Annotated in this window: 49 protein-coding genes (2 of these 49 cut by a window edge); 17 read left to right on the forward strand and 32 right to left on the reverse strand. The window is 55.4% G+C overall.

Translation table 11 applies throughout. From position 1 onward, the window contains the following. Positions 1-517 carry the start of a hypothetical protein gene (locus C4S74_RS17430; protein WP_103996572.1) on the reverse strand. The gene continues 2573 nt to the left of window position 1, outside the view, so 517 of the gene's 3090 nt are visible here — the first part of the coding sequence; it begins with the start codon at positions 515-517; its stop codon lies beyond the left edge, outside the window. 476 nt (positions 518-993) lie between these two features. Further along, positions 994-1458 (reverse strand): ferritin family protein, encoded by a 465-nt coding sequence (locus C4S74_RS17435; RefSeq protein ID WP_103996573.1) that lies wholly within the window; start codon positions 1456-1458, stop codon positions 994-996. A 318-nt stretch (positions 1459-1776) separates the two neighbouring features. Here C4S74_RS17435 and C4S74_RS17445 point away from each other — a divergent pair, with 318 nt between their 5' ends. Beyond that, positions 1777-2109 (forward strand): hypothetical protein, encoded by a 333-nt coding sequence (locus tag C4S74_RS17445; RefSeq protein ID WP_258042518.1) that lies wholly within the window; start codon positions 1777-1779, stop codon positions 2107-2109. Positions 2110-2173: 64 nt separating this feature from the next. Here C4S74_RS17445 and C4S74_RS17450 read toward each other — a convergent pair whose 3' ends face one another. Together C4S74_RS17450 and C4S74_RS17455 are read right to left on the reverse strand one after the other, a co-directional pair. Further along, complete coding sequence (locus C4S74_RS17450) at positions 2174-2479, reverse strand: hypothetical protein (protein ID WP_103996575.1); 306 nt, start codon at positions 2477-2479, stop codon at positions 2174-2176. A 150-nt stretch (positions 2480-2629) separates the two neighbouring features. Next, positions 2630-3391 (reverse strand): MerR family transcriptional regulator, encoded by a 762-nt coding sequence (locus C4S74_RS17455; RefSeq protein WP_103996576.1) that lies wholly within the window; start codon positions 3389-3391, stop codon positions 2630-2632. 142 nt (positions 3392-3533) lie between these two features. Here C4S74_RS17455 and C4S74_RS17460 point away from each other — a divergent pair, with 142 nt between their 5' ends. Beyond that, on the forward strand, positions 3534-4763 hold the full coding sequence (locus C4S74_RS17460) for a sodium:proton antiporter (RefSeq protein ID WP_103996577.1): 1230 nt from the start codon (positions 3534-3536) through the stop codon (positions 4761-4763). An 87-nt stretch (positions 4764-4850) separates the two neighbouring features. On the opposite strand, the gene C4S74_RS17465 is transcribed toward C4S74_RS17460, so the two are convergent. From C4S74_RS17465 to C4S74_RS17505, 7 genes are all read right to left on the reverse strand, one after another. After that, on the reverse strand, positions 4851-5441 hold the full coding sequence (locus tag C4S74_RS17465; protein ID WP_103996578.1) for a DedA family protein: 591 nt from the start codon (positions 5439-5441) through the stop codon (positions 4851-4853). 338 nt (positions 5442-5779) lie between these two features. Further along, positions 5780-6778 carry a zinc-binding alcohol dehydrogenase gene (locus C4S74_RS17475; protein WP_103996693.1) on the reverse strand — a complete coding sequence of 333 codons (999 nt, stop codon included), beginning with the start codon at positions 6776-6778 and terminating at the stop codon, positions 5780-5782. 358 nt (positions 6779-7136) lie between these two features. Beyond that, positions 7137-9416 (reverse strand): helix-turn-helix transcriptional regulator, encoded by a 2280-nt coding sequence (locus C4S74_RS17480; protein WP_103996580.1) that lies wholly within the window; start codon positions 9414-9416, stop codon positions 7137-7139. A 77-nt stretch (positions 9417-9493) separates the two neighbouring features. Continuing rightward, positions 9494-10372, reverse strand: coding sequence for a carbohydrate ABC transporter permease (locus tag C4S74_RS17485; protein WP_103996581.1), 879 nt, complete (start codon positions 10370-10372; stop codon positions 9494-9496). Further along, positions 10366-11331, reverse strand: coding sequence for a sugar ABC transporter permease (locus tag C4S74_RS17490; RefSeq protein WP_103996582.1), 966 nt, complete (start codon positions 11329-11331; stop codon positions 10366-10368). The genes C4S74_RS17485 and C4S74_RS17490 overlap by 7 nt, the downstream gene beginning before the upstream one ends. Before the next feature lie 87 nt (positions 11332-11418). After that, the gene (locus C4S74_RS17495; RefSeq protein ID WP_103996583.1) at positions 11419-13011 is read right to left on the reverse strand and encodes an extracellular solute-binding protein; all 1593 of its coding nucleotides are present in this window, start codon (positions 13009-13011) and stop codon (positions 11419-11421) included. 483 nt (positions 13012-13494) lie between these two features. Continuing rightward, positions 13495-14511 (reverse strand): alkaline phosphatase family protein, encoded by a 1017-nt coding sequence (locus tag C4S74_RS17505; RefSeq protein ID WP_103996584.1) that lies wholly within the window; start codon positions 14509-14511, stop codon positions 13495-13497. A gap of 281 nt (positions 14512-14792) precedes the next feature. Here C4S74_RS17505 and C4S74_RS17510 point away from each other — a divergent pair, with 281 nt between their 5' ends. From C4S74_RS17510 to C4S74_RS17520, 3 genes are read left to right on the forward strand one after another with little or no spacing between them, the layout of a single operon-like run. Beyond that, complete coding sequence (locus tag C4S74_RS17510; protein WP_103996585.1) at positions 14793-16547, forward strand: ABC transporter ATP-binding protein; 1755 nt, start codon at positions 14793-14795, stop codon at positions 16545-16547. Positions 16548-16602: 55 nt separating this feature from the next. Next, complete coding sequence (locus C4S74_RS17515; protein ID WP_103996586.1) at positions 16603-17280, forward strand: response regulator transcription factor; 678 nt, start codon at positions 16603-16605, stop codon at positions 17278-17280. Then, complete coding sequence (locus tag C4S74_RS17520; protein ID WP_103996587.1) at positions 17277-18350, forward strand: cell wall metabolism sensor histidine kinase WalK; 1074 nt, start codon at positions 17277-17279, stop codon at positions 18348-18350. The genes C4S74_RS17515 and C4S74_RS17520 overlap by 4 nt, the downstream gene beginning before the upstream one ends. Positions 18351-18759: 409 nt before the next feature. Here C4S74_RS17520 and C4S74_RS17525 read toward each other — a convergent pair whose 3' ends face one another. The 8 genes from C4S74_RS17525 to C4S74_RS17560 all read right to left on the reverse strand — a co-directional run bounded on the left by C4S74_RS17525 (position 18760) and on the right by C4S74_RS17560 (position 27740). Continuing rightward, positions 18760-19671, reverse strand: coding sequence for a helix-turn-helix transcriptional regulator (locus C4S74_RS17525; protein WP_103996588.1), 912 nt, complete (start codon positions 19669-19671; stop codon positions 18760-18762). A 157-nt stretch (positions 19672-19828) separates the two neighbouring features. Next, positions 19829-20794 carry an ABC transporter ATP-binding protein gene (locus tag C4S74_RS17530; RefSeq protein ID WP_103996589.1) on the reverse strand — a complete coding sequence of 322 codons (966 nt, stop codon included), beginning with the start codon at positions 20792-20794 and terminating at the stop codon, positions 19829-19831. After that, a complete protein-coding gene (locus C4S74_RS17535; protein WP_103996590.1) occupies positions 20791-21771 on the reverse strand; it encodes an ABC transporter ATP-binding protein in 981 nt (326 codons plus the stop codon). The genes C4S74_RS17530 and C4S74_RS17535 overlap by 4 nt, the downstream gene beginning before the upstream one ends. Positions 21772-21776: 5 nt before the next feature. Then, positions 21777-22706, reverse strand: a complete 930-nt coding sequence (gene opp4C / locus C4S74_RS17540; protein WP_103996591.1) for an oligopeptide ABC transporter permease — start codon at positions 22704-22706, stop codon at positions 21777-21779. A gap of 12 nt (positions 22707-22718) precedes the next feature. After that, complete coding sequence (locus C4S74_RS17545) at positions 22719-23675, reverse strand: ABC transporter permease (RefSeq protein ID WP_103996592.1); 957 nt, start codon at positions 23673-23675, stop codon at positions 22719-22721. 75 nt (positions 23676-23750) lie between these two features. Next, complete coding sequence (locus tag C4S74_RS17550) at positions 23751-25475, reverse strand: ABC transporter substrate-binding protein (protein ID WP_103996593.1); 1725 nt, start codon at positions 25473-25475, stop codon at positions 23751-23753. Positions 25476-25865: 390 nt separating this feature from the next. Beyond that, positions 25866-26345: a hypothetical protein gene (locus tag C4S74_RS17555; RefSeq protein WP_103996594.1), complete on the reverse strand. Its 480-nt coding sequence runs from the start codon at positions 26343-26345 to the stop codon at positions 25866-25868. Between the two features lie 492 nt (positions 26346-26837). Then, on the reverse strand, positions 26838-27740 hold the full coding sequence (locus C4S74_RS17560) for a LysR family transcriptional regulator (RefSeq protein WP_103996595.1): 903 nt from the start codon (positions 27738-27740) through the stop codon (positions 26838-26840). Positions 27741-27921: 181 nt separating this feature from the next. Between C4S74_RS17560 and C4S74_RS17565 the strand changes: the two genes are divergently transcribed. Next, positions 27922-28665 carry an SDR family NAD(P)-dependent oxidoreductase gene (locus C4S74_RS17565; RefSeq protein ID WP_103996596.1) on the forward strand — a complete coding sequence of 248 codons (744 nt, stop codon included), beginning with the start codon at positions 27922-27924 and terminating at the stop codon, positions 28663-28665. Positions 28666-29070: 405 nt separating this feature from the next. Here the strand turns inward: C4S74_RS17565 and C4S74_RS17570 are convergent, their stop codons facing one another. Both C4S74_RS17570 and C4S74_RS17575 read right to left on the reverse strand, forming a co-directional pair. Continuing rightward, positions 29071-29862: a formate/nitrite transporter family protein gene (locus tag C4S74_RS17570; RefSeq protein WP_103996597.1), complete on the reverse strand. Its 792-nt coding sequence runs from the start codon at positions 29860-29862 to the stop codon at positions 29071-29073. Between the two features lie 117 nt (positions 29863-29979). Then, positions 29980-30531, reverse strand: a complete 552-nt coding sequence (locus C4S74_RS17575) for a helix-turn-helix domain-containing protein (RefSeq protein WP_103996598.1) — start codon at positions 30529-30531, stop codon at positions 29980-29982. Positions 30532-30610: 79 nt separating this feature from the next. Between C4S74_RS17575 and C4S74_RS17580 the strand changes: the two genes are divergently transcribed. Further along, positions 30611-31336 (forward strand): AzlC family ABC transporter permease, encoded by a 726-nt coding sequence (locus C4S74_RS17580; RefSeq protein ID WP_103996599.1) that lies wholly within the window; start codon positions 30611-30613, stop codon positions 31334-31336. Continuing rightward, entirely contained in the window at positions 31333-31659 is a 327-nt protein-coding gene (locus C4S74_RS17585) for an AzlD domain-containing protein (protein ID WP_103996600.1), read from the forward strand. Before C4S74_RS17580 ends, C4S74_RS17585 begins: the two co-directional genes overlap by 4 nt. A 149-nt stretch (positions 31660-31808) precedes the next feature. Here the strand turns inward: C4S74_RS17585 and C4S74_RS17590 are convergent, their stop codons facing one another. The 6 genes from C4S74_RS17590 to C4S74_RS17615 form a co-directional block, all read right to left on the reverse strand. After that, a complete protein-coding gene (locus C4S74_RS17590) occupies positions 31809-32840 on the reverse strand; it encodes a Gfo/Idh/MocA family protein (protein WP_103996601.1) in 1032 nt (343 codons plus the stop codon). Positions 32841-32869: 29 nt separating this feature from the next. Then, positions 32870-33913 (reverse strand): sugar phosphate isomerase/epimerase, encoded by a 1044-nt coding sequence (locus C4S74_RS17595; RefSeq protein WP_258042519.1) that lies wholly within the window; start codon positions 33911-33913, stop codon positions 32870-32872. A gap of 17 nt (positions 33914-33930) precedes the next feature. Then, entirely contained in the window at positions 33931-34755 is an 825-nt protein-coding gene (locus C4S74_RS17600) for a carbohydrate ABC transporter permease (protein ID WP_103996602.1), read from the reverse strand. A gap of 57 nt (positions 34756-34812) precedes the next feature. Then, complete coding sequence (locus tag C4S74_RS17605) at positions 34813-35766, reverse strand: carbohydrate ABC transporter permease (RefSeq protein ID WP_103996603.1); 954 nt, start codon at positions 35764-35766, stop codon at positions 34813-34815. Between the two features lie 33 nt (positions 35767-35799). Further along, entirely contained in the window at positions 35800-37155 is a 1356-nt protein-coding gene (locus C4S74_RS17610; RefSeq protein ID WP_103996604.1) for a sugar ABC transporter substrate-binding protein, read from the reverse strand. Between the two features lie 287 nt (positions 37156-37442). Next, positions 37443-39716 (reverse strand): Ig-like domain-containing protein, encoded by a 2274-nt coding sequence (locus C4S74_RS17615; RefSeq protein ID WP_103996605.1) that lies wholly within the window; start codon positions 39714-39716, stop codon positions 37443-37445. 236 nt (positions 39717-39952) lie between these two features. Here C4S74_RS17615 and C4S74_RS17620 point away from each other — a divergent pair, with 236 nt between their 5' ends. The 4 genes from C4S74_RS17620 (at position 39953) to C4S74_RS17635 (ending at position 45156) form a co-directional block, all read left to right on the forward strand. After that, on the forward strand, positions 39953-42049 hold the full coding sequence (locus C4S74_RS17620) for a sensor histidine kinase (RefSeq protein WP_103996606.1): 2097 nt from the start codon (positions 39953-39955) through the stop codon (positions 42047-42049). Positions 42050-42064: 15 nt separating this feature from the next. Beyond that, entirely contained in the window at positions 42065-43123 is a 1059-nt protein-coding gene (locus C4S74_RS17625) for a helix-turn-helix domain-containing protein (RefSeq protein ID WP_103996607.1), read from the forward strand. 236 nt (positions 43124-43359) lie between these two features. Continuing rightward, positions 43360-44391 carry a YrpD family protein gene (locus tag C4S74_RS17630; protein ID WP_258042525.1) on the forward strand — a complete coding sequence of 344 codons (1032 nt, stop codon included), beginning with the start codon at positions 43360-43362 and terminating at the stop codon, positions 44389-44391. A gap of 303 nt (positions 44392-44694) precedes the next feature. Next, on the forward strand, positions 44695-45156 hold the full coding sequence (locus C4S74_RS17635) for a hypothetical protein (RefSeq protein WP_103996609.1): 462 nt from the start codon (positions 44695-44697) through the stop codon (positions 45154-45156). A 292-nt stretch (positions 45157-45448) separates the two neighbouring features. Here the strand turns inward: C4S74_RS17635 and C4S74_RS17640 are convergent, their stop codons facing one another. From C4S74_RS17640 to C4S74_RS17660, 5 genes are all read right to left on the reverse strand, one after another. Then, positions 45449-46627 carry a response regulator gene (locus tag C4S74_RS17640; RefSeq protein WP_103996610.1) on the reverse strand — a complete coding sequence of 393 codons (1179 nt, stop codon included), beginning with the start codon at positions 46625-46627 and terminating at the stop codon, positions 45449-45451. Further along, positions 46624-48684: a sensor histidine kinase gene (locus C4S74_RS17645; RefSeq protein WP_103996611.1), complete on the reverse strand. Its 2061-nt coding sequence runs from the start codon at positions 48682-48684 to the stop codon at positions 46624-46626. Before C4S74_RS17645 ends, C4S74_RS17640 begins: the two co-directional genes overlap by 4 nt. A 54-nt stretch (positions 48685-48738) precedes the next feature. Further along, positions 48739-49563, reverse strand: a complete 825-nt coding sequence (locus C4S74_RS17650) for a carbohydrate ABC transporter permease (RefSeq protein WP_103996612.1) — start codon at positions 49561-49563, stop codon at positions 48739-48741. A gap of 13 nt (positions 49564-49576) precedes the next feature. After that, the gene (locus tag C4S74_RS17655) at positions 49577-50467 is read right to left on the reverse strand and encodes a carbohydrate ABC transporter permease (protein WP_103996613.1); all 891 of its coding nucleotides are present in this window, start codon (positions 50465-50467) and stop codon (positions 49577-49579) included. A gap of 126 nt (positions 50468-50593) precedes the next feature. Beyond that, positions 50594-51934, reverse strand: coding sequence for an extracellular solute-binding protein (locus C4S74_RS17660; protein ID WP_103996614.1), 1341 nt, complete (start codon positions 51932-51934; stop codon positions 50594-50596). A 239-nt stretch (positions 51935-52173) separates the two neighbouring features. On the opposite strand from C4S74_RS17660, the gene C4S74_RS17665 reads away from it, so the two are divergent. The 5 genes from C4S74_RS17665 to C4S74_RS17685 form a co-directional block, all read left to right on the forward strand. Further along, entirely contained in the window at positions 52174-53334 is a 1161-nt protein-coding gene (locus C4S74_RS17665) for a Gfo/Idh/MocA family protein (RefSeq protein WP_103996615.1), read from the forward strand. 280 nt (positions 53335-53614) lie between these two features. Next, entirely contained in the window at positions 53615-54472 is an 858-nt protein-coding gene (locus C4S74_RS17670; protein ID WP_103996616.1) for an AraC family transcriptional regulator, read from the forward strand. A gap of 199 nt (positions 54473-54671) precedes the next feature. Continuing rightward, positions 54672-55745: a Gfo/Idh/MocA family protein gene (locus tag C4S74_RS17675; protein WP_103996617.1), complete on the forward strand. Its 1074-nt coding sequence runs from the start codon at positions 54672-54674 to the stop codon at positions 55743-55745. 401 nt (positions 55746-56146) lie between these two features. Next, positions 56147-57010, forward strand: coding sequence for a sugar phosphate isomerase/epimerase (locus tag C4S74_RS17680; RefSeq protein WP_103996618.1), 864 nt, complete (start codon positions 56147-56149; stop codon positions 57008-57010). A gap of 286 nt (positions 57011-57296) precedes the next feature. Further along, positions 57297-57671 carry the 5' portion of a hypothetical protein gene (locus C4S74_RS17685; protein WP_258042520.1) on the forward strand. It continues 90 nt past the right edge of the window, so only the first 375 of its 465 coding nucleotides appear in the window; the start codon lies at positions 57297-57299; its stop codon lies beyond the right edge, outside the window.

A 57671-nucleotide genomic window follows, 5' to 3' on the forward strand; every position in this document is an offset into this window, starting at 1 on the left:
GAAATCCGGGTTTTCCGAATTCGCCATTCGCCAGAAAAGTTCCGGAGGCGACTAAATTGGCATAGGCCATGATTGCCACGGCCGCTTGAGCATGCAGCTCTCCCTGTATCGTAATTTCTTTGAGAAAAAGCTCGAACATCTCCATCGGAGCACCTTTCATATCCGGCATTCCCCCGACAGCGTCCGTAAGATCCTTGATGGACATTCTTGGCCGCAGGCCGATCCCGGCCGCAAGACTGGCAACCGCCTGAAGCCGTACCGCTAGGCCGGCCTCTTCGAACAAGTCCAGCGGCGCCTGTGCCTGTGCTTGGAAAACCGCTTTCCCGCCGGCCTGCGCAAATACAGGCACATTATTCATTTTGGCGACAAACGATTCCGCGGCGCCCGCTTTGAAATCAATTCCCCGTCGGCGCTCATTGGAATACTCGACCTTCCGGCCGCCTTTTACTTGGCTCCACGAAACGACGGAACCAGACTGATCGCTAAAAATTTGCCGATCTTGTTGAGTCTCTGGCAATGACGATCACTCCTTTCTGTTTTCGCGTTCCTACGTTCCATTATATGGCAGTTATTTTTGTTCATGTTTCCCGCTTCCGGTCTTCAGCCGTTCTCTAACCCCTGGCCATGCAGACCGTTTGTCCGGCAGGAATCTCTTTCTGACGTCAAAAAACCCCGCATCCGCGTGTCGGCGGACTGCAAGGGTTTATTAAGAGCAAGCGGAGAAAAGTAAACGCGTTAACTTTCCGGAAGCCGGAAGTGCGGAACCTCATGCCGCCAACTGCATCCCCCAATTGGTAGCACTTACTTTTATGGTCGGGCGTTCTGTGTCTCCACCCTGCTACTTTTACCATACTGAATATACCGGCGTCTGAACATGAACGGAAATGACCGATCCCTGCACTTTTATTACTTGTTTTCGAGGCAAAAAAAGAAGCTCTGCGGCAGAGCCTCTTTTTCCGGCTTATTGCTCAAACGGGACGAATGTCCGGCCGGCTATTTATTTTTCGCGTAAAGCCAGTTGTAGTAGCCCGCATGCTTGATCTCGTCCGTCATAATTTCGAATATCCAGTCGCGGTATTCCGGACGGATGTTCAAGTAGATCTTTCTGTATTTTTCGAATGCCTTAAGCTCTCCGAGTAAAGCTTTCTCGATCCCTTCCAGATAACCGGCCGGCAGGGCTTCCTTACTCTCCGAACCTGCGGGCGCATTCGCCCCCGTTAACGCCGTGTACAGCTTGCGGAACATCTGCCTGTGCTTCCGCTCGTCATCGCGGATTCCCGTAATGATCTCCTTCTCCTGCCGGGTGGGGGCTTTACCGATAAGGAAGTCGTAAAAAAGCTCGTCGTCCCTCTCCCCTTGGATAGATTCGAGAATAAGCGCGATCACCTCGGCTTCTTGCGGGTTGTACCGGTACGGATAAGGAGTTGAATATAATCGGGCGGCACCCGGAACGTACATGTCGATTCCTCCTTGCAGGCTTCTGCTTGGAATAAGGATATTCAACCCGGAGGAATAGGTGAAAGCCCGCTCCTCTAGGAAGCGGTGAGAAACCGGTCAACACGTCCGATTTTGGAACGCCTGCGCCGGAAAAACATATGCTGTACAATAATGGCTTTGAAGATAAGGGTGAAAATAATGGACAATGAAGACGGTAAGCGTATTGTCACGTTTATCATCGTGATTATTATAGCCTCTGCCTTTATAGCAGGGTTCGGAAAAGAAGAGGGTGGAGGTGTTACCGGCACGGTTATAGTATAAAACGGATGGTGACGATCCATGAAAAGAGGGAATGGAGCTGCGGGCGGGAACGGCGGCGTATTCGGCGGCAGAAACGGGAACGGCACTAAAAACGGCAGCCAAAACGGCAGCGGCAACGGCAACGGCAAGAAGAAAAAAGAAAGCAGGCTTACTCCGCAGCAGCTTGCGGTCGTGGTTGGACTGCTTACGAATTCCCTCGAAGTGTTATCCGTGCTGATAGACAAGGACCAGAGAATCGAAATCGTACTGGAGGGCTCGATCCGGAAAAAAACCGAAGCGGACCGGGTTGCGGAGGAGCTGGAGAACATCAGTGTGGCTGAGCTTATAGAAGCGCTCATACGGAGGGGTTAAGGAATTCGCGCGAAAAAAATCCGGCGCACGGTGTTTGCCTCCGCATGAAGGCGTCAGACGCGCTTCAATCAAGCAGCCGGAACCGCTCCAGCTGGTCGTGAATGCCTTCTTTCCATAAAATTTCTTTCTGCTTGGGGCCGATCAGATCAAAATGCGGAAACGGGGCCCGGTTATGAATGTACCCGGGATTCAGCCCGTGAGAAGCGCACCAGTCGGACAAGCGGCCGAGGTCGGAACAGCCGACTTTCGTAACCGTCGTAATGCCGGGAAAGCGCGGGTCCAGCCAGTAATGTGTCAAATACGCGATATCTCCTCTTGAAACCGCCTCTTTCCAGCGCTGCAGTTCCTCTCTTTTCACTCCGAAAGCCAACCGGTTCTCCCCCTTTCCGGGCATGATTATACGAGTCATACGGGCTGTAAAAGCCCGGCGGCTGCGTTCAACCGAGAAGCTAATTATACCGCAAAAAACCGCCGGGCAACATACGCCCGGCGGTTGTCCGCGACACGCTTCGCTTCGCCGTCAATCGGCGGCCGCCCAAGATTCCGCGGCGGCGTGCAAATAATAAGCCAGGCCGGTCTGCTGGCTCTCCAGCATATGCCGGTGAAAATCGTCCGTCATAAAAAACTTCGTCTGGTTAACGTAGTCTTGCGGCCCGAATGTGTGCCCGGCTTTGTTCAGGAAATCCAGATGCTCCCGCAGAAGCGTTCGCACGTCTTCGTGATCGAACTTTATGCCGTTTTTGAGTGCGGCGGCCATTCCGTCGGTAAACCGTTTTGCCTCCGCCGCCTGCCCGTTCAAAGCCTCCACGTCGATAGTTCCCTTCTCCAGAAGGTCGTACCCGTACGTTTCTTTCAAATATTCATTCTGCTCCGACAGCGCCTCTTTCCATTCCTCTTCCTTGCCGAATCCCTTGAACATGTCTGCCATCTCCATCCATTCTCCTTCCGAGGCATGCCGGATCGACTCCCGCAGCGTATGAAGAAGCTGCTCCAACCGCGCTTTCCGCGCCGTGAGCAGTTCTTCCTGCTCCGATAAAACAGCCATCCGCCGGGGCTTATCTTCCAGCACCCTCCTGATTTTTTCCAGCGGAAAATCCAGTTCCCTGTAAAACAAAATCTCCTGCAGGCGCTGAAGCTCCTCCATCCCGTACAGCCGGTAGCCCGCTTCGCTGATTTCCCGGGGCGGCAAAAGTCCGATTTTGTGGTAATGATGCAGAGCCTTTACCGTTACACCCGACACCCGTGCGATTTCCTTAACGGTCAAGAGTTTATCGCCGCGCATGGTATTCCTCCTTTCCTGTCAAAGTCTAAAGGCTCCTCCAAGAGGAGGGTCAAGAAGAATCCGCAAAATTTTATACATTTTACCGGTAACCGGGTATTAGTAGGGGATACTGATCAAAAAGGAAAAGGAGACAGCCTATCCCATGCACCATTTTAACGAAATCTTTATCCAAATTCTTGTTCTGCTCGCGGTTTCCATGGCCGTTATTGCAATCGCCAAAAAACTCAATCAGCCTTATTCCATCGCGTTGGTCCTGACGGGCCTCCTGCTCGGCCTTGCCCGGATTCCCTTCCTTGAAGCGGCGGAATCCTTCATTACACAGTCCCATGTGTTTCAGGCGATTATCATTTCCCTGTTTCTGCCGATTCTGCTCGGAGACGCTACGCTCAAACTGCCCTTTTCCCATCTAAAAGAACAAAGCAAGCCCGTTCTGGCACTGGCTTTCGGCGGTACTTTGCTGTCGTTCCTGCTGATCGCCTTCGCTTCTTATTACCTGCTCGGGCTGCCTCTCGTCGTGGCTTTTACCTTTGGTGCTTTAATGAGCGCGACGGACCCGATAAGCGTCATCTCCATTTTCAAGTCCCTGGGAGTTCCCAAACAGGTCGTCACGATTATCGAAGGAGAATCGCTGTTTAACGACGGAATCGCCGTTGTCTTGTTTCAGATTTCTTCGGTGTACTTGCTGACCTACCTCGAAATGGGCTGGGCCGGAGCGGGCAGCGGGCTGCTTCTGTTCCTTCAATTTGCACTCGGAGGCATGGCTGTAGGCGCGCTGCTCGGCTTCGCGTTCTCCCAGCTTATCCGGTTTTACGACGACTATCCCCTCGAAATCGCCTTCTCCATGCTGCTTTTCTTCGGAAGTTACTTCATCGCGGAGCATTTCCACGTGTCCGGAGTCATCGCGGTCGTTGTGGCCGGGCTCATTTTCGGGAGTTACGGAGCCAAAATCGGCATGTCGGACAAGACCTTCATGAACATTCATTCGTTCTGGGACGTCATCACGCTTATCGCGAACTCGCTCATCTTCCTTATGATCGGACTGGAAATCCGGAATATAAACTTTGCCGATAAATGGGGCATGATTGCCGCGGCTGTCATTCTCGTCCTTCTCGGCAGAACGATTGCCCTCTATGCGAGCGTCTTCTTCCTGAAAGATTTCCCGCGGGCGTGGAAAAACGTGCTGAACTGGGGCGGGTTAAAAGGAAGCTTGTCCATCGCGCTCGCTTTAAGTCTTCCGCAAGATTTCGCGGGGCGGGACGACGTGCTCGTCCTTACATTCAGTATCGTCCTCTTCTCCCTTCTCGTCCAGGGCCTGACGATCAAACCCCTTGTCCTCAAACTGGGGCTGAGCCGGCAAAAGAATTCGTCCTGAATACGGCGGCCGGCTGAAACGCTTGCGCCTTTTCTTATTAGAGATGCACTTCCATGCAAAAAAAACCGCCCTTGCACGGGCGGCTCTCTAAGTTTGTGACTTCTTCGCCCTGTTCCTCCAGAACAGGAATAAACCCCCCGCAGCACAGCCGATAACGAGGACGAGCTTCGTCTCCGGAACGATCAGAAGCCGGGAAAGATTGTCGCCCCACTGCCGCCCGATTGCGTAAAAAATCAGCGTCCATACCCAGGCTCCGCTGTAGGCATACAAAGCGAACTTGGCGTAGCGTTTGCCGTATGCGCCCATGAATACCGGAACGATGTACCGGACACACGGGATAAAACAGCTGATGCAGAGCGCAGCCGTGCCGTATTTATCGAGAAGCTGCTCGGAAGACGCGAAATACCGGGCGAATCTTTCCTTCTCCCGCAGCCGGTGAATGAGACGTTTGCCGAATACCCGGCCGATCAAGAATCCGATCGTGACTGCCGTGGCCAGCCCCAGAAAAATGCATAAATAAACGAGCCAGGGATTAAGCAGCCCCTCGGCTCCGATAACGCCGCCGGTCATCACGGTCACTTCATTGGGTACCGGAATGCCGAAAGGTCCCAGCGCCAGAGCCGCGTAAAAAAACGTATATCCGTACTGGTCCACCAGCTCCAGGATGAGATCCCCCATCACCCTCCGACCTCCTTTGTGTATATATAAGTACCTTTCCGACTCCAATCTTAATCTAAAATTGTTACGTTTTTTTGATAAGGGCCCTGAGAAATACCGGAAATACTCGTCCCTGCAAAAAAAACAGATAAAAATAAGCGAAACGTCACCTTCGGACAAGGATCGGTTTCGCTTTGTTCACGTTATCATTTACCCGAAAAGGGCGCTTTCAGGAGAGAGCCGTCCGGTCGGTTCCGCCCGGCTGTCTCATGCCGACGCGGGCCGGGCGCTCCGCGCGGAAAAGCCCCGGGCTGCCGGCCAAGAGAGCGGTCGAATGACAGAAAGCGTCTAAGCTGCCCTTAGTCCGCTCCGTACCGGAGCAGCACGCCGAGCGCCGGTTCGCTTCCGCGGAAGCTTTCGTACGCTTCCGCGGCCTGGGCGAACGGAAGCGCGGTCAGCAGCGGGGCCACCGAGATGCGGCCTTCCGCAAGCAGACGGATGTACTCGGCGGTATTGCGGCCTTCCGTCCAGCGGACGTAGCCAATAGGGTAATCCCGGTTATCGCGCTCGTACATCGGGTCGTAGCGCCCGGGGCCGCCCGCCCGGGAGATCAGCACGCGGGCCTCCTTGCCGAACATCCGGCCGCGCGAGAAATTCGCGCTCACGTCGCCGACAAGGACGACGGAGCCCCGGTCCCGCAGCCAGCCGAACGCGCGGTCGATCAGCGGCCCGCCGTCGCCGCCCACGCAGAGCAGGACGCTGTCGGCGCCGAGACCGCCGGTCACCCGCGCGAGCTGCGCTTCCAGATCCTCGGCGCCGGCGAACGCCTCGATGCCGCCCGCGCGCAGCCGCTCCGCGCGTCCCTCGTCGAGGTCGAGCCCCGCCGTCCGGAAGGCGGAGGCGGAGGCGATCTGCGCCGTCAGGTTGCCGAGGATGCCCAGCCCGACCACGACGACGGATTCGCCGAACCGCAGGTCGGCCGTACGCAGCGCGTGGATCGCGATGGCGCCCAGTCCGGCGAACGCCGCTTCCTCCGGCCGGACGTGATCCGGTACCGGGGCGGCCAGGTTCGCCGGAACGGCCAGCGTCTCGGCGTGCCGGACGTAGGGGGCGCCATAGCAGGCGACGCGCTGTCCCGGCTCCAGGCCGCGGACGTCCACGCCGGTCCGCGTCACGATGCCGACCGCGCTGTAGCCCAGCTCGACGGGCGTTTCACCGGAACGGCGCAGCATCGACAGCTCCGTTCCGGGGCTGATCGCGGAGTACTCCGTCCGGATCAGGATATGCCCCGGAAGAAGCTGCGGTTCCTCCAGTTCACGCAGAACAATGTTTCCGTGTTGTGCCGCAACGCATTTCATTGTTTTTTCCTCCGTAGCTTTTTCGTCAGCCTCCCGCATTCCCGGCCAGGCTGTCTTCTTTCGGTGGCAGCCCCGCCGGACCTAACGGTAAAGGTTGTGTTGTTCGGTCTTGGTTCGGTCTGCTCTTCGGTCTGTGGTTCGGTCTGCCCGCCGGTTCCTCTTAGAAACGGTTAATGCCATGCTTGATTCGCCGCCTCTATTTTTAATGCCGGTTATTCTCGGCCGCGTTTAATTTTTAGGTCCCTAATCTTCGGACCGGCACACGCCGCTGTCCCCTTGCTTGACGAGACGAATTTTCAATATCGTTAAGCGCTCGTCCCATTCATCCGGCAATCGTAACTCCGGCATCTTTACGTCGTCAGGAAATCGACTTCCTCCGGTATTCGCTGGGCGAAATGCCGTTGTATTTTTTAAATGTGCTCGTAAAGGTGGACGAATTGAGATACCCCGACTTTTCGCCGATTTCCGCAACCGACCAATCGGTTGTTTTCAGCCATTCCTTGGCGTGAGCCATCCGGACCTTGTTGAGATATTCCACGAAATTGATGCCGAACGCTTTCTTGAAGTAGTTCGAGAAATATTTCGGACTTGTGCCCAGCAGCTCGGCCATATGGTCCAGGTGCAGGTTTTCCTTGTAATGCGTGTTGATATACTGGGCGATAAATTCCGCTTCCAGCTTCGTGTCGCCGGCCGGTTTCCGCCATTCCGCAAATCGGCGCGCGGCATATTCCAGCGCGGCTTCGATTTCCCGGTAGTCCACCGCGTGATGAACCGAACGGATAAAGCCGTCCTGCATCCGGATCAGCTCCTGCCGGTCGACTTTGCCAGGCTCCACGTACTGCTGCATGTGATAGTACATGCACTCGGCGACGGGAACGAGCTGGTGATGGTGGACATGCCGCTCGGCGTTCTTCGCCAGGATGGCACGGATCATCGCAAGGCATGCCTCCACATTACCCCCCGCAAGGTGATTGGATAGCTTTTCGATTTCATGCAGCGGGAAATACACCTTCCACGTATACCGGATCGCCTGCGTATCCGTGACGGGGCTTGCCTCCGAAAGATCCCGGTACATCAGGCCCCGCTTGACCTCGCGGTAAGCGTCCTGGCAGTACTGGATCTTCGATGCGTAAAGCCTGCTGACGGACGCCATGACGGTGACGTCCTTCAGCGGTCCGCTTCCGGCCTGCTTCAGCATCTGCCCCATGCGCCGGATGACCGGCTCGCGGTCCGAAGGACGGTCGAGGCCGATCAGCGCAAGGAACTGCAGGCTTCCCGCATGGAAGACGGCGCAGTGGCCCCCGGCCTCGCCCGCCGCCTCCCGGAGCCCCGCCAGCAGCGTCTGCTCCAGAGAAGCGGCCCGCAGCGGAGCCGGCGGTTCGCTTCCGGCTTCCGGGCTTTCCTTCGGCCGCAGATGAATGGCGGCCATCATGAACTGGCCCGTCCGGAAGAAATCCGCGAAGATGTGCTGCATCCGGTTCTCGAATTCAAGCGAATGCGAGAATTCGTCGAGAGCGTGCAGGAACACACCCCGCCGGATTTCGGAGTGCACCGTCTCCATCTGGATTTTGACGGAGGCATTCTCCAGCTGCATCTGCTCGATGCCGCTGCGGATGCGGCTGTAATCCGCCTGCGGTTCCGCCGTTTTTCCGCCCAGCAGGCGGACCAGATCCCGGATCGGCCGGTACAGGTAGTGGCTGAGCAGGATGGAAAGACCCACCGCCGCGAGAATGCCGATGATCATGATCATCCGGTTCCAGGCGACAACCGGCGCTGTGCCCGCCAGCTCCACCGGCATTTTATCGATATAAATAAAATCGTTATAGTCGGATTTATAAAACAGATACTCGTAATCCCGGCTTTTGACCGTCGCTTCCTGCCCCGGGTTAAAGTACACCTCGTTCAGCATTTCCACGAGATCCCACTGGGGGTCCGTACTCAGAATGCGGTTGCGCTCGGCATCCATCACCATCAGGGAGGTGCCCTGCATCATCGCGGTCTGGTTCACATGCTTCAGCAGCTTATCCACGTCGATCAGCAGCATAATGTTGTACGTCGAAATCTGGTTGCTTCCCATCAGCACGATGAGATTGCGGCTTTGGACAAGCCGGTCCGCGACCCGCACTTTGAATACGCTTGCAGGAAACACTTTCTGCGTCCGGTTCGTCTCGGCAAACGACTTCCAGTATTCCGCGTTGTACGTATCGTGCCGGTACTGCTCGTTAAAAAGTGCCTCCAGGCTCGACGTTCCTTGCGAAGTAATCGCGAAGGCGGACCCTTTCTCGAACAGAACAACTTCTTCCAGATAATCCATGGATGACACCAGGGTCGTCATGTTTTTCTGCATCAGATACACGTCGTTCATGTTGATCCGGTCATCCTCCATCACCTCCCAGGACTTGTAGGGCAGGGCGTGGATCGAATAGATGAGGTCGTTCATCTCTTTGAAAGCCTGATCGAACGACCGGATGACGTGCTTCACAACCAGTTTGTTATTCTCGCTGACCTGACGATAAATACCCGAAATCGAATTCTCGAAGACCAAGTAATTGGATGCGAACATGACAACGGCCACGAGCAGAAGCGACAAAAAAATCTTCAGCAGCCCCATGTTCACTTTCCAGCGGATCCTCGGCATATTCCGTCCCCCTCGCTCTTTAACGGAAATGACGCTGTTAGTTCCCTTAATCTTCGACATTCGGCCGGGCATCCCTTCTAGCCTTTTTCGGAGCCGAGCATAATGCCCTTGGCGAAATATTTCTGGGCGAACGGATAAATCAGCAGCACCGGAATCATCGAAATGAAGATGGTGGCGTTTTTCATCGCCTCCGGCGTAAGCGCGGCCTGATCCACAAGCCCCGACTCTTTGGCCTGATCGAAGATAAGCATATCCCGGAGCACCACCTGCAGCGGATAAAGGTTGGCATCGTTAAGGTAAATCAGCGGCAGGAAAAAGCTGTTCCAGTGGCCCATAAAATAGAACAGGCCGATGGAAGCGAGCGCCGGCTTGGACAGCGGGATAATGATACTGAACAGAATCCGGTATTCCGAAGCGCCGTCGATAAGGGCGGATTCACGCAAGGACGAGGACATCGACTCGTAAAAGCTTTTGAGAATGAGCAGTTCGATCGTCCAGATCGCGTTAGGCAGCACGAGCGCCCAGATGGTATCCAGCAGGTGGAGCTTCTGCACGACAATGTAAGTCGGGATAATGCCGCCGTTCAGAAACATCGTGATCACAATCGCGATCATAAAATATTTCCGCCCGAAGAACGTTTTCCGGGAAAGCGGATAGGCGGCTACGGCCGTCATCAGCAGGTTGATGAAAGTGCCAACGCCCGTATACAGAATCGTATTGAGATAGGCGCGCGGAATACGCGGATTTTGCAGAATCTCCTTGTAAGCGTCCAGGTTGAAACCGCGGGGCCACAGAAACACTTTATTCTGCACGATATAAGCCGAATCGCTGAATGAAACTGCGATGATGTACAGCACCGGATAGACGGTTGCGGCGGCGACCAGACTGAGAATGATCACATTCATCAGATCGAACAGACCGAATTTGCGGAGTTTGCCTCCCTTTGCGGTTACCATAAGCTGCTTCCCCCCGCTCTCCGGCTGATCATATTGCTGACGAGCAGCATCACAAGCGCGACCAGCGCCTCGAACAATCCTACGGCAGCGGCATAGCTGTAGTTCGTTTCAAGCAGACCTTTGCGGTAGACATACGTTGAGAACACGTCCGCCACGTCGTAGGTCATCGGGTTGTAGAGCAGAAGCACCTTCTCGTAGCCGATCCGGAACATCGCGCCTGTTTTCAGGATGAACATAATCGTAATCGTCGGCAAAATACTCGGAATCGTGATGTAGCGCATCATCTGGAACCGCGTGCAGCCGTCCACGCGCGCCGCTTCGTATAAGGTCGGGCTGACGCCGGCTATCGCGGCCAAATAAATAATGGCGTCGTACCCGATCGTCGCCCAGATTTCCGAAGACACGTAGATGGTACGGAACCATTCGGGATCGATCAGGAAATATTTCCTGGTAAAGCCCAGCGCCTCGATAATCGTGTTGAGCAGCCCCCGGGTCGGCGACAGGAAATCGATAATCATGGACGAGATAATGACCACGGACAGGAACGCCGGCAGATAGCTTAGCGTCTGCACCGTCTTTTTGAAAAATTGCAGGCGCACTTCGTTGAGCAGCAGGGCGAACAGGATCGGAAACGGAAAGCCCCACAAAAGAGTAAACAAGCCGAGCAGGATCGTGTTGCGGAACAGCATCCAAAAATCTTGGCTGGAGAAAAACGCTTTGAAATGCTCCAGTCCCACCCATTCGCTGCCCAGGATGCCTTCATAGACGTTGTAATTTTTAAACGCGATAATCAGCCCGTACAGGGGGCCGTAGCGGAACAGGATAAAGAAAACGATACAGGGGATGAACAACAGCAGGAGCTGGCGGTCCCTCTTGATGTGCCGCAAAATTTCCGCTCCTTTGGAACGCTTCGGTTGGCTGACCGCCGTTTGGGCCAGTTCGGGTTGTGCCGGTTGCATGCAGGGTACCTCCTTCAAGGCGGAGGGGCACCCGCCGGAAACGCGGATGCCTTCCGTCTTTGCTCTGTTTCTTGCGGAAAAGCGTGCTTACTTGCTGTCGAACCGTTTCTGCGCGGTATTGTAGGCTTCAATGTAAGCGGAGGCGCCCATTTTCTCGGCGGTTTGCAGCCATTCGTTCCACTGCGCGTCTCCGTAGCTCTTATTCAGAATATATTTGGTGCTGAACTCGTTGGCGGACTTCTGCAGAGATGTCAGGACATCGGCGATTTTCTTCGTTTCGGGATCGGTAAATTTCAGAACGGGGTCCAGCATATCGATCTTGTTGTTTTTGACCATTTTGTCCTGGGCCTCTTGCTCCTTCTCCGTAAAGTTGTAGTACACGCTGCGGCTGTCCGCGCGGACGTACATCCCTTCCAGCCAAAGCCCGTAGCGGTCCTTAAGGACGCCGATGTCGACGTTCGGCACGTCTTTCAGCTCGGGATAGACGGCCTTCCCGCCTTCCATCTTGAAGGTCTCTCCTTCGACGCCCATCGTGACCAGTGCCGCCCCCGACGGGCTGGACAAGTAATCGAGCAGCTTGAGCGCCACTTCCTTGTTCTTGTTGTTGGAGACGACGATGCCGTAGTTGTCGATCTTGGAAAGCTGCTTGATTTTGCCCGTCGGTCCTACCGGATTTCCGTAGCGCAGGTTGTAGTCCGGATTCTGGGACTTGACCTGGTTATGGAACAAATCCAGACGGCCGATCCAGTCGAACGTGACGAAGGACTTGTTGTTCGTCGTCATTTTGGCGGTCCAGGACGCATCCGTATCCGTGACGAATTCGGGATCGAGCAGCCCCTCGTTGTACAGCTTCTTCATGAAATCGAGCATCTGCTTATATTCCGGCTGGATAAAAGCAAGCTTCCACGTCTTCGCGTTCTCGTCGTAGGCCGCCGGATAACTCGCTCCGCCGATCCCCCAGCCCGGCGCCCAGTCCCGGAAAATATAATCTTTCGTTTTGGACGCGTACGGATAAGAAGTCGGGTACGCTTCTTTCAGTTTTTTCAGCGCCTGATAAAATTCCTCGGTCGTATTCCATTCGGGAATGCCCAGCTTGTCGAAAATATCTTTGCGGTACAGGAAGCCGTGATTGACATCCCGGTTAATGTTGTAAATCGGCCACGTGTACAGGTTGTCTTTGTCGTCGGACCAGGACTTCATCACCCAGCTGCTGTCTTTGTTGTCCACATAAAGGCTTTTGAAGTTAGGCAGCTTGTCGAGGTAGGAATTGATCGGAGTCAGCGCCCCTTGGGAACCTAATTTGTTGGCTTCCGCCGGTGTAAGTCCGTGAAAAACGTCCGGAAGCTTGCCCGATGCCATCACCACTTTTAATTTATCTTTGTAGTTGGCGGTGGAATAGGCCTGGATGTTCAGCTTGATACCGGTTCTTTTCTCGATTTCCTTCACGATGAGCTTGTTGCTCAAATCCGGATTGTCGCTGACCAGCATCCAGTTCAACGTAACGGGTTCGTCGACCAGCGGGAGCTTGAGCCCGCCCGTGTCCCCGTAGTCGGCCGCTGCGGCGGTACTCGGTTTCGTATTCGCAGAAGCTGCCCCCTCCTGCTTGCCCCCGGCGCACGCCGATGCGATCGATGCAAACAGCGTAAGGGATAAAAACGTCGATAGAAGCTTACGGGTCATACTTGTGCCTCCTTGACCTCAATGATGGATTTGCGCTTGAGGCGTTCCGGTATCCGGCTTCTGGCGCCCTCCGCACATCCACAGTATAGAAAGCACGGAGAGATCTCGTAAATAAAGCGTTTTCACAAACCTGTGGATTTTTCTCTACTCCTCCTCGCAAAATGATCAAAGTCCTTGACAGGCAAGGGATAGAGACGATGTGGAAAATGGTAAAGCGGTAGAAAATAATAAAATTTCCGTTCTTTGCGCGGCTGCCGCGGGCGCACAAAAAAGCACCCTCACCGGGTGCTTTTGCGATGAGTGTTTTACCGGGCGTTTCTCCTCCGTCCGCATAAAAAAGACCGGGGATTTCTCCCCGGCCTCTGCTTCCGAACCGTACGGCCGGTCATTCACTGCCATGTGCGGACCGTACGCGAATTCCAGACGCGCAATTGCGGCGCTGCGCGGTAGTCTTCGGGCCCGCTTTACTGCATCGGTCCGCTCTTACTGGATCAAACCGACCGCGCGGCCGTCCAGGTTCCAGCTGCTGTTTACCGGCACGCCGAGATGTTTAAGAGCCGTCACCAGAACGTCGGCCTGATAGGTCGCTCCCGTCAGTTGTCCTTTAACGGTGCTTTCCCCGCTCGCGATCAGGAAAATGGTCGTTTCTTCACTGCTGCTGCCGCCGTGCGAAGTGCCCTTGCCTCCGTGATCGGTGCTGACGAGAATGAGCCAGTCTTCCTGGGCGTAAGTGCTGCGGGCTTTGACCGCGTCCAGGATTGTGCCGATCTGGGCGTCCACGCCTTCGATCGCTTTTGTGTACTGGGACACTTTCGGACTGAAGCCGTACGTATGACCGGCGTGATCGATATCGTCGAAATGAAGGAAAAGAAAGTCCGGATTACCGGTTTTCAGCAGGCTCACCGTATCCGACACCACTTCGGCATCGGTAGCGACGGTTTTCTCCAGATCGATTCCTTCTACCAGCTTGTCGTTGATCGGTCCCCAGTGCACGATGGAAGCCGTCGACAGAGCCGGGTTGTAAAGCTCCGCGCGCTTCATCAGGGAAGGGTACTGGCCGAATTTGCTGCCCGCCCACGTGTTGTCCTTAACGCCGTGCTTCTGGTACCAGACGCCGGTATGAAGCGTAGACCAGCCTGTCGCGCTCCACGTGTAATTGGAGTTGGCTTTCGTCGTCCAGCTGTAAGCGCCGTTCACGGCAAGCGCGTCCAGATTGACCGCGTTGGCGGCTTGCAGAGCGTCCGGACGCGTCCCGTCCAGCCCGATCACGAGGACCTTCTTCTTCTTGGCCGCAGTTGGAGCAGCCTGTCCGGCCTCCGGCTTCGCTGAGTCATTCAGAACGGCGGCGCTTTCGGGTCCTCCGGCAGTGTTCCCGGCGATAGAAGCCGCAGCCCCCGTCTCCGGTGAAGCGGCGGCTCCGGCAAGCGATGCCGGAAGAAGCAGGCCCGCGAGCAGGGCGGCGCTCACCGTCTTTTTCCAATCATTCCGTACGTGTAACATGAATTCCACTCCTTTGTTTTTAAAAGTTAAACAAGAAAAAACATATTATTTTCCGGTTTTTTGATGGAATTTCGTGTTTTTCCTTGCTTTTACCAGTATATGGGCCTATTGTTAGCCCCGTGTTAGACGGGTTTTAATCTTTCGTATAGAAGAGCGGCGCCGCCCGTTCCATTCCTAGTTAATATGGAGTTCATAAAAGCATGCTAAATTTACGGCATGGAATACAAACCACAGAAAAAGATTGTGTGGCCACACAGTTTTACGGGAGGAGAATATTGGAAATGAAAGAAACTATACAAGACAAGAAAACAATGGGGAATTGGCGGCTGTTTCTCCGCATGATTCAGGATACTCATCCTTCGAAGCTGCTGCTGATCGCCGCCCTAGTAATGAGCGTGGCAACGACCGGCGTCGGCTTTGTCGTCCCCCTCTTTACGAAAAAGCTCGTGGACGGCTTCTCGATTCAATCGATGGATCCGTGGCAGATCGGCCTGCTGGCGCTGGCGTTTATTCTGCAGGCGGTGGCCAGCGGTTTGTCCATTTACCTGCTCAACCGGGTCGGCCATCATGTGGTGGGGAGCCTGCGCGACCGCTTGTGGAAGAAGCTGCTTCACCTGCCGATTTCTTTCTACGATCAAAATGAATCCGGCGAGATGTTAAGCCGGGTAACAAACGACACCGCGCTCGTCAAAGAAGTGATCACCGAGCATTTGGCCAACTGCATCACCGGTGTGCTGTCCATTACCGGTTCGGTCATTATTCTGCTGTTCCTCGATTGGAAAATGACGCTGGTCATGCTGCTCGCGGTCCCGGTCGCCATGGTGGTGCTTATGCTGCTCGGCAAAAAAATGTTTGCCATTTCGCGGGGCATGCAGGAGGAAACCGCCAAGTTTACGGCGGTACTCAATCAGGTTCTGCCGGAGACACGTCTGGTCAAAGCGTCCAATGCCGAAGAAATCGAGTACGAACGGGGAAAAACCGGCATCACGAACCTGTTCCGGTTCGGCCTGCGCGAAGCCAAAATCCATGCGTTGATCAGCCCGCTCATCTCGTTTGTCCTGATGGCCGTGCTTGTCGCCATTATCGGTTACGGCGGCGTCCGCGTATCGTCCGGAGCGCTGACTGCGGGCGACATGGTTGCCTTCATTCTGTATCTGATCCAGATTATAATTCCGGTCACCCAGTTGACCATGTTCTTTACTCATCTCCAGAAAGCGATGGGCGCGACGGAAAGAATGATGACTGTCCTGGAAGAGGAGGAAGAACACCTGTACGAGGGAACGAAGCTGGACAACGTCTCCCGCCCGATTCATGTAAAGGACGTCGACTTCGCTTACGGGGACGAACGCATATTGTCGCACCTTAACTTTACGATCGAGCCGGGCAAAGTAACGGCCATCGTCGGCCCGAGCGGCGGCGGCAAAACCACGACGTTCTCGCTGCTGGAGCGCTACTATAAGCCGACGGGCGGCGCGATTACGCTGGGAGATACGCCGATCGAGCAGTTCTCGCTGCATTCCTGGAGAAGCCATATCGGCTACGTCGCCCAGGAAAGCGCCCTTATCTCGGGAACGATCCGGGATAATATCTGCTACGGGGTCGAACGGGAAGTGAGCGACGCCGAGCTGAATAAAGTCGTGGAAATGGCTTACGCGAACGAATTTATCGCCGAGCTGCCCCAGAAATTCGATACCGAAGTCGGCGAACGGGGAATCAAGCTTTCCGGCGGCCAGCGCCAGCGGATCGCCATCGCCAGAGCCCTGCTGCGTGATCCGCAGATCCTGATGCTGGACGAAGCGACATCGAGCCTCGACAGCCAGTCCGAGATTTACGTCCAGAAAGCGCTGGACAATCTGATGAAAGGCCGGACGACGCTGGTCATCGCCCACCGCCTCTCCACCGTCGTGGACGCCGACAATATCCTTTTTATCGAAAAAGGACATATTACGGGAAGCGGCACGCACGAAGAGCTGTTCCAGACTCACTCGATGTACAGGGAGTTCGCCTCGCAGCAGCTTCGGCTTCAGGAAGCGTAAATTTCCGCAAATCTAATACTGAGGATAAAAGTCTATTCAAAAGGAGGCACAGCCGATGGCGAACATTCTGGTTGTCGACGACGACGCGCATATCCGGGAGCTTGTGCTGATCTTTTTGCAGGCGGAGGGGCTGCAGGTGTTCGAGGCCGTCGACGGTCTCGACGCCCTCTCCAAGCTCGAAACTCACAAGATCGACATGGTCATTCTCGATATTATGATGCCGAAGATGGACGGATGGCAGCTGTGCCGCGAAATCCGTGCCCATTACGGCGACCTTCCCCTGCTTATGCTGACCGCCAAAGGCGAAACGAGCCAGAAGGTCAAAGGCTTCAACCTGGGGACAGACGATTATCTCGTCAAGCCGTTCGAGCCGGCCGAATTGGCGGTCCGGGTAAAATCGCTGCTGAAGCGGTACCGGATTTCGGTCTCGCAGGCGGTGGAAGTCGGCTCGGTAACCATGCGGCGCAGCACGTACGAGCTTATCTGGAACGGCGGGAACCTGACGCTGCCTCTGAAGGAGTATGAGCTGCTGTTCAAACTGGGAAGCTATCCGGGCAAAACGTTCTCGCGCGACCAGCTTATCGAGGAGATCTGGGGCTACGATTACACGGGCGACGAGCGGACCGTCGATGTGCATATCCGCCGGCTCCGGGAGCGGTTTCCCGAGGAAGACTGCGGCTTCAGAATCCGTACGATACGGGGGCTGGGCTACCGCCTGGAAACGGCGGAATGAGGAAGAGCTTCCTCGCCCGGGCCCGCACGGTCGCTCTCATTCTGCTTGCCGCCACAGCTATTATGCTGATCTGCACCTACGTGGCGTACACCGGCTTGCCTTTCCTGTATTCCCTGCTCGGCGCGGAGCCGGACCCGTACTGGAAGCAGGCGATTTTCGCCACCGTCTTCTTCATTCTCTTCATCGGCTGTGTCGGCGCGATTTCTTCCTTAATGAGCAAAAGGCACATGCTCGTCTGGGATATGATCCAGGACGCCATGCGGCGTATCGCCAAGGGTGACTTCTCCGTCAGCATCGACATTCCGCTGGATGAGAAGGACCGGCTCGGCACCATTGTTTCCAACGTGAACCAGATGGCCGTAGAGCTTGGAGCTCTGGAAAAAATGCGTCAGGAGTTTATCTCCAACGTGTCGCATGAAATCCAGTCTCCCCTGACCTCCATTCAGGGCTTTGCCAAAGCAATCAAGCAGGAAAATCTCTCACCGGAAGCCCGGCTGCGCTATATTACGATCATCGAGACGGAGAGCGAACGCTTGTCCAAAATCAGCGACAATCTGCTCAAGCTGACTTCGCTGGAATCGAAGCATCACCCGTTCGAACAGGTTACGTACAGGCTGGATAAGCAGCTTCGCAATGTCGTGCTGGCCAATGAACCGAAATGGCTGGAAAAGAAGCTCGACATGGAGGTCGAGCTGGAGCCGGTCACGTGCCGGGCCGACCGGGACTTGTTGAGCCAGGTGTGGATCAACCTCCTGTCCAACGCCATCAAATTCACGCCGGAAGGCGGTACGATCCGTATCGGGCTGTCCGCCCGGGAAGGCCGTGCCCGCGTGACCGTAGCCGACACCGGGATCGGGCTGACGGAAGAAGACCGGCAGCATGTGTTCGAGCGCTTTTACAAAGCGGACAAATCCAGAACGTCCTCCGGCGGAGGAAGCGGGCTGGGACTGTCGATCGTGCAGAAGATCATTGAGATGCACGGCGGCGATATATCGGTGGAGAGCAGACCGGGCGAAGGCACCGTCTTCTTGGTGGAGCTGCCCTTGGAGCTTCAGGAGTCAAGCGCGTGAAACTGGAAGCCTAACGCCCGACTTCCCCACAAAACAAGCGTAAAGCCTGGCCTCTTCTCACGGGTTTGAAGCCACCCATGCCCCGAAAAGCAAAAAAAGCCGAGTTTCCGTAAATGGGAACTTCGGCTTTTTTTGCTTTTCAATTTGGAACTTCCGTGCTTTTTGCGGCGCATTTTTATAGGCCGGGTTGCGGTTGGGCATCGGGGCGTTTGGGCATCGGGCAGCCGGCCTGCTCCAGACAAACGGGCTGCTCTATACACTCGAATTGTGCTCCATACATTCGATTCATGCTCAATGCCATTTACTTGCCCGATGCCATTCGCTTTGCTCTATGCCGCTCCCTTTACTCCAAGGGCAATCGGTTGTTCTGTACAACACCGCCTCCGCCCACGGCAATCGGCAGCTCCGGCTAGTCCTCAAGATACTCCAGCAGCAGCCCCTGCAGCTCGCCCACGGCCGATGTCCGCAGGCTGTACCCCGTGACGGTTTCCCCCGTCACATGGGCTTTGAGCAGACCCGCGCAGCGCAGACTGAACAGGTGCTCGTGGGTAATCCCCTTCGATATGCCCAGGTACCGCACCACCTCGATAAAGCTATGGGGTTCGCTGCGCAAAAAACGGAGAATCCGCAGGCGGCTTTTCTCGCTTAAACTGCGGAGCATCCGGTACAATTTCGGCGACGGCCCTTCCTCGTGGTCGTGACCCGGCATAACGGCCGGATATTGGCAAAGAGTAACGGGCCCATAGCTGTAAAACACATTCCCCGGCACAAAGTGGAACTGCGGCGTCAAAACGACTTTCTCCAAGCTTCCTCCCGGTTCGAAATACATCCCGCCCGTTGTCTGCTCCGCCAATTCGGCGGCAGCTATCCGCCCGATGAGCGCGCGGTTCTTATCCGCGTCCGCTTCAAGGGCGGTTACGAGGCCGGGTTCGACCTTCGCGAAGTACTGGCTGTTCCACTCCGACAGAAGATGGACAAACTTGTCCCGCACCGCCTGCATGTCGGCGGGAAAGTTCTGGATGTACGGCGACAGGAGGACGTATAGATCCCCCAGGGACAAGCTTTCAAGCCACCGTAGAAAACCCGGTATGCTTTGTTTTTCGGGAGACAAGTAGGCGAAAAGAAAAATCAGCCGCCATTCCGGCGACAAATCCGTCGAATCGAGCTCTTCCCGGAAATCGCCGGTCAGTTCCGCGCGGATTCCGGGAGCCCAGTCGGGGCCGAGATCGATTCTTTTATACCAAATCTTGCACAAATACGTATGCAGACTGACGATCAGTTCGTTCGCAGGCTGAAACGAAAATTCAACTTCATAAGCCAATGCCGTTCACGCTTCCCTTCGAACCCAGGCTATAGTTGTCTGGTTGCCTGTACTGTATGCGCCCGTTAAGAGGAGGGCGGTCAAACAGCTTGCACGAGATACTCAGGCGGGTCTTTTCACCTAAGTATACGGACTGCTAGAAGAAGTGTACATGGCGTCAAACCAAATGGCAAGCGACATAATGCTCGCCCCCGACGCTGCGGTATTCGGGAACGGCTTCCCTGCATACCGGCTTGGCGAACGGACACCGGGTATGAAATTTGCAGCCGGAAGGCGGGTCTACCGGGCTTGGAATGTCTCCGGTCAGCACGATTCTTTCCCGGCGGATTTCCGGATCGGGAATCGGGATGGCCGAAAGCAGCGCCCGCGTATACGGATGAAGCGGATTCGCGAACAGCTCGTCGCGCGGAGCCAGCTCCATCAGGGAGCCGAGGTACATGACGCCGATCCGGTTGCACAAATGCTCGACGACACTGAGATCGTGGGAAATAAACAGATAGGTCAGATCTTTCCGGTCCCGCAGATCGCTGAACAGATTAATAATCTGAGCCTGAATGGACACGTCCAGCGCGGATACCGGCTCATCGGCGACGATGAAGTCCGGATTCAGAATAAGCGCCCGCGCAATGCCGATCCGCTGCCTCTGTCCGCCAGAGAACTCATGCGGAAACCGGTCGATATGATGCGGAGCCAGTCCGCATACCGACATGATCTCCAGCACCCGTTCGCGGATCTCCGCCTTGGAGGCGAGTCCGTGGTCCAGCACGGCCTCCCCGATGGCGTCCCCTATCCGGATACGGGGGTTCAGGGAGCTGTACGGGTCCTGGAAAATGATCTGCATATCGGTGCGGAGCGTGCGCATCTCCCCCTTGGGCAGCGAAAAGATATCGCGGTCCTTGTAGATCACTTCACCGGCCGTTTTGTCCGTCAGACGGAGGATGGCTCTGCCGGTGGTGCTTTTGCCGCTTCCGGATTCCCCGACGAGACCGAAGGCGTCGCCCTTGTTGATCGTGAAGCTGATATCGTCAACCGCCTTGACGTGATTCACCGTCCGGTTCAGAAAACCGCCGGAAACCGGGAAATATTTTTTCAAGCCTTTGACTTCAAGCAGTTTCGTACTCACCGCACTCCCTCCTCGTATAACCAGCAGGCCGTTCTGTGGCCCGCGCCCGTCTCCAGCATCGGAGGCTGTTTCGTACGGCAGATCTCCATGCAGTGCTCGCACCGGTCGCTGAAATAGCAGGATTCCTGCAGATCCACCAGCTTCGGCACCTGCCCCGGAATCGTGTACAGCCGTTCCTTGCGCTGGTTCACGACAGGCTTGGCCCGCAGAAGCCCCTGCGTGTACGGGTGCCTCGGATTGCGGAACAGATCCAGCACCGGCGATTCCTCGATAACCTGTCCGGCGTACATAACGACGACATGGTCGGCCATCTCCGCCACGACTCCCAGATCGTGCGTGATCAGCAGGATCGAGGTGCGGCGCTCTTCCTTGATCTTGCGCAGCAGATCGAGAATCTGCGCCTGGATCGTCACATCGAGCGCCGTAGTCGGCTCGTCGGCGACGAGCAGCCGCGGATTGCAGGAGAGCGCGATGGCGATCATGATGCGCTGCAGCATCCCCCCGCTAAGCTCATGCGGATAGCTGTCGTAGATGGATTCGGCGCGTGCGATGCCGACCATCGTGATCAGCTCCAGCGCCTGCTTCTTCGCCTGCTTCCGGGAGACGAGCTGGTGCTCGATAATGGGCTCGATCATCTGCTCGCCCACGGTGAGCACGGGGTTGAGCGATGTCATCGGCTCCTGGAAGATCATCGCGATCTCGTTGCCGCGCAGATGACGGATGTCTTTCGGCCCCGCCTTCAGCAGATCCTTGTCGTCGAACCAGACTTCCCCCGCGACCGTCTTCCCGCCCGGTTCCTGGACGAGTCTCATCAGCGACATCGCGGTTACGCTTTTGCCGCAGCCCGATTCGCCCACGATGCACAGCGTCTCTCCTTCTTTCAGGCTCAGACTGACGTTGTCTACGGCTTTCACCGTTCCTTCGTCGGTATAGAAATGCGTACTCATCTGTTTAATTTCAAGCAATGGTTTGTTCATTACGCTCACCTGCTTTTCATTTTCGGATCCATGGCATCTCTCAGACCGTCACCAAGCAAATTCACGGCAATGACCGTGATAAAGATGGCGAAGCCCGGAGGCGCCCACAGCCACGGCCGCTTCTGGAAATCGATCAGCGAATTGGCCGCGTCGATCATGTTCCCCCAAGAGGCCGTCGGAGGTACGACGCCGAGCCCGAAGTAGCTCAGCGTCGACTCACCGATGATGGCCCCGCCTACCCGCAGCGTCGCGACGACGATCAGCAGCGGAACCGTATTCGGCAGCAAATGATGGAACAGTTTGCGCCGGTCCCTCAGGCCGAGGGCATCGGCGGCCTGGATGAATTCGCGTTCGCGCAGGCCCAGAATCTGGCTGCGCACCATTCGGGCGAGTCCCGGCCAGCCCACCAGGCTGAGCATGATCATGACGATATACAGCCGGTAATCGGAGGGCACTTTCCATTCGGACAGGACGGCGCCCATAATGAACAGCATCGGCAGTTCGGGAATCGTCATCAGCACGTCGGCGACGCGCATAATGACTTGATCGACGATTCCACGATAAAAACCCGCGAGAATGCCGAGCACCGATCCGATCAGGACGGACAGCACCATGGAGGCGAGGCCCACCGTAAGCGAGATCCGGCCCGCCTGCATAAGCCGGGTCAGAATGTCGCGGCCCAGCTGGTCCGTACCGAGCCAGTGCTTCAGACTCGGCGGCGCCTTAATCAGACCGGCGTCCACTTTGCCGGAGCTGTACGGAGAGAAAAACGGGCCGATGAAGCACAGCAGAAATATAAAAATCAGAACGCCCAGACCGAGCATGGCCATCTTGTTCTTCCTCAGTCTCAGAAACGACTGTTTCCACAAAGAAGACTTCGGAGCCGACGGCTGGACCGCGGCCGGATTTAACGGATGTTGAGCGGTAACTGACATGCAAGAGCCCTCCTATTTCAATCTTACGCGCGGGTCCGCCACGCGGTAGAGAAGATCGGCGATCAGATTGCTGATCACGGTCAAGGTCGCGATAAAGATCGTGAACCCCATCAGAACCGGATAATCCCGTACGGAAAATGCCTGCATATACACCTGTCCGATCCCCGGCCAGTTAAAAATTTTCTCCGTGATGATCGCTCCTCCGAACAAGGAAGGAATCTCGAAGCCGAGCAGGGTGATGGCGGGCAGCAGCGCATTGCGCAGCGCGTGCTTGTAAACGACCGTCTTCTCCTTGAGCCCTTTGGCTCTGGCGGTCCGGATAAAATCCTGCTTGATGACCTCAAGCAGATTCGTCCGGAAATACCGGGTCAGCGAACCGACGCTGAGCATCGTCAGAACAGCCACCGGCAGAGCCATGTGGCGGATAACTTCCCATATGTAGGCAAGGCCGGTCGACGTGCTGCCGGTCGTGATTTTGCCTCCCGGCGGAAACCAGCCGAGGTCGACCGCAAGCAGCTTAATAATGAGCAGCCCCACGAAAAAAGCCGGAAGCGACATGGCGGCGAAGACCAGAAACGTAATGAGGGCGTCAAACCAGGAATACTGCTTCGTAGCCGAGAAAACCCCGATCGCTATTGCGATCAGCCACGTGAAAATCATCGAGGTAAACGCGATCAGAAAAGAATTTCCGATAAAACTGACGACCAACGAGGTTACCGACTGCTGATACTGCAGCGAGAATCCCAAATCGCCCTTCACCAGATTGCCCAGCCAGATAAAATATCGCTCGACGACCGGTTTATCCAGCCCATACAGCTCTTTCAGCTCGATCTTGCGCTCCATCGACAGCTTCGGATTGGAATCGACGAAGTCGCCGGGCGTCAGCGCATACAGCATAAAAATAAGCATAGAGGCCCCGATCAGGGTGATCAGCATATAAATCAATCGTTTGATTACGTAAGACTTCATTGTTTACCTCCCAAGAAAGATGCCCAGCCTGTCAGCTGGGCATGACTCTTTCCGCTATTGATAGGATGGAAAAGACTACTCGATCTTCAGCTTAGACAGGTTGGAGGAAATCCCCGTGTAGCCGTTCGGTTTGAAGCCCTGGATTCTCGCGTTATGCGCGGAAATGATTTTCCGGTACGTCAGGAAAATAAACGGCGGATCGTCGGACAGTTCCTTGTATAGCTCTTTATAAGTCGCTTTTCTCTGCTCGATGTCAAAGGAAGAAATTCCTTTCTCGATCAGCTCATCCACTTTCGGATTCGCATAGCCGTTCGTATCGGTGAAGCTGCTTTTGTTCTTGGAGTAGAAGCTGATGACCCCGTCGGACGGATCGGGCAGCAGCGTGGTCGAGAAGGAAGCCAGATCGTGATCGCCTTTGCTTGTTCTCGCCAGCAGAGCGTTGTAGTCCATTAGTTCGGTTTCAAGCTGGATGCCGATATCCTTGTAATTCTCTTTGGCAATCGGAACGAGCACGTCGCTGAGGGCGCCTTTTGTCGTGAAGTAGTGAGCCACCAGCTTCACACCGTCTTTCTCCCGGATGCCGTCGGCTCCCGGTTTCCAGCCCGCATCGTCGAGCAGCTTCTTCGCTTTTTCCGGATCGAACTTGAACGTATTGACCCCGTCCTCGGTATAAGCCCAGGAGGCGGGTGAAATCGGCACGTTCGCAACTTGGCCGTAGCCCTGGAAGGCGGCTGCGACGATTTTCTCGCGGTCTAGGCCGTAAATGAACGCCTGACGGACGTTTTTATCTTTAAAAATCGGCTTGCTGTGGTTGAACTTGATAAAGCTGTAAGCCGTCGACGTATAAATGTTTACGTTCGCGTAGCCGAGGCCTTTGAGAAGCTCCAGGCTGTCGTCGTTGGCCGGATAAGAGCTGTAATCCACTTCCCCGGTTTGGAAAAACTGGGTTGCGTCGCCGGAGGTCGTTTTATAAATAAAATGTTCCACGGCCGGCTTGCCGCCGAAGTAGTTTTCGTTCGCGATGAAGCGGACTTCCTGTCCCGGAATGAACTTCTCCAGGTTGTACGGGCCCGTTCCTAACGGTTTGGAATGAAGTGTTTTTATGTATTCGAGGTTGCCCGGCGTGTAGTTTTTGCCGTAGTAAGCTTTGGACAGAACCTGACCGCCCAGCAGCAGAAGCGCTCTTGCGTTAGCCTTCTCCGTCGTGATTTCGATCGTTTGCGGATCGACTACCTTGATGCCTTCGATTGTGGAGGCTTTGCCCTCTTTGTAGGCCTGACCGCCTTTAACGGCCGTTTCCGTAATATCGGTTTCGCCGTCGTACGCTTTGTCGTAGAGAACGCTAAGGGTGAACGCCACGTCATCCGCAGTCAACGGGGAACCGTCGCTGAACTTCAAGTCTTTCTTCAGATGAAACGTATACTTCAGTCCGTCCTGGGAGATGTCCCATTTCTCGGCCAGCGCCGGGATCGGTTTGCCGGTTTCGTCGATGTCGACCAGCGGCGAGAACATGACGGAGGTTACGTTGCCGTCGTAGCCGTTGTGATAGAAGTATGGATTGAACACGCCGCCAGGTTCCGTAAGTGTAACTACGACCGTATCTTTCCTGGCCGTTGCGGCTGCCGGTGATTTGGATTTGTCGGAAGCGGCAATGAACTGATCCGCGCCCGTCTGCTGTTTGGCCTGATCGTCTGTTTTCGGCGCTTCCGATGCGCCCGGTGTCCCGGAGCTGCTGCAAGCCGACAAGGCCAGTGAAGCGGCCAAAATCAGACTGACAGCGTATGAAGCTCTTTTTTTCATGATATAGTTCCTCCCCGTTTTTCGGCTGTATCCCATCCGAATGCTAATTTCTTAATATCCCATTGGTTAAGTAGGGATTAATCTTATCGCCATTATAGGAGGATTTTTCAGTTCTGTAAATAGGGAACTTTAAATTTTTTCTCCGAAAACAGTACCAATAAACCGTTTTCACATTTTATGTCCGCTTACGGCGGATGATGCCCCTGTAAAAGCGCACAGAAAAGACGCCCGGCAGGTAGGCCGTGCGTCTTTCTATTGCCTGCAGGCGGCCCAAGAAGAGAACGCCTGCTTATTCGATTTGCGGGTCGGGGCTCGTCCGGAGCTCGTTCGTGGCACGTGTCCGAAACCGGCGTTTTTCCACCAATTTCCCCGCTTGTTCCCGGCACAATGTTACCCGGCGGCTTCTTCGGAACCGGGCGCGAGCTTGCTTCCGCCCCGGAAGGTCACCATCAGCAGCTTATGTACAAAATCGGCAGCCAGCAGCGTCACCGTCAGCCCTGCCAGAGACAAGGCGACGGCGAGCGGTACGTCCCAGATGCGGGGAGTCACCGTAAAAAAGGGGATCAGGGAGACGGCGAGAATCGGAGGCGCGTTCCATTTAACCTTGTTTAGCCAGATGATGACCAGCGTGTTGACGAAAAGCGCGAAGATGCCGGGAATGAGGTGGTAAATCAGGGTGCCGATAACCGAGGCCAGCACCGCTCCCGCCGAAATGGAACTCATTGCTTTCACATTGAAGGGCCGGGAAATAAACAGGAAGCTGAAAGCTCCCAGCGCCGGAAAAAACAGTCCGTGCATAGCCGGGTAGTGCTTCGAAATTCCGTAAACGAGCATGATGTAGAGCGCTACACCGATTATTTTCATATTCATGACGGACGATTTCCTCTCTCAAGCGAAAGACACCAAGTCCCGGAAGCGGGCTTGGTGTCTTCCTCTCCTTTATTGGCCATTTGCAAGGATTTGTGGAAGGTTCACGAGTTTCTTTGAAGTTCATATTCATTTTGATGCAGCTCTTTGATCATGGTTCTCAGAAAGCTGCTTTCCTGCATACCGAGACCTTTCGTATTGTCTTTTGCAATCATGTCTCCGATGGTACGCTTTAAAATCTCACTGCGTCTTCCCAACATTTTCGCATACGTCAATCCAAGTCAACTCCCGGTTCGTTTATTTCGTGTGTAAAACACCCTTCTAAGTATATAGAACGAAGCCGGTTTTGGAAAACGGACTCAGCTCCCCTGACGAAGGCTCACCCGCACTCACCCCCGAAGAGCCGTACTGAGCGGGGAAGTTCGGAAACATCCTCCCGTATCCTCCCCTATCCTGCCGTGAGTCCTCAGGGACGGGACACAAGACGAGCCGGTTTTACTCAAGACCGCTTCTCAGCCGCTCCACAAACGTCTTGGAAACCCGTGAGAAATGGCGCCCTTCCGAACGCACCCAGCCCAGATAAACCGGCTGGCCTGCCTTGAATTCCAGCTCCGCCGTCATCATGTCGACTTCCGTGAACAAAGGAGCCCATTCCCGCCGGAAGGAGTAATCCATCCCCACGGTGACCGCGTTCTGTTCTTCCACCGCCTTGCGGATGGCGTCCGTGTTGTTCGTCGTGAATAAAATGTCCACCTCGCCGTGCTCCGCGGCGAACCGGTTCATAAACCATTTTACATACTCATCGTTATACAGCACGACGGGCTGGGTGCGGAGCATCTCGGGCGTAACGGCTCCCCTGTATGCCAAGGGAGATTTAACGCTCATGCCGACGACCATCTTTCCTTCCAGCAGCCGCTCGAAGGCCAGACCCTCGCTCTTTTTGAGCAGACTTTCGAACAAAATGATAAAGCCGATGTCCAGCCGGTTGTGGCGGATATCATCGAGAATTTCCTGCGAGCCTTTCTCCGCGATCTCCATCCGCACCAGCGGATAGTCTTTCTTGAACCCCGCGACGGCATCGACCAGAAGAGACATCGGCCCCGGAATGGTTCCCATCCGAAGCTCACCGCTCAGCGTTTCGCCCCAGCCCCGCGCGGCTTCTTTAAGCTCGTCGAGCTTGCTCAGCACTTCGAACGCTTTGCGGACGATGACCCGGCCTTCGGCCGTCGGAACCGCGCCCATCCGCGAGCGCGCGAACAGAACGACTCCGAGCTCGCCTTCCAGGTGAGTAATGGACTGGCTGACCGCGGACAAGGAGACGTGCAGATTGCGCGCGGCGCTTGTGATCGAACCCGTTTTCGCCACTTCGACGATATATTCCAGCTGCTCCAGATGCAAAATTCCGCCTCCTTCCTTAAGCACGGCTTAAGTATAGCTTACTAAGTTTAAATAGTTCTATAGGAATAAAAGAGATACAATAAAAGCAAGATGATGAGGACTTGCCCGCGTGGCAGGACCTCTTGGATTTTCACGGCCCTTAACGACCGTTCACCCTACTTGAGAAACGGAGAGATACCTCATGAGATTTACCGATAAAGTAGCTATCGTAACCGGCGGCGCCAGCGGAATCGGGGAAGCGACGGTTCGCTTGTTTGCGCAGGAAGGCGCAAAAGTCGTTATCGCGGACTTTTCCGACCGCGGTCAGACCGTAGCCGACGAGCTGAAAGCGGAGGGCCGCGACGCCCTGTTCATCAAAACCGACGTCACCAAAGAAGACGACGTTAAACATATGGTTGCCGAAACGGTCAAGCAATACGGCAAGCTGGATATTTTATTTGCCAATGCGGGCATTGCCAAGGACGGCCCCGCCGACAAGCTGAGCTGGGAAGCTTGGCAGAAGACCATCGACATCAACCTGTCGGGCGTCTTCCTCAGCGACAAATACGCGCTGGAGCAGATGCTCGCCCAAGGCACCGGAGGCGCGATCGTCAACTGCGGCTCCATTCACAGCCACGTCGGCAAAGCCGGCGTTACCGCGTACGCTTCCGCGAAAGGCGGCGTGAAGCTCCTCACGCAGACGCTGGGCATCGACTATGCGCAGCACGGCATTCGCGTGAACGCCGTATGCCCCGGCTATATCGATACGCCGCTGATCGCCGGACGCACCCAGGCCATCACGGATCACCTGACGGCTCTGCATCCGATGGGACGCCTCGGCAAGCCGGAAGAGGTCGCGAAAGCGGTGCTGTTCCTCGCCAGCGACGACGCTTCCTTCGTGACCGGCACGACGCTGCTCGTGGACGGCGGATACACCGCGCAGTAACGCGCCCGCACGGCTCTTCGGGCTGATATTTCCCGGCGGGGAGTATCGGCCCAGTTCATAAACCTCCTTAACCGTTTACGCGGTTAAGGAGGTTTTTTTGTGCCCGCGGGCACGCTGTCCCGGCGCTGCCGGGACGGGGCTGCCGGGACGGGGCTGCCGGGACGGGGCTGCCGGGACGGGGCTGCCGGGCCGGGGCTGCCGGGCCGGGGCTGCCGCACAAAAAGGCTCACGCCCGCCAATCGGGGTGAGCCTTTTTGAGAGAGCGGCTGCGCAGAACCCCGGACATTCGCGTTCCGGGCTTGCAATGCGGCGTCCGCCCGAGCGCCCCTGAAGAAGCGCAAGCGACGGCGCGCTGCTCCCAGCTCCACTGCGCTTCCGTAAAGCTTCATGCTCTGCTGTTCGCGGTTAAGCTTCTTCGTGCTCGTCCATGAACGGTTTGTTCACGTAGTGATACATAACCGCCATCAGAATACCGCCTCCGATAAGGTTGCCGAACGTCACCGGAATCAGATTATGGAGAACCCCGCTCCAGGAAATCGTATCCGGATGCTCGACCACCAGCGCAATCGCGAATGTACACATATTGGCAATGCTGTGCTCGTAACCGGAAATGAAAAAGCAGAAGACAAAAAGCATCATCGCGAACAGCTTCGCCCCGTCTCCTTTAAGCGACATCGGAATAAAAAAAGCCAGACACACAAGCCAGTTACAAAGAATCGCCCTGAAAAAAAGCTCAAGCGTAGGCGCGTTCATCTTTTTTTCCGCTACGCTGAGCAGAAATCCGTTCACGTCGTGCTCCCTGAAAAGCCCCGTCGCCAGAATGAGCAGCGCGAACGCCACGGCTCCGAGAATATTGCCCCCGTAGCTTGTCAGCCATAACCGGATCACCTCAGGCCAGCGGAGCTTCCGCCTCAATGCGGCAAACGTATAATAAAACGTATTTCCCGTAAAAAGATCCCCGCCGCCGTACGAGATCAGAATGATCGCGGCTCCGAAAGTGATCGCGGCCATCGGATACGTGAACGGGGAATGCTCCAAATAGAAGAAGCTTCCCGTCTTGAACGCGACGATCACCCCGAATCCGATAAACATGCTCGCCAGCGCGGAGCGGGATAAATAGCGGAGCTTGCTCTGCTTATAAATTTTCATTTTTTTCATAGCCAGTTTCTCGACTTGCAGCAGCGGCTGTACTTCCATAACCCGGTCTCTCCCTTCCCGGTGTCTTCACCCGTTGTTGATATTTTCCATTCCTATGTAGCTTATTATGAATTGGCTTTTTAATAAAGGGCTATATGAAGAACTCGTGCCAGGCTATTAATCGGGATAAGAGATAATGATATAAAATCTAACCAGTTCATCCGTAGAATTAATATAAATATGTTCGGTATTCGCGTTAAATTTAATCGTTTCGTCGGGGGTTAATTCAAATTTCTCACCCTGAATATCGAGTGTAAGTACGCCTCGTTGTATAAGTACATATTCCTCGCCTAGATGCTTTTCGGACACATGACTAAAACCGGGTTTCAGGTCTACAGTGAAAACTTCAAACTTCTTTTCCGGATTAAAGGGGAACAGAGAATACACGAGATAGTTTCCGTCATCATCGATCAACGGGTTCAGCTGGTTGATGTTTATTTTTTCGATTTGCGGCTTATCCGTTTCCTTTAAAAAAACGGAAAAAGATACGTGCAGCCCATTGGCGATTTTCCAGAGAGTGGTGACAGTCGGATTCGATTTTCCGTTTTCAATTTGAGCCAGCATCGCTTTACTGACTCCCGTTAATTCCGCCACGCTGTCTAAGCTCAATCCTCTTTTTTTTCTCAACTGGGCAAGATTATCGGCGATAACCTTTTGAATAAACTCCATAAAACATCTCCTTGACTCTCTTTTTTGTTTAATATAGCATACAAATATACAATATAACATACAAAAAGGTGGGGAAACGATGTCTGAATTATCTCATGAAATGACTAACGAAGAAAATCTCACTACCTTCTCCCAAGGCGTAAAAGATTGCATTCCGACTTTATTCGGCTATATCAGCATCGGAATTGCCATGGGCATTGTCGGGGTATCATCCAATCTAAGTATAGTAGAAGTTACCCTTTTATCGGCATTGGTTTACGCCGGAGCGTCTCAATTTATTATTTGTGCCTTACTCGTTTCGGGAAGTCCTTTCTCAGTCATTATATTTACAACTTTCGTTGTGAATCTACGGAATTTTTTATTGAGTATGGCATTGGCTCCCCGCTTTGCGAAATATTCTTTATTAAAAAATATCGGGGTTGGAGCGTTCGTAACGGATGAATCGTTCGGTGTAGCCATGAACAAGATTGCCAAAAGAGAACCGATAAATGTCCAATGGATGAATGGACTGAATGTAACCGCGTATATCTTCTGGGTTTTATCTTGTATGTCGGGGGCTTTCTTCGGCAAATGGATTTCAAATCCCGAAGTATTCGGTTTGGATTTTTCTTTGACCGCTATGTTTTTGGCGCTGCTTGTGCTGCAATTACAAACCGTTAACAATGGAAAGTTGAAGTTTTATTTAACCTTAATTATTTATGTCGTTATATTGATGCTGGTGCTGTGTATGTTTGTTCCTTCATATGTAGCCATCATTTTATCAACGATTATTGCTGCAACTATCGGGGTGGTAAAAGACAAATGAGTATTCAGATCTCCTTTTTATGGATCATTTTAGGGTGTACCGCCGTAACCTTCCTTCCAAGAATTATCCCGTTTATCGTGATAAGAAATATTAAACTTCCGAAGGTTGCAGTCAAATGGCTTTCGTATGTTCCCGTTTGTATTTTTACCGCACTTATCGTCGAGAGTTTCATTAAGGAAGATGAATCCTTACTGGCCATTGACTGGAGCGTTCTCACGGCCATCGTACCGACTCTTGCTGCGGCCGTATGGACGAAGAGTTTATCCGTTACGGTTATAGTTGGAATAGTGTGTATGGCTGCTGTCAGGCTTTTGATTGCATAAAATCCGATTCTTCTATTTTTATATAACCTTCTTGTCATTTCCGCACAAAAAAAAGATAGGACAAACAAAATTTCTGTTTGTTCCTATCCTCTTCTATAAGTCTTTTCCCGCCGTTAACGGCAGAAACGACTGTCACTTCAAGTAAAAGCTTAACCGGCCGGAGTGCCCTGGCACGCGATTTCCCTGCCGGCCCGGGCGGATTCGTAGGTTCCCAGTATGAGCTCCAGCGAATGCCTTCCCTCCGTTCCCGGCACAAGGGGCTCTCTGCCCTCCCGGACTGCGAGAGCCATATCCCGGATCTGAATCCGGTGTCCGTCGGGAATGACCTTGAACGGTTCGAATTCCGGGTGCTCCACAGGTTCACCGTCGATTTTAAGCGCCACAATATCGTCGTCTTCAATCACCAGGGAGCCCCTCTCCCCGTGAATTTCGACGCGGTGCACAGGCCCAAGGTGCGCGGTGGTCGTAATTTCAAGCAGGCCCAGAGCGCCGCTATCGAACTGCAGCACCGATACCGCGGTATCCTCCACTTCGATATCCCTCAGGACGGCCTTAGCTTTGCCGTACAGGGAAGCGACGGGGCCCGCCAGCCACTGGAGCAGGTCTACGGTATGAATCCCCTGATTCATCATGGCCCCGCCCCCGTCCATCGCCCAGGTGCCGCGCCAGCCCGCGCTGTCGTAATAGTCCTGGCTGCGGTAAATGTTCACGTAGCCCGAGCAGAGGCTGAGCTTGCCCAGCCGTCCCTCCCGGATCAGCTCCCGGGCATACCGGGCCGCCGGGGACATCCGACGGGGGAATACCGTCGAGAGGAGAACGCCGTTCTCGCGGCTGACCCGGACCATTTCGTCGAAGTCGGCCATGGTAATGGCCATCGGCTTTTCGACGAAAACATGCTTGCCCGCTTTGGCGGCCTGCACGGCCTGCCCGGCATGAAGCCCGCTCGGCGTGCAGATGCAGACCACGTCCAGATCGTCGAGGGCGAGCATCTCTTCGAGGCTCCCGTAGACCGCCGCCGAGTAGGTCTGCCCGAAGCGGACCGCGTTCTCCGGCACGAAGTCGTACACCGCGGTCAATTCTGCTTCCGGCGTCTCCCGGATTCCCTTGGCATGGATGTCGGCGATGATGCCGCAGCCGATAAGGCCGAACCGGACTGGCTGCGCCGTAACCGGTGTTGTCATAAGAAAGTCACTTCCCTTTCGATGATAAGCTAATTGCCGCCGGGAGCGGACACGGATGAAGAGGCTGGAGATGCCGATGCATCCGGGGAGGCCTGTGCCTCCGATGCCGGCACTGCGGCCGATGCAGGCGCTGCTGTCGACGCCGGTGCTGTCGCTGCCGACGCTGCGACCGGTTTCCGCGGTACAGATGTCGTTGTCCGTACCGCAGCCGATGCCGCCGCCTCCCGGAGCAGCTGCCGAACCGCGTCGCGGTCATGGGCAAGCTGCTCGATAGGTGGGTACGGGGCGAAGCATTCGAGCGTCACCCAGCCCCCGTAACCCGTCTCCGCAAGCGCCTCGAAAAGCTCGCGGTGATCCACTTCCCCCTCGCCTAGTCGGCACTGGAGGAAATGCTCCTCCCCATGGCGGGTGACGTTGCGGAACGTTCCCGTTCCCGGCCCGCCCGCTGCGGGGATTCTTTTCTCGTCCTTCACATGGACATGCTGCAGGCGGCTGCCCAGCCCCGTCACGGAAGCGCGGCCGAAATCGGTGTCGCTGATGTACATGTTTCCCGCGTCGTGAATCAGCCCGACATTGTCTTCGCCGATCATCTCCAGCAGACGGAGGGAGCTTTCCACGGTTTCGATCAGGCTCACATTGTGAATCTCCAGCAGGATCGTCTTCTCGTATCTGCGGGCCTCCTCCGCGCATTTTCTGAGCCAGTGGGCCGCCTTCTCGTAATGATAATCGGCAGCCAGGAAAGCGTTGGGCCCTCCCGGAAAAACCCGGATCATGTCCGTTTCCAGATAATCCGCCCGCTCCAGCAGGGCGAGAAACTCGTCGTAAGCGGCTGCGCATTCGGAATCGCCCGATTCGGAGAACCGCCCCATGTAACCGCCCAGCACCGGGATGTCCAGTACATGCTCATCGGCGAGCCTGCGGATCTCCTTCACCCTCGGAATTGACGTCTGGGGCGATAAATGGGGCTCCCGGCACGCGATTTCAATCCCGTCGAAACCGAGATCCGCCGTGATTTTCATCGCTTCCTGAATGCTGTACTCCATGAGAGCGCCGCTGAATGCCGCGATTTTCATAAGAGAGCCGTCTCCTTTCATTTAATGCCCGAGGCACTGTGGTTCTGCACGAAATATTTTTCCGCGAACAGGAATACGATCAGAATCGGCACCAGACTCAGCAGAGCGGCCGCAACCATGAGCTGTTCGTTCCCGAACCACTGGCCGCCCAGCGAAAGAATTCCGATCGGAAGCGTAAACTTATCGTTCGAGGTCAAATAAATGACCGGCGTCAAAATTTCGTTCCATTTGCCCATAAACGTAAAGATCGCCAGCGTAGCCAAGGTCGGTCGCGCCATCGGCATGAAGATCCGCCAATACACCTGGATCGGGTTGCAGCCCTCCAGCTTCGCGGATTCCTCGTACTCCTTCGGAATGTTCATGAACGCCTGCCTCATCAGGAAAATACCGAACGGCTGCGCGAGCCACTCGATTACCCAGAGCGGCGTAAGCGTATCGAGCATCTGCAGCTTATTGAAAATAATAAAATGAGGGATGATGATGACGACCGGCGGGATCATCATCGTTCCGAGCACCATGACGAACAGGGCGTTCTTCATCGGAAACCGGAGTCTGGCGAACGCGTAGCCGACCATGGAGCACGAAAGCAGCGCCCCTACTACGGAAAGCAGGGCAACGGTAAAGCTGTTCAGCGTGTACCCGCCTATATTGCCGAGCTTCAGCACCTCCGCGTAATTCGACCACTGGAAAATTTCCGGTATCCATTTCGGAGGTACGGACGTGTACTCCTTATACGTCTTGAGCGAATTCATCAGGGCCGTCGCAAACGGGACGAGCATCACCAGCGACGACAAGATAATGACCGTATAGCGGAGAATCGTCGGCAGTCTTTTATGTTTCATACTAGGGTCTCCTTTCCGGCGGCGGAACCGCACTAAAGTCCATTCCGCAAGACAGGGTCAATCGTAGTGGACCCATTTCTTCTGCACCTTCATCTGAATCAGGGTTAGCGTGAACAGGATCATGAACAGTACCCAGGCAATAGCCGAAGCATAGCCCATCCGCATGAAGGTGAAGCCCTCGCGGTACAGGTACAGCATCAGAACCAGGCTGGAGTTGTTCGGACCGCCCGCGGAGCTCATTTCCCCGCCCCCTGTCAGAACATACACCTGCTCGAAAGCCTGGAACGTGCTGATCGTGCTCAGAATGATGACTAGGAACGTGGTCGGGGATATGAGCGGAAACGTAATCGACAGAAATTTGCGCAGTGTGCCCGCCCCGTCTATTTCGGCGGCCTCGTACAAATCCTGGGGCACGCTTTGAAGACCCGCCAGATAAATCACCATGATATAGCCGATCCCCTTCCAGACGGCGATCAGAACCAGCAGCGGGATCACGAGTTTCCCGTCCTGCAGCCAGCGCTGCGGGTCCAGCCCCAGCGACGCCAGAATCGAGTTGGCGAAGCCGAAACGGGGATTAAAGATCGCGTCCGACACGTACAAAATGACCGTCCACGATGATATTACCGGGATGAAATGGGCCATGCGGAACAGCTTCAGCCCTTTCAGCTTCTGGTTCAGCACAACGGCCAGAATCAGCGCCAGAATCGTCTGGGCCGGAACGAACAGAACCGCAAAATACAGCGTGTTCCACAGCGATTTCCAGAAAAGCTCGTCCCCGAGCAGACGTCCGTAATTGTCCAGCCCCGTCCATTTCGGCGGGTTCATCATGTCGTACTGCGAGAAGCTGAAATAGAGCGAAGCGACAAGAGGCCCGGCCACGAATATGATAAAGTGAATCAGGTAAGGGGAGACGAGAAGCAGTCCCCATTTCCCCTCCTGATCAAGCGGTCTGAGCTTTTTTGCCGGGGTTTGAGCTTTCGCATAGGCTTTGCCGCTTACGGTGTCGTTCATAGAAAGCCCATCCTCCCTTCCGTAAATTGCGGTTTACTTCTTATAAAAATCATCCAGCACCTTCTGCACCGCCTTATCGGCATCCGCCAGTGCGGCGTCTATCGGAGCGTCTCCAAGGAATGCCCTTTGGGCGTTCTCGTTAAACTTGCCGACCCACTCTTCCCATACGGCGTTGTTGTCGAGCGTTTTGGCAAATTCCAGGCTGTCGAGGAAAGCCTTCCGGTTAGCCGGCTTCTCGCCCGCTTTCAGGAACACGTCGGAATTCGCGACCGATTTCTTCACCGGAATCGCTTCGCCGAGCGCCGCCCATTCCTTCTGGACGTCGTCCTCCGTCGCCCAGTATTTGATCCATTCCCATGCCGCCTGCGCCTTGGCGTCCGACGACTTCTGGTTCACGACCCAGGAATTCGCGATAACCGGCGATACCCGCTTGCCGTCGGGTCCTTTGGGCAGCAGCGTGACATCGTAGTTCAGCTTCGCTTCGTTGGCGGCCAGCACGCGGGCGTAGATGCCGATGCGCATCGCGGCGGAACCGCTCGGGAATACCGCCATAGAGCTCTGGAAGCTTTTCAGATCGACGGGATCGGTGATAATGCCCCTCTTCATGCCGTCCACCATCCACTCGAACGCCTGCTTATTCTGCGGAGTGTTAATGACCGACTTCTGGACCGTATCGTCCAGGACGCCGCCCCCGTATGATTTCATCACGGAGAACCAGCCTTCCGTAATGCTGAAGAAGGTCAGTCCGAACTGGTTGACGTTCTTCGGATCGAAGCCAGATTCGTCCGCCTTCTTGCCCTTGGCGTCAAGCGTGAGCAGCGCCGCATTTTTCTTCAGGTCTTCCCACGTCCAGTCCTCATTGGGATAAGCGACCCCAGCTTTGTCGAACAAATCCTTGTTATAGAAGAGCGCCCCCACCTGAATGCCCTGGGGTACGGCCCAGTACTTTCCTTTGGCGTCTTTGTTGAAATCCAGCCCGTAATAGTCGTCCTTCTTCAAATCCTTGCCGATCCATTCGGTGAGGTCCTTAACCGCGCCCCGTTCGGCATATTTCATGACATAAACTCCGTCCGAGAGCCATACGTCCGGCGCCTGCCCGGCCGCGATCTGCGTATCGAGCTTCTGATAAAACTGTCCGTAAGGCGCGCTCTGGGTATTTACTTTGATGTCCGGGTGCTTCTTCATAAACTTGTCGATCAGCTCTTTCATCTTCGCATCCGATTTCCCGTCGGAATAATAACCGAGCAGGATCTCGACCGGCTTGCCGCCGTTGTCTTTGGAACCTGCGCCCGTCCCCGTCGTTTCAGCCGTTCCTTTCGAACAGCCCGCTCCCACAACTGCCAGTGTCAGTGCGGACAGGAGTACGGTCGTCCAAGTTTTTCTTCTCATCTCTCTGTTCAGCCCCTTGTCTTTTCAAAATAAAGTTGCTCATTCGGCGGCTGACCGCCGTTATGTGACGCCAGCAATTCGCGCCCTGTGGAGCATCGTTCGGTGTATCACTCGGTGCATCGTTCGGTGCATCCTCCGCTTGCTGAAAGTTCGTGAAACAGCTGCCCTCGCGGATGCGGTTCGCCGGCTCAACCGGCCTCCGGTATCCGGCGGGCCGCCGCGCAGTGCCGCAGCGTGCTCCCGGATTCACCCACGCCGCTTAGCGCCGGAAGCCCGGACTGCCCGCCCTACTTCTCCGCGCCGCCCCAGACGGCCGAAGCTTCCCGGGGCTTGTCGTAGGCATGCGCCCAGTAGTAGCCGGCCGCCATGATCCGCCGCGGGGCGAAGCCGATCTCGCCGGACGCGGCTTGAACGGACTCGGACGCCGCGGTGAACGTCCCGTCGGATGCGGACCGGCCGTCCACGTACTTGCCGCCCATCCGGGTGAACCGCCCGTGGACCGCGGCCGCGACGGGTTCGCCCGTCCGCATGTCCGCCGTTTTCAGCCGGACGGAAGCTTTCGTGCCGTCATACGTCACCTGCATGCCGTCCACGATCATCGGCTTCAGGTCCGTGACGCCCGTCTTCGCGGATACTTCCGGCGAGGCCGGGCCTTCGTTCCCCGCCGCATCGAAAGCCGCTACACGGTAGTAGTACACCGTGTCCGGCAGAAGCCCGCCGTCCTGGAACGAGAGGCCGCGCGCCGTACCGGCCAGCAGCTCACGCGAAGGCTTGAATCCCCGCACGGTGCTCCGGTAGATCTTGTAGCCCTCGACTTCCATGTTATCGGAAGCCCGGCCGTAGGCCAGATCGATCCGCTGGTAGTCGAATGCGGCCGCTTGCGGCCTGCCTTTCACGGCCGAAGGAGGCCGGTTGTCGGCCGGCGGCTGCCAGAAGCGGGCACCGGGCCCCCAGGCGGAAGGCAGCGCGCGCAGCGTATCGTAGTGATGCAGCGCGATTCCGCCGAATGCGGCGTTCCCCCCGAACGCGGCGTACACTTTATCCAGCTCCCGCTCCATGTAGGAGCGCCCTTCTTCGCTGAAGGAGATCGTTTCCGGATCGCCTCCGTCCGCGATGTCTTTGGTCTCTACGCCGAGGATGACAGAGTTCGGCTTGCCGATTTTATTGGCGTAGTCGATCTCTCCCTGCGCCTGCTGGATGATGCCGGCACCGCCCTCGGCCTGATCCCGGTAATCCATGATGGCGATATAGTCCGCCGTGTCCTGGATATGCTCGGACAGCCATTTCGTGGAGCCGTTCCACGTAATGCTTTTTGCCGTGTCGGACGAATCGTACCATCTCGGGATGGCGGGTCCGACCGGCAGGAACAAGCCCGACGCGTCTTTGCGCTCCATCAGTGCGGCGAGCATATCGAGGTATTGAATCTGAACGTCCGGGTAGCTCGTTTTAAAATCCGGCAGCGAATACGGCTCCGTGTCCACATTCACTCCGTCAAACCGCTCCGCAGCTTCGGAAGCCAGGTTGTAGTTCAGCACCTTTTCGAATTCCCGCAGCGCCGCTTCCCTGTATCGCGGATAAGTTCCGAAGTACGGCGGAACCGTTCCTCCCGCTATCAGCGCCTGCACGCGGTATCCTTCGGCATGAGCCCATCGTACGAAATCCCGCACCTTGGGCCTTTCATCCTCCAGCATGTCGGTGCCCCCTAATTTGTCGACCCCGAGATACAGCGTCGTAACGGGGTCCTGGCCGAACGTCTTCGTATCCTTCGCCATCGCATCGAGTACTTGCCGGGAACCCGGCGTCTGGATGAGATTGTAGGACGCGTTCTCCCAGATCCACATGGAGCGGTCCTGGCGGGGCAGCACGGTGACGGGTTTCGGCTCCGGCCCTCCGCCTGTGCGGACGTACGTCGTCAGGCTCCGGCCCGTATGGCCACGCACGTCGGTCGCCCGGGCCTCGATGCTGTTCGTGCGGCTTCCCGTTTTCTTCGTATCCCATTTGTAGAGATAGCCGCTTCCTTTCTTCTCGGCCCGCTTCCAGTTCCCGCCGTTTATGCGCACCTCCACGGATTTAACCGGATTCGCGCCGTAAACGTTCACCGTTACGTCGGCAGTGCCGCTTACCTTGTCACGGTCCGCGGGACTCGCGATCGTTACCTGCGGCACGCCCGCGGCCGGATTATCCACCGTCAGACGGGTGTAGGCCGACCAGGCGTTATACCGGGTCGCCGTATCCTTCGCCCTGGCGATCAGCTCGACTTCCCCGTCGTATGCGGTAGTATCCAGGTCATAATACCAGGTACCCGCATCATCCCCGTTGGGGTCGTCCATGTGCGCATCCGCCGCTTTTTGACCGTTGATTACCAGCTCGACCTCGTAAGCTCCCGCATAAGAACCGCCGATCCTGACCGTACCCACTTCCAGACGGCCACCGTCCCTGTGGGAATCGATCGTCAGCAGGGAAGCCGCATTGCTCCTGGATACCGGAAACGTCATAACACCAAGCAGAAGAACCAGTGCCAAAAGAGAGCCTTTTTTCCAGCCGTTCCATACGGATGTCACGGAATCATCCTCCTTGTCGGATTCAAGTTCATGTTGCGGCCCCGGCGGGCATAAACGCTTTTTTCGCCTAGCCAGGGCAATTTTTAACGGATCGATAAAAATAAAGCGTTTTCAATGTGTAGCTGTAGTATACGGGATGAAAAAGCGGCGCCGCATGGTTTTTTATTTACAATTGGTGTTTTTTTGCTACACTATTTTTAACCCGGACTATGAAGAACGGAAGAGGGGGTGTGACGATGAAGACCCGGAATTCCCAACGCAAAATCGTATCGATCCACCGGCGGCTGTTTATTCTGATCATTTTCTTCATCGCTCTGCCCGTCCTCATAATGGGGTGGCTCTGGTACGAATCCTCCACCCGCACAATCGAGCAGTCGGCCATTGAAACGAACCGGCGTTTTATCGAACAAACCGGCAAAAACCTGGACTTATACATTACCAATCTGGAAAACTCCACGTATCCCATCGTAACCAGTGCCTTGACCCAGCAGTTTCTGGCGCCCGGGCTGCCCTCCGCCTATCCTTACTACCAGTTGACGGAAAAAGTCGAAAACGATCTGTTCGCGCAGATGATCTACGGGCGCTCCGATATTGTCGGCATTTCCCTGGTGGGCAAAAACAGCCTGCAGATCAACGATTTCAGCGAGGCGAAAGAAATTCTCGATATGAACACGATCCGCAGCCGCAACGCGGACCTGCTGAAAAGACTGGACACTCTCGGCAATTTCGAAGTGCTCGGTTTAAACCGGATCGGCTCCAGCCCCGTTCTGACCGTCGCGCGCAAGCTGCACAGCAGCTCGACCTATCTGTACGAGGGACTTCTCATCGTCGACCTTAACCTGCAGCAGATTGAAAATATATGCAAAGATGTTTCGCAGGGAAGCTTCAGCGCCTGGATCTCCTCGGCAGCCGGAGAGCTTGTCTACCATCCCGACGCCTGGAAAGTCGGCACCCACCTTCCCGGTGAGCAGTTGACCCGGTTCCGGGGAGAGCAGCCGGATTCCTTCCGGACGGATACGCCTCAGGGAGAAGAAATTGTCATTTATGAAACGTCCCGGGTCACCGATTGGATCGTCGGAGCCAACATTCCGATGGAGACGATTATCGGAAACCTGATCCGTCTGAGAAACATCTCGCTTGGCGCCGCACTGCTGCTGTTTATGATCGCGCTTTCAATCGTGGGCGGCTATTCGCTCTCCATCACGCGTTCTTTGACCTATCTGCAAAAATTGATGGCAAAAGTCGAAAACGGCGACTTTAACGTCCGGATCACCTCGACGCGGGAGCGTAACGATGAAATCGGGCTTGTGTTCCGAAGCTTTTCCAAAATGGTCAGTGAATTGAACCGGCTTGTGAGGGAGGTTCATTCTTCCAAGCTGAAAGAGCAGGAACTCATTATCAAGCAGAAGGAATCGGCCCTGCAATCCATGCAGGCGCATATTAATCCCCACTTTCTGTATAATTCGCTGGAAATTATCAATTCTCATGCCATCCTCGAAAATAACCGCAGCATCAGCAAAATGACGGCGGCCCTGGCGCATATTTTCCGCTACAACACGGGAAGCGCCGGACCGCTCGTGTCGCTCGAGGAGGAAACGGCGCATATCCGCTCCTACCTGGAGATCCAGACTTCCCGCTTCCGCAATCTTAAAGTGGAGATTGACGTCGGGGAACCGTGGCTCAACACCGTCACGACAGTCCGGCTGACGCTGCAGCCCCTGGTGGAGAACGCGTTCATCCACGGGTACCGCGACAAAAAGCCCGCGTATATCGGCATTATCGGCAAGCCCCGCGACACGTACTACGCCGTCGAAATATCCGACCGCGGCCTGGGGATGAGCGCGGAGACGGCCGGGAGGCTCGTCTCGCTGCTTGCCGGCAGCACCGGTGATGGTCCGGCGGAACCGGGGCCGGACGCCTCTTCCCCGGCAGATCCGCGCGAAGCTCCGCCGGCCGCGGCCGGACGTGCCTCCGAGGCTGCCGCGGATCTGCCGGAAGCGGCCCGGGAAGCGGCATCCGCCTCCGGTGGCAGAACGGCGGATGCCGCTGCCGCCAACAGGCCGCTACCGGACGGTGGCGCTTCGACCGGCCGGACATCGGCGGCCGCTCCCCCGGACGGTCCCAGGCTTCCGCAGAAGCGTGCCGCCGGCAAGGAGTGGCCGGATTCAGCCGAGACGCTGCCGGACGGCGGCGGCCGTCAGGGGGGCATCGGCCTGCTCAATGTGCACCAGCGCATCCGGCTGACGTTCGGGGAGGAATACGGAGTCTTCCTCCTCTCTTCCGCGCCCGGCGAGGGAACTTGCTTCGAGATTCGTCTGCCCTATACGAAATAACGAGGAGGTCTTGCCATGTACCGGATGATGATTGTCGACGACGAATATATGATCCATCTGAGTGTCCGTAAAATGGTGGAAACGTCCGGACTGGACATTGTCATCGCGGGCGAAGCGGAAGACGGAGAGGAAGCGCTCCGGGTGCTCGGGAGCTGTTCCCCGGACATCGTCCTGACGGATATCCGCATGCCGGAGCTGGACGGGCTCTCCTTCATCGAAGCGGCTAAAAAGCGGAATGAACGGACCCAGTTCATTATTTTGTCGGGCTACAGCGATTTCGAGTATGCCCAGCAGGCGATCCGCTTCGGCGTCTCGGATTTTCTGCTGAAGCCCGTCGATCCCGACCAGTTCCGCGAAGCCCTCGGGCGGGTGTACGACCAGCTCGCCAGCAGCGAGACGAAGCTGTCCCGGCAGCATGAATGGCTGCTGACGCTTCAGGAGCTGACCGGGGAGCTGATCGAGCAGCTCTGGGCCGCCTGCGAGGACAAAGCCCAGCTTCTGGCCGGAGAAGCGCTCCGGCATTACATGAGCTCGGGCCCCGCCGAGCTTAGCCCTCCGCAGTTTGCCCACCATTTCACGGGCATGCTGGAGACGGAGCTGGGCAAACGGGATTTCCGGTTTGCCCGTCCCTACGCAGACCGCGAATGGCCGGGCCGTTCGGCGGAGCTCGGAGAGGCTCTGCGCGAGACCTTGAGCGCCATGATCCGCGAAATCAAAGGAACCCGCAACCTCGGGTCCCGGCAGAACATCCACAGGGCGATGCAGTACATGCGGGAGCACTATGCCCGCGAAGATCTCTCGCTGAGCGTGGTAGCGGAGGCCATCGGCATGTCCGACGCGTATCTGAGCCGCATGTTCAAGGAGGAGACGAACGTGAACTTCGTGAAGTACCTTATCCGGCTGCGGATGGACAAAGCCAGAGACCTTCTGGAGCACACGGATTGTCCGACGACGGACGCCGCCTATCAGGTCGGCTTCTCCGATTACTCCCATTTCAGCAAAACGTTCAAAAAGACGTACGGGCTTACGCCTTCCGAGCTTAGGAAACAAAGCCGGCAGCATCCGGACGGATAGCTCCGCATAAGCAGAAGCCGCAAACGGATTCCCCCGCTTGCGGCTTTTTTGCATGGTCATCAGGTCGGAAAGGAAAGACAGCCGCCTAATTATCTGGTAATTTCATTACATTTTCTGGTAACTTCATTATAACTTTTTAATTAAATAGATGAAATTATTTACATTTTTTCAAGAAGTGTTAAGCTTTTTTTGTAAGAACCAAAAAAACTATAAAGGATGTGTGCCGTTTGAAGAAAATGAAGACCGCTCTCGCTTCCAGTCTCACTCTGCTGTCCCTTGTAGTCTCTCTCGCCCCTGTGTCCGCTTCGTCCAATAACCAACGGGAGCTGGAGAAAGAAGTCGCCGCCGGAATTACCGGCCAGGAACGTCAGATCATGATCGACGTCATGAAAAATCTTCCCAAAGAAGAGCGTGAAAATGTCATTTATATCGACGACAACGGGCAAATTCATGCCAACAAGACAGAGTTGAAAAATGTCTTCGGCAAAGCCGACGTATCGGAAGAGAACACTGTAGCCGTCAGCAGCAACGAAACCTTCACCCTGCCGAAAAGCACCGACTCGCCGGCACTGAACAAGAACGCTTCCGTTACCCCGATGGCCGGTTATGCCTGTGGAGAAGCGGGAGGTCCTTACCGCCGCGTATTCTCGAATCCCGGTTTCTCCTGGTGGTCCGGTAACGTATACCTGCCTTCCAGCGCCAACAATGAAGTTTACGTAAACAACGCTACTTCCAACGATACTCCTTACATTTATACGGGCGGACATGCCAGCAACGGAGCCTCCGAAGTCGATGCCGGATTCCAGTACAGCAAAACGTACAACAACTGGGCCCACTCGATCTTTACGGGCGGCGTCTACTACCATAACACTTCCTTCCGCTTCAAGGCCGGGCAAAATCTTACGTTCAAATTCTACGTACCGGCAGACGGACAAGTCGCTCTATATGCCGCAGGCATCCGGTATGACACGAATACGGCGGACAACTATACCGTTGTAACCAATGCGTCGGGCTGGAAAAAAAGCGGAGCCGGCAACGAGATCAAACGGATCACGGCCATTGCGAGCAACGCCCCTAAGCCTTACAGCACCGGCACTTATCTGAAAAACGTCAAATGGACCAATTCCATGATCGGCACAAGCTCGACCAGTAATCACCAATGGCTGGCGGCAGATACGGGCGGCTACTGCACTTATCCGAACTCCACCCAAGTCAGCGTGAACTATGTCAACGCGGGTGAAGAGACCGTCAACATCAGCATGAACTAACCTGGCTGCTTTCAATTCCGTTCGTTCCGCAATCTTTCCCATAAATTAATCCCTTCGGGCAGGTTTCACAGAGGCGTTGGATAATATCGCTCCCGCCCTGTGCAAGACAAGGTATATCCCCTTTGCGGGGATATACCTTTTTTACAGTCCGGGTACCCGTACTAAGCCTGCGACCCGGTAACCATCCGGGAAATAAACTCCATAAATTCATTCTCTAATTGATAGAATACAGTCGTCCCTATTCCCATATAGTGTAAACGCAACCGTAATTTATACCCTATCAAAATTAGAGGAGATGAATTGATGAGAGTAAAAAAATGGGTGCTTGGCTTCATAACGGCGGCTTTGCTATCGTTAACGCTGATGATCAGCGGAGCGGCCGCAGCACAGGTAACGAGTGTTCACAGTGTCTGGTCTACGAAACCTATTCAGGTCATAGACAACGGTACCGTTTACAAAGCCAAGGCGGGCAATGTTATCGTCAGTTGGACGAATCAGCCCCTGTCTTCGGGTGACAGCGGTTTCTTCAACGCGATCGTGCAGGCAAACGGCAGCCAATATGAGTTCCGGCTCGTGTCGTTCAGCTCTAGCACAAACGATGAGATTACAGGCAAATTCGATATCTACAAAAACAACATCCTGGTCACCACCGTTGCCGGAACCGCTTACGGGTTGAGCCAGCCGGTCGGAAGCTATTTCAAGTTCTACGACACGTCCCAGCAGTGGCATGTTTCGGCTTACATTACAAGCCGCTTCGATTATTAATCTCCGGCTAAATAAAACGTCCGTGCCAATAACCCGCAATTCCAAACGGCTCTATATATAAAGAACGGTTGCAAAAAGGTACATTCCCTTCACGGAGGGTAATGTACCTTTTTAAATGGGCGGCATTCCGATAATCCGTTTCGGCTGCCCGTTCATACGACAACGAATGTGCGGCTCATTATTTTCCGAAAGAATGAAGGGCCGTATCTCCAGACCGTACCCGGTCGGATCGATATTTGCCGAAAAAACGGGCCGTTATGAGTCATGCTTCCGTTTCTCCGTGAATCCTGCCTCATATCACCGTCACATTATGCTCCTGCCGGTATTCCGTGGGCGTCTGCATAAATTTCTTGCGGAACACCTGCGTAAAATGCCGCACATCCTGGTAGCCCACCCGCTCGGCGACTTCCGCCAATTTCAGCCGGGGGTTGCATAAAAGCTGTTTGGCCTGATCCAGCCGCAGCCCCGTTACATATTCTTTGTAGCCCTGGCCGGTCTTCTGCTTGAACAGCTGGCTGAAATAGACCGGATTCAGGAAGACGACGGAGGCCATCTTCTCCAGAGACAAGTCTCCGGAATAATGAGCCTTGATGTATTGCAGCGCCACCTCGATGGATTTGTCACCGCTCATTTTGATACTGTCGTATTCGACCGTTGCCGAAGCCTGTCTCAGCCGGGTGACAATTTGCGGCACGCTTTTAAAATCATGATGGAGTCCCGAGTTCAAAATCTGGAAAGGCACCTTCAAATAGTGCTTGAGGTGACCTTTCAGCGCGTCCAGCAGGGTATCGATCCGGGTTCCTTCGCTGAGTGCCGCAAGGCCCAGCAGACTCTGGCGGTCGTAGCTGACGACAAAGCCCTGGCCATGCGTCTCGATCATCTCGGAGAGGACATTTTCCACAATAAAATGCTCCAGATGAACGCTCTTGTTTCCGGCATCCATCTGCACGAACACGAGGTAATAATCCGGGAAGTCCTCCACGAATGACTGAATATCGAGGTTGCCGGTATCCAGTCCCGCCGCCAGCCGGAGAAAAACGGCCTCCCGCAAATATTTCAGACTCGACTTCAGCCTCACGCTCTCCTTGCTTTGGAGGTTCTCGCGATTGATCTCGGCGGTAAGACTCTCGATCAGCTCGATCAGCTTGGACTTGCCGATCGGTTTCAGCAGATAGTCGCGGGCGCCGAGCCGGACCGCCTCCTGCGCGTAAGCGAACTCGGAATGCGCCGAAATGACGACCCATTTGATCGCCGGATGCTTCCGCTTCGAAATGCGCATAAATTCAAGACCGGTCATGCCCGGCATAATAATGTCGGTGAGCACGATATCCACGTGCCGTTCGCCGAGGATTTTGACCGCTTCCTCGGTCGAAGCCGCCACATAAACGCCGTACCCGGGGCAGGCGTTCTCGATCGTGCGCTTGACCCCTTCCCGGATAACGCTCTCGTCGTCGGCAACCAGAATGTTCATACGTTTTTCTCCTCCTTCGGAAGCGGAACCCGCACGATGACGGTCGTTCCCTCGCCCGCTGAACTTTCGACGGTGACGCCGTATGCTCCGCCGTACATGTGCTGCACGCGCCGGTGCAGATTTTGCAGCCCGATGCCGCCCTGGGATGGTGCGTCTTTCTCTCTGCTTCCTGCATCCTGCCCCGAAGAAAGCCACAGGCCAGCCACGGGAGCCGGGAGACCGGCGTATGCCGGAGCACGCGTGGTTCCAGCGACAGCTACAGTGCTGGAGACTGAACCGGCACCGGTATCAGTAGGGGCGGATGCTCCGGCGGACGCGGCGGTCGAGTCCGCTGCCGGTACACCGCTGCCTTCGCCCGGACCATCCGGGCTCTCTGCAGCGCCAGTGGCGCCCCCGTCGCTCCCCCTGCTATCCGGTGCGCCTCCACCGCTCCGCCTGCCGCCGGCGGCGCATTCGCCGTAAAGCGATTCGCGCAGCCGGCGCAGCTTCTCTTCACCGATGCCGACGCCGTTGTCCCCGATCCGGATCGCCAGCTCCCCGCCGTCCGCGAAGGTAGAGATGGTGAGCATCCCCGGGCGGTCGAGCGGCTCCAGACCGTGCTTTACGGCATTCTCGATGATGGGCTGGAGCGTCATCTTCGGGATACGGATGTCCATGTACCGCTCATCCGTCTTCAGTTCCACGTCCAGGCGTCCTTCGAGCCGGACGAGAATGATGGTCAGATAGTGATGAATCTGCCCGAATTCCTCGCGCAGCGTAACCTCAGCGCCTTCTTCCCACTGGCTGCTGTAGCGGAACATGTGGGAGAGCGAAAGCACGACTTCGCCCAGCTTGTCGTTGCCTTTCTCGTCCAGCATCCAATAAATCATGTCCAGCGTATTGTAAAGAAAGTGGGGATTGACCTGGGACTGAAGCGCATGAAGCTCCGCGTTCTTTTCGCTGACCGATGAAATCTTCACCCGTTCGATAAGCTCTTCGATCCGGTTCACCATATGATTGAACGATCCGACCAGAATGTTGATCTCCCGGTAAGAAGTCACACTCACGATTCCTTTGAAATTGCCCTGCTCCACCTGCTTCATCTGCCGGATAAGCCGGACGAGCGGCATCGAAATCCGCTTGGATACGATGGAGGCAATAAATGCCGAGACGAGAACGAGAATCGTTCCGATCAGGATAATATAACGCTGCATCTGCACAAGCTCGACGTTCAGATCTTTGTAAGGCGTCAGGCTGACCACCAGCCAGTCGGCAAAAGGCAGCTTGGAAGCTACCGCCAGCCGTCCGTTCTTCTGATCGACGGTCATTTCCCGGGAATCGTCCGGCAGCGGGATATCCCGGAGGGAAGGCAGCGCTCCGGCCGAAGCGGTGGAAGACACGAAGCGCCCTTTATCCGAGACGAGGTACACCTCGCTGTGTTCGCTGAGTTTCAAATTATTCAACGCGGACAGAATCGCCTGCGGATTCGCTTCGTAAAGCACGATCCCGATCGGCTTATGCTCGTTAAGATCGTAAATCTGGCGGCCGAAGGCAAACACGGTCCGCTTCTCGTTCTGGTCGATCAGGGAGTGCGGAAACACGCCGAGCCAGACCATTTTGCCCGAAGATTGACGGACGTCCCGGTACCAGCCGGAACTGCGGTATTCGGGATCGACCACGTTCATGTAGTTGCCGTAGTTGTAGATCTTTCCCTTATCCATGATGACGTGAATGCCGATCAGATCTTCCCGGGAGTAGAAAATCGCCCCGATCATATTAGTGACGGAGCGAGTGTTAATATAATCGAGCGCGGGCTCTTGCGGCGATTCCGTCAGCAGACGGACGAGATCGAAATTGTTGCCGATCGTTTTGGACAAGCTGTCGTAGCCTTTGAGCAGCAGGTCGAAGAGATCGACGGTCTGCGAGACGTTTTTCCGGGAAAGGTCGCTGATTTTCGTCTGGAACTGTTCCGTCGTGCGGCTGTAGAACAGCAGGGAGATGACAATCAGGATGCCGGACATGCAGAACAGGAACAGAAAAAACAACCGGTGGTGGATGGATTGGAAGCCGCGTCTCAAGGATTTATCCCCTTTCGTTGTTTCGCCCGGTTCTCCATGCCCTCCGTGCGGCGCCTACCCTTTTACCGCCCCGGCAACCATGCCCTTCGTGATTTTTTCCGAAAGAATGAAATACAGGAGAATGACAGGCACCGCCCCCATGACGAGAAAAGCCCCGATGTTGCCGTAATTGACGGAATACTGGCTCACAAAAGTGTACACCCCGAACGGAAGCGTCTTCAGCTTCTCCGAAGAAATGAACGTCGCCGCCAGGATATATTCGTTCCAGATATTGATGAACGTCAAGATGCAGACCGTCATGACCGGCGGAACGGAAATCGGGAGGATGATGCTGCGGAAAATGCGGTACACGCTCGCCCCGTCCATATAAGCGGACTCTTCGATTTCGTGCGGAACCGTTTTCATAAAACCGCTCAGGATAAAGACGGCGACCGGCGTCTGGAACGCGATGTAAGGCAGAATCAAGGACAAGTGCGTGTTGAGTATGCTCATATTTTTGAAAATAATCATCAGGGGCAGCAGCGTAGCCTGCAGCGGAATCATGAGCCCGATCAGGAAAACGAGCATGACCACGGGGGCCAGCTTCCAGCGGAAGCGCGAGATGGCGTAAGCCGCCATGGAGCTAAGCAGTATGACGCAGACCATCGTAATAACGGTGACGAACACGCTGTTGAACAAATACTGCAAGTAATGCCCCGCCTCGTAGGCTTCTTTGTAGTTGCCCCATCTCGGGGATGCGGGCAGGGAGAAAAAGCTGCTGCCGAGAATCTCTTCGTTGGTTTTCAGGGAGTACGTAAGCAGCCAGAGAAGAGGATACATCTGGGTGACGATCAGAATCGCGAATAGCGCGTAGACGATTCCTTTTTTAACGGGTTTCATGGGTATCCTCCTCCTAGCTTACCTTATTTTCCAGACGTTTGAAAACCACATTAATCAGCACCGTAAACGCCAGGCACAGGATGACGAGGAACGTGGCAATCGCGCTGCCGTACCCGTATTTCTGGGACAGGAACGACATGTTGTACATATGCGTCGAGATCACATCCGTCGAGTGTGCGGGTCCTCCGCCCGTCATGACCATCACGAGATCGAACGCCTGCAGGGAGCCGATAAAAGCAAGCACGAGCGAGATTTTCAGAATGGGCACGATCATCGGGAACGTGATGTAGCGGTCAGCCGTGAAACCTTCCGCGCCGTCGATGCGGGCCGCCTCATAGATCTCGGCCGGGATGTTCTGCACCCCGGTGAACTGGATGAGCAGGTGATAGCCGAAATACTGCCACAGGGACACGATATACAGGCAGAACATGGCGATGTCCGGCTCGGTCAGCCAGCTGTGCGTCCATTCGGTCAGGCCCATTGCGGTCAGCAGCCCGTTGATCATCCCGCCCATCGAAGCCGGGTTGTAGACGGTTTTCCAGAGCTGCCCGATAATGACGACCGACAAAATCACCGGCAGAAAGTAAATCGACACGAGCGAATTGGCTTTTTTCACATATCTGTTCAGCAAAATCGCCACCATCAGGCAGACCGGAATCTCGATCATGGAAAAAACCGCGTAAAGCAGCGTCCTGCGGACAGACGGCCAGAAGACCGGATCGCCGAAAAACATCGTCTTGAAGTTGGCCAGGCCAACGAATTTGGAACCGGATATGCCGTTCCAGTCCAGCAGCCCGGTGTAGAACGAGACCAGGATGGGGACGAATACCATGCAAACGTACAGCAGCAGGCTTGGCAGCACGAAGACGGCGATGGTACGCGCAGGTACTTTTAACACATTCACACGAGTACGCCTCCTGTAGACAAACGGCCGCTTGCTCTTTCACCCGATGCTGCGGCCCTTGCGAAAAATATCGAATGCCGATGAAAAAGGGGCCCGGTTTGACCCCCTCCATCGCAGCGCTCTTTTTTATTTGTTGGCTTCGAATGCGCTCTGATGCTCCTGCGCGACCTGTTTCGGATCGGCTTTCTGGATGAACAGGTTCTGGATGCTGCCGAGGTGAACTTGAGCGGTGGCCGGATTCATCGTGTTGTCGAACGCGAGGTCGCCGCCTTTGACGTTTTTGAACAGATCGAGGATGGAAATGGCCAGATCGGAGTAACCCGCCGCTTTAAAATCCCCTTCTACCTTCTGCCCGATGCCCACGGCGTTCTTCAGCTCGAACTGGACTTTCGGAAGATTCAGCGTGAAGTAGTTCAAGAAGTCCTTCGTCTCCTGCAAATGCTTGCTGTTGGCCGAGATGGCGAAGGCGCTGCCCGGCGCGATCATGTACTGGTTCACGTCGCCTTTGCCGCCCACTGTCGGGAACTGGAACACACCGACCTTGCCGCCAATGGAAGAAGCGTCGATGGCGCCCGTTTCCCACGTACCCATGACGTGCATGGCCGCCTTGCCCGTTTTGAAAATGTTGCCGCCCGCATTGTAATCGACGGACGTGGCGCCTTCGTTAAACGCTCCGGCCTGCACCAGCTCCTGGAACTTCGAAACGGCTTCCGTAAATGCCGGATCGCTGAACGTCTTCTTCTTGTCGAGCACGTCCTGGAGAAAGCCCGGACCGCCGTTGGTGCGAAGCAGCATATTCATAAACAGGAACGAACCCGTCCAGGAGTCCTTCTCCCCGATAGCGATGGGCGTGATGCCTTTGGATTTAAGGAGTTTCACGTCTTCCAGCAGTTCCTCGAACGTTTTCGGCGTGTCCTTGATGCCCGCCTGCGCAAACAAATCCTTGTTATAGTAAACGACCTGGATGTTGTTGCCGTCCGGCAGCGCATAGACGTTGCCCGCAAAACTGTAGTAATCGAGCAGCCCGTCCTGGTATGTTCCTTTCAGCCCGTTCTTATCCAGCATGTCGTTCAGCGGAGCAAGCAGTCCGGCATCGACAAACGGCTTCATCTGGGCGGCCGGGTTCACGATCGTGATGTCCGGAATCTCTTTGGAAGCTGCCTGGGTTTTCAGCTTCATTTTCTGCTGGTCGGTGTTCATGGAGTCAAGCTCGATATGAATATTGGGGTTTTCCTTTTCATACTGCTCCACGATTTTATGAAGCATTTTGTACGTAGGTGTCGTCGGATCGGGGTAAATGTTCTGGAACGTGATGGTGACTTTCTTGTCCCCTCCCTTGGATCCCGTATTCGTATCCTGCGAGTTTGCGGTACCCGCGGATTCATCGGCTCTTCCGCAAGCCGCCAAACCGACCGCCAAGACACCGACCAGAGCCGCTGCGGAGATGCGAGCTGTTTTTCTGCCCATTTTCCTAACCCCCATTAAGTTCGAAATGTAAGTTTATTATCATCGTTTGGAGCGCTTTCAACAATGCAAGAAATTTAGGTTTGTGGTTTACTTTTTCAAGATTGTGGAATTTTTAAATTGAACAACCACAGTTAAATCCTTCCGCCAACTGGCAAAGCGCAGTAAAACGTCTCCAGCCGCAGCCGTGCTACACTAGTACAAAACGGCCTTGATCTATGCCGGAGAGGATGGTTTTACAGATGGAACATGTCCGCATCGGAATCATCGGATTGGGTAACATGGGATCGGCGCACGCGAAATATTTGATTCAGAATAAAGTAAAAGGCGCGGTTCTTGCAGCAGTGTGCGACGCGCGGACCGAACGGCTGGAGCGGGCGGCACGCGAGTTCGGAGACGGGGTGGCGCGCTTCACCGGCACCCTGGAGATGTACGCCTCCGGCACTATCGACGGCGTGATCATCTGCACGCCGCATTACGGCCACCCGGCGGAAGCCATTGAAGCGTTCCGGCACGGTCTGCACGTGCTGACGGAAAAACCGGCCGGCGTCTATACGAAGCAGGTCCGTGAAATGAACGAAGCGGCCGCAGCATCCGGCAAAGTGTTCGGCATTATGTACAACCAGCGCACGCAGCCGCTATACAAAAAGCTCCGGGAGCTGATCCAAGAAGGCGAGCTCGGGGAGATCCGCCGGATCAACTGGATCATTACCCTCTGGTACCGGTCCCAGAGCTACTACGATTCCGGCGGATGGCGCGCCACCTGGGCGGGAGAAGGCGGCGGCGTGCTTATCAACCAGTCGCCCCACCAGCTCGACCTGTGGCAGTGGATCACCGGCATGATGCCCAAACGGCTTCGCGCCTTCTGCGCGTTCGGCAAACACCGGGACATCGAGGTGGAGAACGAAGTGACCGCCTACGCGGAGTATGAAAACGGCGCGACGGGCGTATTTATCACGTCCGCCTGCGAAACGCCGGGTACGAACCGGCTTGAAGTCGCGGGCGACCTGGGACGCATGGTCATCGAAAACGACAAGCTGACCTTCTACAGACTGCGGCAGTCCGAGACGGAATTCAACCGTACCTATAAAGGCGGCTTCGGAGAGCCGGAGATGTGGAAAATCGACATTCCCGTCGGAGGAGAGCGCGGCCAGCACTACCTCATCACCCAGGATTGGGTGAACGGCATTCTTCACGGCACTCCCCTAATCGCTCCGGGCGAAGAGGGATTGAAGGGACTCACGCTCTCGAACGCCATGCTTTTGTCCGCCTGGACGGACGAATGGGCGGAGCTCCCGTTGGACGAGGAGCGGTTTTACGAGCTGCTCCGGCAGAAAATACAGGCTTCCGGAGCCGTGAAAAACGCGGAGGAGAAAACGCTCGATACGACAGGTTCTTACTGACAGGAAGAAGCGCACATCTATGAAGCCCGCCTTGGCTGCGGGATTTATAGCGGGCTACCGCGATATGGCGTGGTTGTGACTACGGGCACCTGTCTCCCACCCTTTGATTGGCCGCCGTCATAAAAGACGACACCCTGTAGTCACAAAGTGTACCGCAAACGACGCTCTGGCCACGCCTTCCTTGCAAATAGAACCAGGAAGCGCTTCCATGCTACACTAAAGACAGAATGGCCGCTTCCGGGCGGCCTTTACATCCCGATAAAGCGTGGTGCTCTCCCGCATGTTCAAGAACCTGCACGACCGCGAAGATACGCTCGGCCTGAGCTACCGCAACGAGGGAAAGGTCGATTCCGTTTTTCATTCCCATGCGTATTACGAAATTTATTACTTCCACGGCGGAAGCTGCAATTATCTGATCGGCGGCAACATCTATATGCTCCAGCCCGGGGATCTCATCCTCATGAACGGCATGACGCTCCACTGCCCCAAGGTCGACAACGCCGTCCCTTATATCCGGACGACCGTGCATTTTGAACCGGCAGCCCTCAAACCGTATCTGGAGCTGCCTCATGCGGTCAATGTTCTACAGCCTTTTCAGGAATTGAAAAACTGCCGCCTCACTCTCCGCGGTCCCGAAAAGGAAGAAGCGGAGCGCATCCTGCATGAAATGAGCGTCCACCGCAGGACGGACGGCCTGATCGCCTACAACCGGCTCCACCTTGCATTCCTTGACCTGCTGTATTTCGTTCACGACCAGTGTCAGCGTACGCTCCGCGCGGGTCGCGAGTTTTCCTCCGAGAAGGAAAAACACGTCCAGCGCATCGTCAGCTTTCTCGAAGAGCGCTTCGCGGACGATCTGCACCTGGAGCATCTTCAGGAGCACCTGAACTTCAGTAAATTTTATTTATCTAAAATATTCAAGGAGATTACGGGACTGACTATTTTTCAGTTCGTGTACCGCCGCAGAATCAACGAGGCCAAAACGTTGTTCCTGCACAATCCCGGCCACTCCGTTACCGATGTGTGCCTGCAGGTCGGCTTCAAGCATCTCGCGCATTTCAGCCGCTTGTTCAAGCAGCAGGTCGGACTGACGCCGGAAAAATACAAGAAAACAGTTCGCGAGCAGCTTTCTTCATAACCGCCGGTCACAGGGGATGAACTGGCGTCAATTCATTCGTCGTGAAGGTTTCCACAAGAGCCCCGGTCTCCGTGTTCCCCCTCATTCGAGAAGGGGTCTCACTGGCGGCAGTAGCCGGATACATCGCCGTACAACATCTCATACGGAATCTTTTCGTAGCGGGCATGATCCTACCATCATCCTGAAAGGAGCATCTCTTTTGAGCAAAAATGACGGCATGAACTATGCACCCGAAGGCAAACCGGCACCAGTCGTCGCGAGGGGCGACTTTATATTCGCGGCTGCGGCATTGGAACACGGCCACATCTACGGCATGTGCAACGGCCTGCGGGAAGCCGGGGGCGAGCTGAAATGGGTTTACGATCCCGATCCCTTGAAAGTAAAGGCTTTTCTGGCCGCTTATCCCGGTGTCCGCGCCGCCTCGTCGCTGGAGGAAATTTTGCAGGACGGGGAAGTCCGGCTGGTAGCGTCCGCCGCCGTTCCATGCGACCGGGGGCCGCTCGGCGAGAAAGTGATGCGCAGCGGCAAGGACTACTTCACCGACAAAACGCCGTTCACCTCGCCGGACCAGCTTCAATCGGCCAAAAAAAACGCAGCCGAGACCGGCCGCAAATACACGGTCTATTTCAGCGAGCGGCTTCATGTCGAAAGCGCCGTCTTCGCGGGGCAGCTCGTCCGCGACGGGGCGATCGGGCGGGTCGTGCAGGTGCTCGGCCTCGGCCCGCACCGGCTGAATGCCGCTTCGCGTCCCGGCTGGTTCTTCGAGCGGGCCAAGTACGGCGGCATCCTGTGCGATATCGGCAGCCACCAGATCGAACAGTTTCTGTTCTTCGCCGGCTGCCGGGATGCACAGGTGCTGCACAGCAAGGTCGCCAACTACAACAACCGGGAGTATCCCGAGCTGGAGGATTTCGGCGACGCGACCCTGCTCGGTGACAACGGGGCGACCCAGTATTTCCGCGTCGATTGGCTGACGCCGGGAGGCCTGTCCACCTGGGGAGACGGGCGCACCGTTCTCCTCGGCACGGACGGCTATATCGAGCTGAGGAAATACGTCGATATCGCCCGCAGCACGCAGGGCGACAACTTATACCTCGTGAACGGCGAGGGCGAACGCCGGCTTGAGCTGAGCGGCAAAGTCGGCTATCCGTTCTTCGGCGAATTGATTCTCGACTGCCTGAACCGCACGGAGCATGCGATGACCCAGGAGCATATTTTCAAAGCCGCCGAGCTGTGCCTGCTCGCCCAGCAGAAAGCGGTAAGAGTCGAGTAGCGTCCGGCGGAAGTCCCGCCTTTTACGGACGATACATTTTCGGTGCACAGACACTCGGCCAGTGAGCTATTTATGCACTCTTTAATTGTAGACTGCTTCCTGCTTCCTGCTTCCTATCTCGTATTCTGGTCGTATGTGCAACACTAAACCATTTTTCACTTAACACACAGACTTGGGGCCTCTGCCGGTAATCCGGGCTGTTTCCCTCTTGCCGAAAGACCTGTGCACTTACTGTCCGATTCACGGGGTAAAGTCTGAGGCACCCAGAGTTTGACTGGCTCGGCAGCCTTCAACCCTAAACTACATGATCATAGACATGCGGTGCCGCATCGTGCGCTGTGAACGGATGCAGTGTGACGTTTTAATCATAACCAACTATCCGACCGGAGGTGTCCTACCGAATGAAACTGTCCGTGTTTACCGTAGCTACACCCGAGTTGTCCCCCGAGCAGCTGGCCGCCGCCGCCAAAGAAGCCGGAATCTCCGGCATCGAGTGGCGCTACAAGGAGATTCCATCCGAGATGGCCGGCGAAGCGCCTTCTTTCTGGCGCAACAACCTCTGCTCCATCTCGCCGGACTGGGACGAGGCGGAGCTGAGCCGCTTCCGGGAAGCCGCCGCGCGCCACGGGCTGCGTTCCCTCAGCGTAACGCCTTACCTCGACGCCGGCGATCTGGAAGGCACCGAGCGCGTGCTTGACGCCGCCCGGCGGCTCGGTGCCTCCTTCATCCGGCTCGGCGTGCACCGCTATGACCGGACGCGGAACTTCCGCGAGCTGTTCAGACTGCAGCGGGCCTATCTGCGCGAAGCGGAAGCCTTGTGCCGGGAGTACGGCGTGAAAGGGCTCGTCGAGACACACCACGTGACGGTTGCGCCGAGCGCTTCCGCCGCCTACCGTCTCGTGGAGGGGCTGCGGCCTGAGCATATCGGCGTGCTGTATGACCCCGGCAACATGGTCTACGAAGGCTTCGAGAATTACCGGATGGGAATGGAAATTCTCGGTCCTTACCTCGCCCACGTGCACGTCAAGAACGGGGGCTGGGCGCCGGGTGCCGAAGAGAACGGCATGACCCGCTGGGTTTCCGCCGCCCGCCCTATGAACCGGGGAATGGCCGACTGGAAGCAGGTCATCGCGGATCTCCGGGCGGTCGGCTACACGGGCTGGCTGGGCGTCGAAGATTTCAGCGGCGAGCTGCCCGGCCCGGAGATGCTGAAGAAATTCAGCGCTTTTATGAACGGCTTGTTGCAGCAGCAGTTCGAGACGTAAAAACCCCGTCGAACGATAAAAACCAGCCGATTTTTCCGGCTGGTTTTTCTGTGTCAGGGGACGGTGCGATTTTTTCGCAGTCCCTTTTATTTAACCATGCCATTTAAATTACACTATTATCCATATAAAATAACAAACTACATATATAAGAATTTCTCGAAGTCCTCGTTAAGTTGCTGAAAAATACTTGGGGTTTAGATTTATAGGTTTAGTCGTTGAATTGTGGTAAGATGTTTGTAATTGGATATATTTGTATAAAAGAGAAACATGAAGGGAATTTTACCCAATGTTTATCTTATTGATTGCATTGACAGTAGCCTTAATAGCACTGCTAGTCTTAGAGAGATTTAAAAAAATCTCTTTTGGGAAGAACATCTTTTTATTAACCGTGCTGACTTTACTACTGACAGGATGCCAAAATCGCCCCGCCGAACCGGACCCAAAACCATTAGCGGATTATTTCAAAGGTGAGTGGGACAAAATCGATCGGATCGATATGCGCAACGGCGCTACCGGTGAAGTACGAACATTTAAGGAGAAAGAGATTCTCCGAAAATGGATCGACGAAACCCGTATCATCAAGATAACCGCCGATCCCAATCAAGAAGCGAGAACAGGTTTTAGATATTCAGCAAATTTATATGAAGGTGATAAGCTGAAA

Source organism: Paenibacillus sp. UNC499MF (genome assembly GCF_900107975.1).
Classification (GTDB): Bacteria; Bacillota; Bacilli; order Paenibacillales; family NBRC-103111; genus Paenibacillus_F.

What these genes read in the sequence shown, in the direction of transcription:
- C4S74_RS17435 (WP_103996573.1), bottom strand. Translation starts at nt 1,458, where the DNA reads ATGTACGTTCCGGGTGCCGCCCGATTATATTCAACTCCTTATCCGTAC.
- C4S74_RS17445 (WP_258042518.1), top strand. Translation starts at nt 1,777, where the DNA reads ATGAAAAGAGGGAATGGAGCTGCGGGCGGGAACGGCGGCGTATTCGGC.
- C4S74_RS17455 (WP_103996576.1), bottom strand. Translation starts at nt 3,391, where the DNA reads ATGCGCGGCGATAAACTCTTGACCGTTAAGGAAATCGCACGGGTGTCG.
- C4S74_RS17460 (WP_103996577.1), top strand. Translation starts at nt 3,534, where the DNA reads ATGCACCATTTTAACGAAATCTTTATCCAAATTCTTGTTCTGCTCGCG.
- C4S74_RS17465 (WP_103996578.1), bottom strand. Translation starts at nt 5,441, where the DNA reads ATGGGGGATCTCATCCTGGAGCTGGTGGACCAGTACGGATATACGTTT.
- C4S74_RS17475 (WP_103996693.1), bottom strand. Translation starts at nt 6,778, where the DNA reads ATGAAATGCGTTGCGGCACAACACGGAAACATTGTTCTGCGTGAACTG.
- C4S74_RS17480 (WP_103996580.1), bottom strand. Translation starts at nt 9,416, where the DNA reads ATGCCGAGGATCCGCTGGAAAGTGAACATGGGGCTGCTGAAGATTTTT.
- C4S74_RS17485 (WP_103996581.1), bottom strand. Translation starts at nt 10,372, where the DNA reads ATGGTAACCGCAAAGGGAGGCAAACTCCGCAAATTCGGTCTGTTCGAT.
- C4S74_RS17490 (WP_103996582.1), bottom strand. Translation starts at nt 11,331, where the DNA reads ATGCAACCGGCACAACCCGAACTGGCCCAAACGGCGGTCAGCCAACCG.
- C4S74_RS17495 (WP_103996583.1), bottom strand. Translation starts at nt 13,011, where the DNA reads ATGACCCGTAAGCTTCTATCGACGTTTTTATCCCTTACGCTGTTTGCA.
- C4S74_RS17505 (WP_103996584.1), bottom strand. Translation starts at nt 14,511, where the DNA reads ATGTTACACGTACGGAATGATTGGAAAAAGACGGTGAGCGCCGCCCTG.
- C4S74_RS17510 (WP_103996585.1), top strand. Translation starts at nt 14,793, where the DNA reads ATGAAAGAAACTATACAAGACAAGAAAACAATGGGGAATTGGCGGCTG.
- C4S74_RS17515 (WP_103996586.1), top strand. Translation starts at nt 16,603, where the DNA reads ATGGCGAACATTCTGGTTGTCGACGACGACGCGCATATCCGGGAGCTT.
- C4S74_RS17520 (WP_103996587.1), top strand. Translation starts at nt 17,277, where the DNA reads ATGAGGAAGAGCTTCCTCGCCCGGGCCCGCACGGTCGCTCTCATTCTG.
- C4S74_RS17535 (WP_103996590.1), bottom strand. Translation starts at nt 21,771, where the DNA reads ATGAACAAACCATTGCTTGAAATTAAACAGATGAGTACGCATTTCTAT.
- opp4C (WP_103996591.1), bottom strand. Translation starts at nt 22,706, where the DNA reads ATGTCAGTTACCGCTCAACATCCGTTAAATCCGGCCGCGGTCCAGCCG.
- C4S74_RS17545 (WP_103996592.1), bottom strand. Translation starts at nt 23,675, where the DNA reads ATGAAGTCTTACGTAATCAAACGATTGATTTATATGCTGATCACCCTG.
- C4S74_RS17550 (WP_103996593.1), bottom strand. Translation starts at nt 25,475, where the DNA reads ATGAAAAAAAGAGCTTCATACGCTGTCAGTCTGATTTTGGCCGCTTCA.
- C4S74_RS17555 (WP_103996594.1), bottom strand. Translation starts at nt 26,345, where the DNA reads ATGAATATGAAAATAATCGGTGTAGCGCTCTACATCATGCTCGTTTAC.
- C4S74_RS17565 (WP_103996596.1), top strand. Translation starts at nt 27,922, where the DNA reads ATGAGATTTACCGATAAAGTAGCTATCGTAACCGGCGGCGCCAGCGGA.
- C4S74_RS17570 (WP_103996597.1), bottom strand. Translation starts at nt 29,862, where the DNA reads ATGGAAGTACAGCCGCTGCTGCAAGTCGAGAAACTGGCTATGAAAAAA.
- C4S74_RS17575 (WP_103996598.1), bottom strand. Translation starts at nt 30,531, where the DNA reads ATGGAGTTTATTCAAAAGGTTATCGCCGATAATCTTGCCCAGTTGAGA.
- C4S74_RS17580 (WP_103996599.1), top strand. Translation starts at nt 30,611, where the DNA reads ATGTCTGAATTATCTCATGAAATGACTAACGAAGAAAATCTCACTACC.
- C4S74_RS17585 (WP_103996600.1), top strand. Translation starts at nt 31,333, where the DNA reads ATGAGTATTCAGATCTCCTTTTTATGGATCATTTTAGGGTGTACCGCC.
- C4S74_RS17590 (WP_103996601.1), bottom strand. Translation starts at nt 32,840, where the DNA reads ATGACAACACCGGTTACGGCGCAGCCAGTCCGGTTCGGCCTTATCGGC.
- C4S74_RS17595 (WP_258042519.1), bottom strand. Translation starts at nt 33,913, where the DNA reads ATGAAAATCGCGGCATTCAGCGGCGCTCTCATGGAGTACAGCATTCAG.
- C4S74_RS17600 (WP_103996602.1), bottom strand. Translation starts at nt 34,755, where the DNA reads ATGAAACATAAAAGACTGCCGACGATTCTCCGCTATACGGTCATTATC.
- C4S74_RS17605 (WP_103996603.1), bottom strand. Translation starts at nt 35,766, where the DNA reads ATGAACGACACCGTAAGCGGCAAAGCCTATGCGAAAGCTCAAACCCCG.
- C4S74_RS17610 (WP_103996604.1), bottom strand. Translation starts at nt 37,155, where the DNA reads ATGAGAAGAAAAACTTGGACGACCGTACTCCTGTCCGCACTGACACTG.
- C4S74_RS17620 (WP_103996606.1), top strand. Translation starts at nt 39,953, where the DNA reads ATGAAGACCCGGAATTCCCAACGCAAAATCGTATCGATCCACCGGCGG.
- C4S74_RS17625 (WP_103996607.1), top strand. Translation starts at nt 42,065, where the DNA reads ATGTACCGGATGATGATTGTCGACGACGAATATATGATCCATCTGAGT.
- C4S74_RS17630 (WP_258042525.1), top strand. Translation starts at nt 43,360, where the DNA reads ATGAAGACCGCTCTCGCTTCCAGTCTCACTCTGCTGTCCCTTGTAGTC.
- C4S74_RS17635 (WP_103996609.1), top strand. Translation starts at nt 44,695, where the DNA reads ATGAGAGTAAAAAAATGGGTGCTTGGCTTCATAACGGCGGCTTTGCTA.
- C4S74_RS17640 (WP_103996610.1), bottom strand. Translation starts at nt 46,627, where the DNA reads ATGAACATTCTGGTTGCCGACGACGAGAGCGTTATCCGGGAAGGGGTC.
- C4S74_RS17650 (WP_103996612.1), bottom strand. Translation starts at nt 49,563, where the DNA reads ATGAAACCCGTTAAAAAAGGAATCGTCTACGCGCTATTCGCGATTCTG.
- C4S74_RS17660 (WP_103996614.1), bottom strand. Translation starts at nt 51,934, where the DNA reads ATGGGCAGAAAAACAGCTCGCATCTCCGCAGCGGCTCTGGTCGGTGTC.
- C4S74_RS17665 (WP_103996615.1), top strand. Translation starts at nt 52,174, where the DNA reads ATGGAACATGTCCGCATCGGAATCATCGGATTGGGTAACATGGGATCG.
- C4S74_RS17670 (WP_103996616.1), top strand. Translation starts at nt 53,615, where the DNA reads ATGTTCAAGAACCTGCACGACCGCGAAGATACGCTCGGCCTGAGCTAC.
- C4S74_RS17680 (WP_103996618.1), top strand. Translation starts at nt 56,147, where the DNA reads ATGAAACTGTCCGTGTTTACCGTAGCTACACCCGAGTTGTCCCCCGAG.